This window comes from Cellulosimicrobium composti (assembly GCF_010287905.1).
Taxonomy (GTDB): Bacteria; Actinomycetota; Actinomycetes; order Actinomycetales; family Cellulomonadaceae; genus Cellulosimicrobium; species Cellulosimicrobium composti.
The window spans coordinates 1-41,640 of sequence record NZ_JAAFAN010000040.1 but is presented as its reverse complement, the minus strand read 5'-3'; the positions used below and the strand labels follow the sequence as shown (position 1 = coordinate 41,640).

The 41,640-nt window shown below is 75.5% G+C and carries 38 protein-coding genes; 17 read left to right on the top strand and 21 right to left on the bottom strand.

Annotated elements, in window-relative coordinates:
* Positions 1 to 242: 242 nt before the first annotated feature.
* The 3 genes from ftsL to mraZ all read right to left on the bottom strand — a co-directional run bounded on the left by ftsL (position 243) and on the right by mraZ (position 2,362).
* Positions 243 to 692: a cell division protein FtsL gene (gene ftsL, locus GYH36_RS12515; protein WP_024840622.1), complete on the bottom strand. Its 450-nt coding sequence runs from the start codon at positions 690 to 692 to the stop codon at positions 243 to 245.
* Positions 689 to 1,750, bottom strand: coding sequence for a 16S rRNA (cytosine(1402)-N(4))-methyltransferase RsmH (gene rsmH, locus GYH36_RS12510; protein ID WP_162289998.1), 1,062 nt, complete (start codon positions 1,748 to 1,750; stop codon positions 689 to 691). Before rsmH ends, ftsL begins: the two co-directional genes overlap by 4 nt.
* A 177-nt stretch (positions 1,751 to 1,927) precedes the next feature.
* Entirely contained in the window at positions 1,928 to 2,362 is a 435-nt protein-coding gene (gene mraZ / locus GYH36_RS12505; RefSeq protein WP_031316739.1) for a division/cell wall cluster transcriptional repressor MraZ, read from the bottom strand.
* Positions 2,363 to 2,736: 374 nt separating this feature from the next.
* Between mraZ and GYH36_RS12500 the strand changes: the two genes are divergently transcribed.
* From GYH36_RS12500 to GYH36_RS12490, 3 genes are read left to right on the top strand one after another with little or no spacing between them, the layout of a single operon-like run.
* Positions 2,737 to 3,756, top strand: a complete 1,020-nt coding sequence (locus GYH36_RS12500) for an AAA family ATPase (RefSeq protein ID WP_024840620.1) — start codon at positions 2,737 to 2,739, stop codon at positions 3,754 to 3,756.
* 1 nt (position 3,757) lies between these two features.
* Positions 3,758 to 5,098, top strand: coding sequence for a DUF58 domain-containing protein (locus tag GYH36_RS12495; protein ID WP_115942408.1), 1,341 nt, complete (start codon positions 3,758 to 3,760; stop codon positions 5,096 to 5,098).
* Positions 5,095 to 7,395 (top strand): transglutaminase TgpA family protein, encoded by a 2,301-nt coding sequence (locus GYH36_RS12490; RefSeq protein ID WP_162289997.1) that lies wholly within the window; start codon positions 5,095 to 5,097, stop codon positions 7,393 to 7,395. Before GYH36_RS12495 ends, GYH36_RS12490 begins: the two co-directional genes overlap by 4 nt.
* Here the strand turns inward: GYH36_RS12490 and GYH36_RS12485 are convergent.
* The 3 genes from GYH36_RS12485 to GYH36_RS12475 are packed head-to-tail and all read right to left on the bottom strand — an operon-like array spanning position 7,343 to position 9,512.
* The gene (locus tag GYH36_RS12485; RefSeq protein WP_024840617.1) at positions 7,343 to 7,735 is read right to left on the bottom strand and encodes an SCO2097 family morphological protein; all 393 of its coding nucleotides are present in this window, start codon (positions 7,733 to 7,735) and stop codon (positions 7,343 to 7,345) included. The genes GYH36_RS12490 and GYH36_RS12485 overlap by 53 nt on opposite strands.
* A 37-nt stretch (positions 7,736 to 7,772) precedes the next feature.
* Positions 7,773 to 9,029: a DNA polymerase IV gene (gene dinB, locus GYH36_RS12480; RefSeq protein ID WP_115942406.1), complete on the bottom strand. Its 1,257-nt coding sequence runs from the start codon at positions 9,027 to 9,029 to the stop codon at positions 7,773 to 7,775.
* Between the two features lie 39 nt (positions 9,030 to 9,068).
* Entirely contained in the window at positions 9,069 to 9,512 is a 444-nt protein-coding gene (locus GYH36_RS12475; protein ID WP_155099304.1) for an SAV_6107 family HEPN domain-containing protein, read from the bottom strand.
* 83 nt (positions 9,513 to 9,595) lie between these two features.
* On the opposite strand from GYH36_RS12475, the gene GYH36_RS12470 reads away from it, so the two are divergent.
* Positions 9,596 to 10,621, top strand: coding sequence for a spermidine synthase (locus GYH36_RS12470; RefSeq protein WP_203231812.1), 1,026 nt, complete (start codon positions 9,596 to 9,598; stop codon positions 10,619 to 10,621).
* Between the two features lie 112 nt (positions 10,622 to 10,733).
* Here GYH36_RS12470 and GYH36_RS12465 read toward each other — a convergent pair whose 3' ends face one another.
* The 5 genes from GYH36_RS12465 to GYH36_RS12445 all read right to left on the bottom strand — a co-directional run bounded on the left by GYH36_RS12465 (position 10,734) and on the right by GYH36_RS12445 (position 15,696).
* Positions 10,734 to 10,937 (bottom strand): cold-shock protein, encoded by a 204-nt coding sequence (locus tag GYH36_RS12465; protein WP_024840614.1) that lies wholly within the window; start codon positions 10,935 to 10,937, stop codon positions 10,734 to 10,736.
* 294 nt (positions 10,938 to 11,231) lie between these two features.
* A complete protein-coding gene (locus tag GYH36_RS12460) occupies positions 11,232 to 12,158 on the bottom strand; it encodes a proteasome assembly chaperone family protein (RefSeq protein WP_024840613.1) in 927 nt (308 codons plus the stop codon).
* 108 nt (positions 12,159 to 12,266) lie between these two features.
* Positions 12,267 to 12,707: a response regulator gene (locus GYH36_RS12455; RefSeq protein WP_024840612.1), complete on the bottom strand. Its 441-nt coding sequence runs from the start codon at positions 12,705 to 12,707 to the stop codon at positions 12,267 to 12,269.
* Positions 12,704 to 14,368 carry a sensor histidine kinase gene (locus GYH36_RS12450; RefSeq protein ID WP_115943624.1) on the bottom strand — a complete coding sequence of 555 codons (1,665 nt, stop codon included), beginning with the start codon at positions 14,366 to 14,368 and terminating at the stop codon, positions 12,704 to 12,706. The genes GYH36_RS12455 and GYH36_RS12450 overlap by 4 nt, the downstream gene beginning before the upstream one ends.
* Positions 14,365 to 15,696: a PP2C family protein-serine/threonine phosphatase gene (locus tag GYH36_RS12445; RefSeq protein WP_312028623.1), complete on the bottom strand. Its 1,332-nt coding sequence runs from the start codon at positions 15,694 to 15,696 to the stop codon at positions 14,365 to 14,367. The genes GYH36_RS12450 and GYH36_RS12445 overlap by 4 nt, the downstream gene beginning before the upstream one ends.
* A 122-nt stretch (positions 15,697 to 15,818) precedes the next feature.
* Here GYH36_RS12445 and GYH36_RS12440 point away from each other — a divergent pair, with 122 nt between their 5' ends.
* From GYH36_RS12440 to GYH36_RS12430, 3 genes are all read left to right on the top strand, one after another.
* Complete coding sequence (locus GYH36_RS12440) at positions 15,819 to 18,107, top strand: HelD family protein (protein WP_115942403.1); 2,289 nt, start codon at positions 15,819 to 15,821, stop codon at positions 18,105 to 18,107.
* Positions 18,108 to 18,192: 85 nt separating this feature from the next.
* Positions 18,193 to 19,392: a phosphoglycerate dehydrogenase gene (serA, locus tag GYH36_RS12435; protein ID WP_115942402.1), complete on the top strand. Its 1,200-nt coding sequence runs from the start codon at positions 18,193 to 18,195 to the stop codon at positions 19,390 to 19,392.
* A 108-nt stretch (positions 19,393 to 19,500) separates the two neighbouring features.
* Positions 19,501 to 19,920 (top strand): pyridoxamine 5'-phosphate oxidase family protein, encoded by a 420-nt coding sequence (locus tag GYH36_RS12430; RefSeq protein ID WP_024840607.1) that lies wholly within the window; start codon positions 19,501 to 19,503, stop codon positions 19,918 to 19,920.
* A gap of 56 nt (positions 19,921 to 19,976) precedes the next feature.
* On the opposite strand, the gene GYH36_RS12425 is transcribed toward GYH36_RS12430, so the two are convergent.
* Positions 19,977 to 20,171, bottom strand: a complete 195-nt coding sequence (locus GYH36_RS12425) for a DUF5302 domain-containing protein (RefSeq protein WP_024840606.1) — start codon at positions 20,169 to 20,171, stop codon at positions 19,977 to 19,979.
* 176 nt (positions 20,172 to 20,347) lie between these two features.
* Between GYH36_RS12425 and GYH36_RS12420 the strand changes: the two genes are divergently transcribed.
* Positions 20,348 to 21,433, top strand: coding sequence for an aldo/keto reductase (locus tag GYH36_RS12420; protein WP_162289996.1), 1,086 nt, complete (start codon positions 20,348 to 20,350; stop codon positions 21,431 to 21,433).
* 25 nt (positions 21,434 to 21,458) lie between these two features.
* Here GYH36_RS12420 and nrdR read toward each other — a convergent pair whose 3' ends face one another.
* Complete coding sequence (gene nrdR / locus GYH36_RS12415; protein WP_024840604.1) at positions 21,459 to 21,986, bottom strand: transcriptional regulator NrdR; 528 nt, start codon at positions 21,984 to 21,986, stop codon at positions 21,459 to 21,461.
* 104 nt (positions 21,987 to 22,090) lie between these two features.
* Positions 22,091 to 22,459 (bottom strand): LysM peptidoglycan-binding domain-containing protein, encoded by a 369-nt coding sequence (locus GYH36_RS12410; RefSeq protein WP_231492839.1) that lies wholly within the window; start codon positions 22,457 to 22,459, stop codon positions 22,091 to 22,093.
* Positions 22,460 to 22,790: 331 nt separating this feature from the next.
* On the opposite strand from GYH36_RS12410, the gene lexA reads away from it, so the two are divergent.
* Complete coding sequence (gene lexA / locus GYH36_RS12405) at positions 22,791 to 23,525, top strand: transcriptional repressor LexA (protein WP_024840602.1); 735 nt, start codon at positions 22,791 to 22,793, stop codon at positions 23,523 to 23,525.
* Between the two features lie 117 nt (positions 23,526 to 23,642).
* Here the strand turns inward: lexA and GYH36_RS12400 are convergent, their stop codons facing one another.
* The 3 genes from GYH36_RS12400 to hflX form a co-directional block, all read right to left on the bottom strand.
* Positions 23,643 to 24,653, bottom strand: coding sequence for an L-lactate dehydrogenase (locus GYH36_RS12400; RefSeq protein ID WP_162289995.1), 1,011 nt, complete (start codon positions 24,651 to 24,653; stop codon positions 23,643 to 23,645).
* 28 nt (positions 24,654 to 24,681) lie between these two features.
* Entirely contained in the window at positions 24,682 to 26,784 is a 2,103-nt protein-coding gene (locus GYH36_RS12395; RefSeq protein ID WP_376739825.1) for an ATP-dependent DNA helicase, read from the bottom strand.
* A 113-nt stretch (positions 26,785 to 26,897) separates the two neighbouring features.
* Positions 26,898 to 28,457, bottom strand: coding sequence for a GTPase HflX (hflX, locus tag GYH36_RS12390; protein WP_162289994.1), 1,560 nt, complete (start codon positions 28,455 to 28,457; stop codon positions 26,898 to 26,900).
* Positions 28,458 to 28,603: 146 nt separating this feature from the next.
* Between hflX and GYH36_RS12385 the strand changes: the two genes are divergently transcribed.
* Positions 28,604 to 29,293 (top strand): class I SAM-dependent methyltransferase, encoded by a 690-nt coding sequence (locus tag GYH36_RS12385; RefSeq protein WP_115942399.1) that lies wholly within the window; start codon positions 28,604 to 28,606, stop codon positions 29,291 to 29,293.
* A 13-nt stretch (positions 29,294 to 29,306) separates the two neighbouring features.
* On the opposite strand, the gene dapF is transcribed toward GYH36_RS12385, so the two are convergent.
* Together dapF and miaA are read right to left on the bottom strand one after the other, a co-directional pair.
* The gene (dapF, locus tag GYH36_RS12380; protein WP_162289993.1) at positions 29,307 to 30,341 is read right to left on the bottom strand and encodes a diaminopimelate epimerase; all 1,035 of its coding nucleotides are present in this window, start codon (positions 30,339 to 30,341) and stop codon (positions 29,307 to 29,309) included.
* A complete protein-coding gene (gene miaA, locus GYH36_RS12375; RefSeq protein ID WP_024840596.1) occupies positions 30,338 to 31,369 on the bottom strand; it encodes a tRNA (adenosine(37)-N6)-dimethylallyltransferase MiaA in 1,032 nt (343 codons plus the stop codon). The genes dapF and miaA overlap by 4 nt, the downstream gene beginning before the upstream one ends.
* Before the next feature lie 186 nt (positions 31,370 to 31,555).
* Here miaA and GYH36_RS12370 point away from each other — a divergent pair, with 186 nt between their 5' ends.
* The 3 genes from GYH36_RS12370 to GYH36_RS12360 are packed head-to-tail and all read left to right on the top strand — an operon-like array spanning position 31,556 to position 36,056.
* Positions 31,556 to 32,047: a type III secretion system chaperone family protein gene (locus GYH36_RS12370; RefSeq protein WP_024840595.1), complete on the top strand. Its 492-nt coding sequence runs from the start codon at positions 31,556 to 31,558 to the stop codon at positions 32,045 to 32,047.
* Positions 32,044 to 34,011: an HSP90 family protein gene (locus GYH36_RS12365; protein ID WP_162289992.1), complete on the top strand. Its 1,968-nt coding sequence runs from the start codon at positions 32,044 to 32,046 to the stop codon at positions 34,009 to 34,011. Before GYH36_RS12370 ends, GYH36_RS12365 begins: the two co-directional genes overlap by 4 nt.
* Entirely contained in the window at positions 34,008 to 36,056 is a 2,049-nt protein-coding gene (locus tag GYH36_RS12360) for a hypothetical protein (RefSeq protein ID WP_162289991.1), read from the top strand. The genes GYH36_RS12365 and GYH36_RS12360 overlap by 4 nt, the downstream gene beginning before the upstream one ends.
* Here GYH36_RS12360 and GYH36_RS12355 read toward each other — a convergent pair.
* Positions 36,046 to 36,660, bottom strand: a complete 615-nt coding sequence (locus tag GYH36_RS12355) for a hypothetical protein (RefSeq protein WP_162289990.1) — start codon at positions 36,658 to 36,660, stop codon at positions 36,046 to 36,048. The genes GYH36_RS12360 and GYH36_RS12355 overlap by 11 nt on opposite strands.
* Positions 36,661 to 36,741: 81 nt before the next feature.
* Here GYH36_RS12355 and GYH36_RS12350 point away from each other — a divergent pair, with 81 nt between their 5' ends.
* Together GYH36_RS12350 and GYH36_RS12345 are read left to right on the top strand one after the other, a co-directional pair.
* Positions 36,742 to 37,338 (top strand): type III secretion system chaperone family protein, encoded by a 597-nt coding sequence (locus GYH36_RS12350; RefSeq protein ID WP_024840591.1) that lies wholly within the window; start codon positions 36,742 to 36,744, stop codon positions 37,336 to 37,338.
* A complete protein-coding gene (locus GYH36_RS12345; RefSeq protein WP_024840590.1) occupies positions 37,335 to 37,847 on the top strand; it encodes a type III secretion system chaperone family protein in 513 nt (170 codons plus the stop codon). The genes GYH36_RS12350 and GYH36_RS12345 overlap by 4 nt, the downstream gene beginning before the upstream one ends.
* 162 nt (positions 37,848 to 38,009) lie before the next feature.
* Here the strand turns inward: GYH36_RS12345 and miaB are convergent, their stop codons facing one another.
* Positions 38,010 to 39,647: a tRNA (N6-isopentenyl adenosine(37)-C2)-methylthiotransferase MiaB gene (gene miaB, locus GYH36_RS12340; protein ID WP_246209378.1), complete on the bottom strand. Its 1,638-nt coding sequence runs from the start codon at positions 39,645 to 39,647 to the stop codon at positions 38,010 to 38,012.
* 102 nt (positions 39,648 to 39,749) lie between these two features.
* Between miaB and GYH36_RS12335 the strand changes: the two genes are divergently transcribed.
* Positions 39,750 to 40,568 (top strand): amino acid ABC transporter ATP-binding protein, encoded by an 819-nt coding sequence (locus tag GYH36_RS12335; protein WP_024840588.1) that lies wholly within the window; start codon positions 39,750 to 39,752, stop codon positions 40,566 to 40,568.
* A gap of 92 nt (positions 40,569 to 40,660) precedes the next feature.
* On the top strand, positions 40,661 to 41,527 hold the full coding sequence (locus GYH36_RS12330) for a glutamate ABC transporter substrate-binding protein (RefSeq protein ID WP_024840587.1): 867 nt from the start codon (positions 40,661 to 40,663) through the stop codon (positions 41,525 to 41,527).
* The last annotated feature ends 113 nt before the right edge of the window (positions 41,528 to 41,640 follow it).

Genomic DNA, 41,640 nt, shown 5'->3' with positions numbered 1-41,640 from the left:
CCCGGCACGGGCCGAGCCCGTGCGGCCCGAAGCCGCGGCACGACCCGACGTCGTACCGCGACCCGACGACGCGGTGCGACCCGACGACGCGGTGCGACCCGGCTCGGCGCGACCCGCCGCAGCCGACCGGCCCCCGGACGCGGCGCGGCCCCCCGGCGCGGGCCGGGAGGCCGTCGAGGCGGGCCGCGGCGTGCCGGCCGCGGACGGTGCCCGTCCCGCGCGTCCGGCCCCCGTGCCCCGCGTCACTGCCCGGCCTCCTCCTGCGGGAGACCGAGGACCGCGCCGTCGGACAGCCGCACCATCGCCGGGTCCTCCGCCTCGACCATGCCGAGGGAACGCGCGGTCTCGGGCAGCGAGGCCTTCTGCTCGGCCACCTGGGCCTGCAGGCTCTGCGTGTCCTGCGCCACGCGGCTCACCTCCCGGCGCAGCTCCGACATCTCGTAGGAGTTGCGCGCCATCGTCGTGTTCACCAGGAGAGCACACAGGAGCGCCGCGCCCAGGATCGACATGCAGAGCACGAGGAACGGGATCTTCGACCGCGCCTGCAGCGGCGCACGGACGAGCTCGAGGCGCGAGCGCAGCGCGCGCTCGGACGCGCCCCCGGGCAGCGCCGTGAGGGACGGCCGCGGAGCGGGCGCCGGGCGCGCCGGACGTGCGAGCGGGCGGGCGGCGGTCGACCTCTGTGCGCTCATCGTGTCCTCTCCCCCGGGTCGTGCGGTCGGTCGGTCGTGCGGTGCTGCGGGCCGCCGGACGGGCGGCGGGCGGCGGGCCGGCGGTGCGGCGGCGTCGGCCGGGTGCGCTCGGCCGCCCGCAGGCGGACGGACGCCGAGCGCGGGTTCGTCTCGCGCTCGTCCGGGGTCGCCTCCTCGGCGCCGCGCGTGAGGAGCCGCAGGTAGGGCTGGTCCTCGTCGGGCACCACCGGGAGCCCCGGGGGCGCGCTGACCGTCGACCCGGCGGCCAGCTCGCGCTTGACGATGCGGTCCTCGAGCGAGTGGTACGACTCGACGACGACGCGCCCGCCGACGGCCAGGACGTCCACGGCCGCGGGGACCGCGCGCTCGAGCACCTCGAGCTCGCCGTTCACCTCGATCCGCAGCGCCTGGAACGTGCGCTTGGCGGGGTTGCCGCCCGTCTGGCGCGTCGCCGCGGGGATCGAGGCGCGCACGAGGTCGACGAGCTCCGCGCTGCGCTCCCACGGGCGCTGCTCGCGACGCCGCACGACGGCCCGCGCGATGCGCTGCGCGAACCGCTCCTCGCCGTACTCGCGCAGCACCCGCGTGAGCGCGCGCTCGTCGTACGTGTTGAGCACGTCGGCGGCGGTCGGGCCGGTCGTCGGGTCCATCCGCATGTCGAGCGGTGCGTCGTGGGCGTAGGAGAACCCGCGCTCGGCCTCGTCGATCTGCAGCGAGGACACGCCGAGGTCCATGAGCACGCCCTGGACCGGCTCGCCGACGACGTCGGCCACGACGTCGCCGATCTCGTCGTAGACGGCGTGCACGGCCCGGAACCTGTCGCCGAACCGCTCGAGGCGGCGCGACGCGCGGTCGATCGCCTCCGGGTCGCGGTCGATGCCCACGACGCGCGCGGTCGGGACCTGCTCCAGCACGGCCTCCGTGTGCCCGCCCATCCCGAGCGTGCAGTCCACGAGCACCGACCCGGGCTCGGCGAGCGCCGGCGCGAGGAGGTCGACGCAGCGCTGGAGGAGCACGGGGACGTGGCGCTCCGCGGCGTCGTCGGGGGTGCTCGTCATGCGCGTCTCCTCTCCGTGCTGCTCGGTGCCCGGCGACGGGCGTGCTGACCTGCTCGTGCTCCGCGGGCGCCGGGCCCCGTACGGTCAGGTCTCCCTCCGCGTCCTTTCTGGCGCCGGGGAAGTGCGTCAGACCGGGCGGGAGGAGGCCTCACCGTGCGGGCGCGGCGGCGCTCGCCCCTAGAAGCGCAGGTCCGGGAACACCTCCTCGGCGGTGTCGGAGTACGCCGACTCCTGCTCCGCGAGATACGTCTCCCACGCCTGCGCGTCCCAGATCTCGACGCGGGTGCCCGCGCCGATCACCGCGACGTCGCGGTCGAGCCCCGCGTACGCCCGCAAGGGCGCGGGGATCGACACACGACCCTGCTTGTCCGGGATCTCGTCGCTCGCCCCCGAGAGGAAGACGCGCAGGTAGTCCCGGGCCTGCTTGCTCGTCACCGGCGCCTGCCGGATCTGGTCGTACATGCGCCGGAACTCGTCCATCGGCAGCAGGAACAGACAGCGCTCCTGCCCCCGCGTCATGACCAGACCCGGCGCGAGCCGCGACCGGAACTTCGCGGGGAGGATGAGCCTCCCCTTGTCGTCCAGACGCGGCGTGAAGGTGCCCAGGAGCAGGCCGGAGGAACCACCGAGCACGTCGTCCACGAAGCCGGACATGCACCTGGCACCTCCTCTCCTGCTCCCTTCTGCTCCACGGTACTCCACTTCCCTCCACCGCTCTCGGTGAAAGCCCCCGCTTTCACCCGCCTTCGCAGGATCTCCGCAGGTCAGCCCGGTGGAGGGAGGTGGAGGGGAGAGGTACCCACGGCGCGTCGCACCTCGTGGGAGGGCCCTGGCGCAGCGGCCCCCGGGCGACGGCGCGCGCCGGAGCGTCCGCTGCGGGGTCCCGCCCCGGGCCGCGACGCCGCGGGGCCCGCGGGTCCACTAGGCTCGTCCCACCCGCGGTCTGGCCGGTCCGCGGCCCTGCGCCACCGACGACGGAGGTCCCCGTGCTCCCCGACATCGCCCCTGTCGCGTCCTCCGACGACCCGGGACCCGAGCACCTCGCCGGGCTCGACGAGCTCGTCGAGACCACCGGCCGCATCCGTGAGGGCATCGAGTCGGTCGTCACCGGCCGTCCGGACCTCGTGACGATCACCGTCGCGGTCCTCCTCGCGCAGGGCCACCTCCTCGTCGAGGACGTCCCCGGCGTCGGCAAGACGACCCTCGCCAAGGCGCTCGCACGCACGATCGACTGCAAGGTCGGGCGGATCCAGTTCACGCCCGACCTCCTGCCGAGCGACCTCACGGGCGTCAACATCTACCGCGCCGCGAGCCACGAGTTCGAGTTCCGCCCCGGGCCCGTGTTCTCCAACATCGTCATCGGCGACGAGATCAACCGCGCCTCGCCCAAGACGCAGTCCGCGCTGCTGGAGTGCATGGAGGAGGGCCAGACGACGGTCGACGGGACGACCCACCAGCTCCCGAGCCCGTTCCTCGTCGTCGCGACGCAGAACCCGGTCGAGATGGAGGGGACGTACCCCCTGCCCGAGGCGCAGCGCGACCGGTTCATGGCGCGGCTCACGGTCGGGTACCCCGACGCCGAGGCCGAGCTGCGCATGCTCGACACGCAGGAGTCCGACAACCCGCTCGCCCACCTGCGCCCCGTGACGACCGGCGCGGCCGTCCTGCGGTTCGCCGAGGTCGCCCGGGCGGTGTACGCCTCCCCCGCGGTCAAGCGGTACGTCCTCGCGCTCGTCACCGCGACGCGCGAGCACCCCGGCCTGCGGCTCGGCGCCTCGCCCCGCACGACGCTCCAGCTCCTGCGCGCCGCCAAGGCGCTCGCCGCGATGTCCGGGCGCGACCACGTGCTCCCGGACGACGTCCAGTACCTCGCCGTGCCCGTGCTCGCGCACCGCCTCGTCATCACGACCGAGGCCCGCCTCTCGGGCCAGGACGCCGAGGCCGTCGTCTCGTCGATCGTGGCGCAGACGCCGATCCCCGCCCTGGACGCGACCGAGCGACGCTGACGTGCGCGTCCCGTCGTCCCTCGCGCGGCTCCGCACCCGGAGGCGGAGCCTCGCCAGCGCGCGTCTCACGCGCCGCGGCACGGCCGTGCTCGCCGCCGGCGCCGCCCTCGTCGTCGTCGGCGTGACCCTCGGGCTGCCGGACCTCGTCGGTCTCGGCGCCGCCGGGGCGCTGGCCGTCGGCGCCGCGTGGTGCTGGATGGCGGTCCGCCGCATCGACCGCGGGCGCGGCGCGCTGCACGTCACGCGTCGCGTCCAGCCCAACCCGGCGGTGCGCGGCCAGTTCACGACGGCGCGGCTCACCGTCGCGGCGGCGCGCACGACGTCGTCCACGGCGGCGACGCTGTCCCGTCTGCGGATCAGCGAGCAGGCGGCGCACGAGCTGTGCGACCAGGGCTCGCTGCGCGCCCAGGTCGCGACGGTCGGCGACCACATCGCGGTGCGCTACCGGCTGCGGCCGCTGCGGCGCGGCCGGTGGCCGCTCGGCCCCCTGCTCACGACGCGCGTCGACCTGTTCGGGCTCGTGAGCGCGACCCAGGAGCTCGGCGAGCCGACGTCGGTGGCCGTCTGGCCGCGCACCGTGGAGCTCCCCGCGCGCGGCGCGCGCGCGTTCGGCGAGCACGAGCGCTCCGCGTCCGGAGCGCGCCTCGCGTCGAGCGACGACTCCGTGCTGCGCGACTACGTCGCGGGCGACGACCCGCGGCGCGTGCACTGGGCCAGCGCCGCGCGCCACGGCCAGCTCATGGTGCGGGCGGACGAGAGCGCGGGGCTGCCGCCCGTCACGGTGCTCCTGGACCGCGGGCTCCTCCCCCACCCCGAGCTCGCCGCGTCGAGCCAGCGCGCGCTCGCCGACGGCGAGTGGGCCGTCGAGTGCGCCGCGTCGGTCGGCGTCTCGCTGCTCCAGGCCGGGCACCCGGTCCGCCTCGTGCCGTCGTCGCTCGCGCCCGTCGTCTCCGGCACCGGCTTCCGCGTCAACCGCTCCGGCGAGGGCCCGGCGGACCTCCTCGACGCGACCGTCGACCTGCACGGCCACCACGGCGTCGCGGACGGCGACCGCGCGGTCGTCGCGACGGCGGAGGCGCTGCGTCGCGACCGCCGTCCCGGCGAGATCACCGTCGCCGTGCTCGGCCCGCTCGGCTCCGTCGCCCGCCACAGCGTCGCCGCGACCGCCGGCGACGGGCAGCAGCGCGCGCTCGTCGTGAGCGCCCGACCCTGGGCCCCGGAGCACGCCGACGCCCTCGAGACGGTCTCCGCGCTGCGCCGGGCCGGGTGGCACGCCGCGCTCGTCGACCCGTCGATGTCCCTGGAGCACGCCTGGACCCTGCTCGTGGAGGGCACCCGATGACCACCCCCCGCCCGGCCCCCGCCTCCCCGGTCGCGTTCCGGGTGCTCGCCACGAGCGTGCTCGTCGCGGTCGCGGTCGTCGCCTCGACGTACGCGCTCGGCAGCGTCATCGGCCCCGGCGGGTGGACCGGGACCGCCGTGCGCGTCGTGACCGTCCTGGCGCTCGTCACCGGAGCGAGCCGCTACGCGCTGGAGCGCGGCCACGCGACCCGGGGCGAGACGCTCGCGCCGCCGGCCGCCCTGCTCCCGTCGCTCGCGGGCCTCGTCGCCGGGCTCTGGGCCCTCCTCGGGCTGTACGGCGGGCCGACCGACCGGTTCTCGCTGCTCATCGGGCTCTCGAACGTCGACCGGGTCCTGTCCCGGCTCTCCACCGCGCGCGACCTCACGCTCGCCGAGGTCGCGCCGATCGACCCGAGCCTGCCGATCGCCCTCATGGCCGTCGGGGGTGCCGTCGTCGTGTTCCTCGTCGCCGACCTCATGGCCGGAGGTCTGCGGCTCGGCGCGGGCGTCGCGCTGCCGCTCCTCGCGCTGTGGGTCCCCGGTCTCGTCATCATGGGCGAGGTGCCGCCGGTCGCGTTCGTCGTGACCGTGACGGCGCTCGTGCTCCTGCTCGCCGTGGACAACCCGCACCGCACCGTGCGGCGGGGGACGGTCGGCCGACGGGCCGAGGACCGCGCGGCCGGCGGGCTGCGCGCCGCCGGGGCGCTCGCCGTCGCGCTCGCCGTCGCGGTCGCCGCGCTCGGGCTCGGCTCGGCCAGCGCCGCGCTGCCGGAGGTCGCGTCGGCCTCGTGGTCGCGCCTGTTCTCCTCGACGGGCCAGACCGTGCGGCTGTCGGACGACCTCGACATGCGGCGCGACCTCGCCGAGCGCTCGGGCGAGGTCGTCCTGCGCTACCGCACGGACGGCGACGAGGTCGGCCCGCTGCGGGTGTTCACCCTCACCGGGTTCGACGGCACCAACTGGCGCCGCGGCGCCGACCGCGACGGCGACCCGGTCGAGGACGCTCAGCAGCTCCTGTGGCCCGGCGACCCGGCCGCCGTCGAGGAGCCGACGACGGTCCGCGTCACGCTCGAGACGCTGCGCGACACCAAGCTCCCCGTCCCGATCGAGCCGCGCGCCCTCGACATCGACGGGGACTGGTCGTACGACGACGTCCGCGACGAGGTGCTCGGGGACCGGCCGACGGGCGCGGGGACGTCCTACGGGCTCGTCGTCCACCCGCGCCCGCTCGACGCCGACACCCTGCGCGGCGCGACCGGCAGCGACCCGGACGACCCGAACTACCTCGACGTGCCCGCGACGGAGCACGAGCAGGACATCCGCGACCTCGCGACGGAGGTCGTCGCGGGGGCGACGACGCGCTACGACCAGGCCCTCGCCCTGCAGACCTACTTCCGCGACGTGTCGCGGTTCACGTACTCGACCGACGTCCCGGCGGGCGACTCGGGCGACGCCGTCTGGGACTTCCTCCAGGACCGGACCGGCTACTGCGTCCAGTTCGCGACGTCGATGACGATGATGGCCCGCACCCTCGGCATCCCGGCGCGGCTCGGCGTCGGCTTCCTGCCGGGCGAGCGCGTCGACGACACGGGCTTCCAGGTGACGGGCCGCGACTCGCACGCGTGGCCCGAGCTGTACTTCCCCGGGCAGGGCTGGGTGCGGTTCGAACCGACCCCGGCCCAGCAGACCGGGCCGACGCCGCAGTACGCCACGCCGGTCGCCGTCACGCCGGGCGGCCCCGGCGACCCGGGCAACGTCCCGACGCCGGGGGCCACGACCGCGGCGCCGTCGCCGTCGGCGAGCGAGGCGCCCACGGCTCCGGGGACGACCGGGCGGCCCGCGGGCGCGCAGGAGGAGGCGACGCCGTGGACGGTCGTCGCGGGGGTCGCACTCCTGGTCGTGGTCGTGCTGGGGGCGGCCGCGTGGCTCGTGCTGCGGCGGCGCTCGGAGTCGTCGAGCCTGCGCGACGCGGAGGACGCGTGGGCGGAGCTGCGGAGCCGGCTCGACGCGCTCGACGTGCGGTGGCCCTCGTCGACGACGCCGCGCAACGTGCCGGCCATCGTGGTGGCGGCGCTCCGCGAGCGCCGTGGCGTGCACCCGCTCGACGACGACGTGGCGGAGGCCGTCGCCGACCTGGCGTCAGCGCTCGAGGTCGAGCGTTACGCGCCGCACCCGCGGGCGATCGTCCGTGCCGAGCGTCTCGAGGAGCGTGTCGACACGGCGGTGGGTCTGGTGGAGGAGTCGCTCAGCGACCGTCCTGCTCCCGCCGACGGTCCCAGCGCTCTTCCAGTCGGCTGAGGAAGGGCTTGCGGGCGGGCTTGCTCGCCGCGGCGGGGCGGACGGTGCCGTCGGCCTCGACGGTGCCGACCGGGCCCTTGCGCGAGCGCGGTGACTGGAAGACGAGCACCACGCCGGCGAACATCAGGACGAAGCCGATCACGCCGAGCCAGGTCTGCGAGAGCGCGGCTCCCAGCACCAGCAGGAGAAGCCCCCCCACCACCCCGACCCCGGCCAGGACGTAGCGCAGCGCAGAGCGACGTCGAGGGGCCTGGAGCGTGTTCGCCAACCGCGGGTCGTCCGAGGTGAGCGCGCGCTCCATCTGCTCCAAGACCCGCTGCTCGTACTCAGACAGAGGCATGAGCACCCCGTTTCTCCACGGTGGTCGTGTGTCCCCCTCAGGATAGATCGACATCCGCGGGGGTGGTAGTCGAGCGGACCCTCGCCGGGCCCATCGCGATGGAACTCACTCCGAAACGCCCCCGGACCGCGTCGACCGCCTCCTCGACGCGCCGCCGGGCCGCGCCCGCCTCGTCCACCGCCTCGTCCAGGGTGGGCTGCACGACCGCGTCCGCCCGCGGCTCGAGGCCCTCCGCCCGGACGCCGACGAGCCGCACCGCGAGGCCCCGCAGGTCGACCCCCGCGACGAGCTCGCGCGCGACGAGGTAGATCTCGCGCGCGACGTCCGTCGGGGCGCCCAGGGTCCGCGACCGCGTGACGGTGCGGAAGTCGCTCGTGCGGACCTTGACGCTCACGGTGCGCGCGACGAGATGCTGGCGGCGCAGGCGCCCGGCGCAGCGGTCGGCGAGCTCGAGCACGCGCGCCTGGACGTCCGCGAGGTCGCGGCGGTCGTGGGCGAAGGTCGTCTCGGCTCCGATGCTGCGCTCGGCCCGTCCGGGCTCGACGGGTCGGGGGTCGCGGCCCCACGCGAGGTCGTGCAGGTGCGCGCCGGAGACCTTCCCGACCGCGGCCTGCAGCACCGCGACGTCGGTGTCCGCGAGCTCGGCGACCGTGCGGATCCCCCAGCGCGCCAGGACGCCCTCCGTCCGCTCCCCCACACCCCACAGGGCGCCGACGGGCAGCGTGCGCAGGAACGGGACGGTGGCGGCGGCCGGCACGAGGAGGACGCCGTCGGGCTTGGCGTGGGTCGAGGCGAGCTTGGCGACGAACTTGGTCGTGGCGATCCCGACCGAGCACGTGATGCCGTGCTCGGCCCGCACCCGCTCGCGGAGCCCGGCGGCGATCCGCGTCGGCGGCCCCAGGCGCCGTCGCGCGCCGCTCACGTCGAGGAACGCCTCGTCGACGCTCACCTGCTCCACGAGGGCCGTGATCTCGCCGATCGCCGCCATGACCGAACGGGACACCTCGTGGTAGCGCGTGTGGTCGGGCGGCACCACGACCGCCTGGGGGCACAGCCGGCGCGCGGTGACCATCGGCATCGCGGAGTGCACGCCGAACGCCCGCGCCTCGTAGGTGGCGGCGAGCACGACGCCGCGCTCGGCGCCCCCGACGATCACCGGGCGGCCCACGAGCTGGGGGCGCCGGGCGAGCTCGACCGACGCGAAGAACGCGTCCATGTCCACGTGGAGGATCGAGCAGCCGTCCTCGTCCGTGCCCCAGTCGCGGCGGACCTGCGCGCGGGGCCCGCGGCTCATGGCCGGCTCACCGCGCGCGCCACGCGGGGCGGGGCGACCTCACGACGCCGCCGTCCGCAGGCCCGGGAGGCGCACGAAGCCGGCGTCGGGGTCGATGAGCATCGCGACCTCGTCGCGGAAGTCCTCGGCGCACGCCATGAGCTCGTCGGCGCGCCGCGGGTCCACGGCGTCGAACCGTCCGGCGTCGACCGCCGCGCGCACGCGCGCTCCGCTCGCGAAGTAGCCGGACCACGAGGCGAGGCCCGGCTCCGCGTCCGCGAGCTGGTCCCACACCGAGCGTGCGCGGCCCCGGCGCGCGGGGCGGCCGCGCAGCGCGACGACCGCCGCCGCCGCGCGCAGCGCGCCGAGGTGGGCGTGCACGAACCGCTCGCCCGCGTCCTGCGCGAGCGCCGCGGCGACGAGCTCCGCGTCCGCGCGGCCCAGCAGCCGGCGGACCTCCGCGGGGACGGCGACCCGGCTCCTCGCGCCTGCATCGTTCGACATCGCGCACCTCCTGCTCCCACTATCGAACACCTGTTCGAACCTGTCAACGCCGGGGGTGCGCGCGCAGCCCGTACCGTGGGCCCATGGCTCGCCGCACCTCCCGCCGCTCCTCAGGGTCCTCCGCACCACCCACACCGACCCGGCGCCGGGGCGGGCAGACGGGCCCGGCACGGCCCGCGCTCCCGGCGGAGCCGGTGCCGACGTCGACCGGCGTCGCCCGCGTCGAGCGCGACCCGGACCGCCCGTCCGCGGTGACGCTGCACGTCAACGGCGTGCCGAGCTCGTACGTCGACCTCGACGACCCCGGTCTGCTCGCGTTCGAGTACATGCAGCAGATGGCCGCGGTGGTGGACGAGCTCGCCCCGGGCCCGCTGCGCGTGCTCCACCTGGGCGCCGCGGGCTGCAGCATGCCGCGGTGGGTCGAGCACACCCGCCCCGGCTCCACGCAGCTCGGCGTCGACCTCGACGCCCGCCTGCTCGAGCTCGCCCGGGCGTGGTTCGACCTCCCCCGCGCCCCGCGCCTGCGCCTGCGCCCCGACGACGCGCGGCACGCCGTCGAGGGGCTGGCCGACGCGTCGTGGGACGTCGTGGTGCGCGACGTGTTCGCCGGCGACCGCACGCCCGACCACCTCGTGACGCTCGGCATGGCCGCCGCGGTGCACCGCGTGCTGCGTCCCGGCGGCGTCTACCTCGTCAACTGCGCCGACCGGCCGCCGCTGACGCTCGTGCGCCGCGAGCTCGCGACGCTCGCCGCGGTGGTGGGCGAGGAGGCGTGGGCCGAGGGGCGGCTCGCGGCGGTCGCGGAGCCCGCGCAGCTCAAGGGGCGGCGCTACGGCAACGTCGTGCTCGTGGCCGTGCGCGCGGGCGACGGCGCACCCGACCTCGCGGGCCCGGGCCTGGGCCGGGCGCTGCGCTCGCTCGCGGTCCCGGCGCGCGTGCTCACCGGCGACGAGCTCCGGTCGTTCGTCGGGTCCGCCGCGGTGCTGCGCGACCCGGAGCCGGTCGCGACGCCGGACACGGGGCCGGGCGCGGGGCCCGACGTGCGGGACGAGGACGGCGACCCGGCGGCACCGCGGCCGGGCGCAGGCGGCGGTGCCGCCCGCCCGTGACCGCCCCCGTACCCACGACCGAGCCCCGACACGACAGGAGCCGCGCCCCGAGGGACGCGGCTCCTGCGCTGCTGCTACGACCGGTCGGCCCGGTCGCTGGACGTCGTGGACGTCAGAGCGGGCGGACCTTCTCCGCCTGCGGGCCCTTGGGGCCCTGGGTGATCTCGAACTCGACCCGCTGCGCCTCGTCGAGCGTGCGGTACCCGTTCGTCTCGATCGCCGAGTAGTGCACGAAGACGTCGGCACCGCCGCCGTCCTGCGCGATGAAGCCGTAGCCCTTCTCGGCGTTGAACCACTTCACAGAACCCTGCGCCATGCTCTTCCTCTGACCTTCTGTCCATCCGGGGACATCAGCGGCGGACCCTTCGTCCACCCCGTGCGCCGCAATGCCATGTCCCACGTCCTCCGCCGGCGCCCCCGGCCGTGTGCGGCCGGCGGACCGACGCCGGACCACCCTGCCGGGCGGACCCACGTACCGGCCCTGCCCCGGGTCGTGCGCAAGTACGTCACTGCAACGGGTGACAGTGTGGCACGGACCACGTCCGGTCCGCCACGAAACTCGCCACCTCGTGATGATTTTTCGGCACATTCTCCCCGGACCGGGGTGGGCTCACTCCCCGGACTGCTGGGCGAGGAAGCGCTCGAACTCCGCGCCGAGCTCGTCCGCCGTCGGGATGGGCGCCGACTCGGCGAGCAGGCTCGTGCGGCCGACGGAGCGCGCGAACGCGTCGTACTGCTCCTCGAGGGCGCGCACGACCGCGGCGACCTCCTCGGAGTCGCGGACCTGCCGCTCCACCTCGATGGTCGCGTCCTGCACCGCCTCCGCGAGCCCGCTCGTCGCGAGGTCCAGACCCGTGACGCGCTGGACCTGCTCCAGCGCGACGACCGCCGCGGGCGGGTACGACGACTGCGCGAGGTAGTGCGGCACGTGCACGGTGAACCCGAGCGCGTCGTGCCCCGCGCGTCCCAGGCGCAGCTCGAGCAGCGCCGCGAGGCTCGCCGGCACCTTCACGGTGCCGAACCACGACGTGTGCTCGCCGAGCAGCTCGGGGCGCGTCGCGTGCGCCGTCACGGACAGCGGCCGCGTGTGCGGGATCCCCATGGGGATCCCGTGGAAGCCCACGGTGAGCGAGACGCCGAGGCGCTCGACGACGTCGCGCACCGCCGCGACGACGCGCTCCCACTGCACGTCCGGCTCGGCGCCGTGCAGGAGCAGGAACCCCGTCCCCTCGGCGTCGCGCACGTGGTCGATCACCAGGTACGGCTCGTCGTAGTCGGACCAGCGGTCGGTGCTGAACGTCATCGTCGCCCGCTTCGAGCGGTAGTCGAGGAGCTGGTCGACGTCGAAGGTCACCACCCGGGTGACCTCGCCGATCTCCAGCAGGTGGTCGACGGCGAGCTCGCCCGCGCTGCCCGCGTCGACGAACCCCGCCACGGCGTGCAGCAGCACGGGCCCGGCGCCTGGCTCGGGCGGGGTGGGCCACAGGCGCGCGACGGCCTGCTCGTCGAGCTCGTAGATCCCGCGAGGGTCCAGCATGCATCCTCCTCGTCACGTCCTTCGCCCGTCGCCGCGCACGGCGTGCGGCGGGCCTGACGTGGACAACGCGTCCGCGGCCCCGGTTCTTCCCGGGCCGGCGCCGGGCGCTCAGCGCCCGGGGAGCCGCACCACGGAGACGAAGAAGTCGTCGATCTGGCGCACGACGTCGATGAACCGGTCGAAGTCGACGGGCTTGGTGACGTACGCGTTGGCGTGCAGCGAGTAGCTGCGCACGACGTCCTCCTCGGCCTCCGACGTGGTGAGCACGACGACCGGGATCTTGCGCAGCGCCTCGTCCGCCTTGAGCTCGGCGAGGACCTCGCGCCCGTCCATCCGCGGCAGGTTGAGGTCGAGGAGGATGAGGTCGGGCGTCGGGGCGTCCGCGTGCTCGCCCTCCTTGCGCAGGAACTCCAGCGCGCTCACGCCGTCGGAGACGACCGACAGGCGGTTGGTGACCTTGTGGTCCTCGAACGCCTCGCGCGTCATGAGCACGTCGCCGGGGTCGTCCTCCACCAGCAGGACGTCGATCGGCTTGCTGCCGTTGCTCATGCGGAGGTCTCCTCGTCGTCGTGGCGCACGCGTGCCGGAGCGTCGGGCTCCGCGGCGTCGTGGTCGGAGCGAGCGTAGCCGACCTGCGCGTGCACGTACGCGTGCGCGAGCGTGAAGCGGATCGTCGTCCCGCCCTCGCGCGGCTCGATCCAGATCCGGCCCCCGTGGTACTCGACGATGCGCTTGCACAGCGCGAGCCCGATGCCGGTCCCCTCGTAGACGTCCTTGGCGTGCAGCCGCTGGAAGATGACGAACACGCGCTCGGCGTACTGCGGGTCGATGCCGATCCCGTTGTCCTCGACGGACAGCTCCCAGTGCGTGTCGCGCGCGAGGACGCCCACGTGCACGACGGGCGCGCGCTCGGGGTCGCGGAACTTCAGCGCGTTCCCGAGCAGGTTCGCGAGGAGCTGGTGCAGGAGCGCGCGCTCGCCCACGACGACGGGCAGCGGGTCGTGCGTCACGGTCGCCCCGGTCTCGACGATCTTCTCCGACAGGTCCTCGAGGACGCCGACGAGCTCGCGCTCGAGGTCGACGTCCACGCGCTCGGTGCCGGTCCGCCCGACGCGCGAGAAGCCGAGCAGGTCCTGGATCAGCCGCTGCATGCGCTTCGCGCCGTCGACGGCGAAGTCGATGTACTGGTCGGCGCGGTCGTCGAGCTGTCCGCCGTAGCGCTTCTTGAGGAGCTGGGTGAAGCTCGCGACCTTGCGCAGCGGCTCCTGGAGGTCGTGCGACGCGACGTACGCGAACTGCTCGAGGTCGCGGTTGGACCGCTCGAGCTCGCGCGTCCGCTCGGCGAGGAGCTCGTGCGAGCGCGCCGCGTCCTCGTGCGAGGCCTTGATCTGCGCGACCTGGTTCACGAGCTCGACGCGCATGTGCTCCACGTCCTGGGCGAGGTCCGCGATCTCGGCGGGGCCCGAGGTCGTGACGGGCTCGTCGAGGCTGCCCGAGCTCACGAGCCGGACGCGGTGCGCGAGCGCGGTCATGGGCTCGGTGACCCATCGCTTGAGGCACACCCAGAGGATGATGCCGACCGCGAGCGCCGAGCCGACGAGCACGAGGACGCTCCCGAACAGCGCACGGCTCCAGCGGTCGAGGGCCGCGAGCCGCTCCTCGCGCTCCGCGCGCAGCAGGTCGACGTACTGGGCCGTGTCGGCGCGCGCCGCCGCGAAGAGCAGGGCGCCGTCCGCTTGGTCCGCGGCGCGGACCCGGCCCGGCCCGTCGTCCTCGGTGGTCGCGATCGCGGGCTCGGCGTAGTCCACGACCCAGGCGCGCACCGACGCGTCGGCGCGCGCGAGCGCCGCGGCGAGCTCGTCGTCGAGGTCGAGGCGGTCCACGAGGGCCGGGTCCGGCACGACGCCGGCCGCGTCGACCTCGACCGCGCGCACGTACGCCTCGAGCGCGGTGTCGTCGCCGGTCGCGACGTACGCGCGCACCGCGACCTCGGCGTCGAGCAGCCCGACGTAGGCCGCGTCGGCCTCGGTCACGGCGTCGAAGAACGGGCCGGTGACGTCGTGCTGGAGCGTGAGCACGCGTGACAGGGCGACGGCCGACGTCGCGAGGACGCCCAGCAGGATCACTCCGGCGACGACGAGCGCCCAGCCGAGGCGTCGCCGCAGGGTCGGCGCGCGTCCGACGCGCGCCCCCTCCGCCGGCCCGCTCACCGCGCCCACTCCTCGGAGTCCGCGAGCGTCGCGGTGCGCTCGCCCGGCGACGCCTCGTCGCCGCCCCAGCCGAGGACGAGGAGCGCCGCGTCGTCCGCGAGGGGGCCGCCGTGCAGGTCGCGCACCGAGCGGAAGACGCGTTCGACGACCCCCTCGACGCCCTGCTCGAGCGCGCGGTCCACCGCGCGGCGCAGCCCCTCGACCCCGACGCGCTGCGGGCGCTCGCGCGATCCGCCCCGGCCTCCCGGCCCCGCGACGGTTGCCTCGACGAGCCCGTCCGTGTAGAGCATGAGCGCCCACCGCTCCCCCAGCTCGACCGTCTGGGAGGTCCACCCGCCCGAGACGGGGATGCCGAGGGCGCGGCCCCGCGCGGTGGGCGTGATCTCCGACGCGACGTCCCGCAGCAGCAGCGGCGCGAGGTGGCCCGCGAGGTAGACCTCCGCGGTGCGCCGGTCCGCGGAGATCACGACCTGGCACAGCGTGACGAAGACCTCGGGTCGCGAGCGCTCGGGCACGAGCACGCGCTCGAGCAGCGGCAGGATCCCCTCGGGCTGGGTGTCGCTGAGCACGATCGTGCGCCACGCGGTGCGCAGCGTGGCCCCGAGCGCCGCCTCGTCGGGGCCGTGCCCGGCGACGTCGCCGATGACGCACAGCACCGTCCCGTCGGGGCGCTCGACGGCGTCGAAGAAGTCGCCGCCGAGCAGGCCGTTCCCGCCGGGGACGTAGCCGACCATGACGTCGAGGCGGTCGTCCTGCACGAGCGGGGTCGGCAGGAGCGCGCGCTCGAGCCGCGCCGTCTCGGCCGCGCGCACCTCGCTGCGGTACAGCGCGCGCTGCTGCTCGACGGACATGCGGCGCTGGACGGCGTAGCGCACCGACCGGCCGAGCAGGTCGCCGTCGACCTCGCCCTTGACGAGGTAGTCGTCGGCACCCGCGGCGACGGCCTGGACGCCGAGGTCGATGCCCGAGTGCCCGGTGAGGACGACGAGCGCCGGGGGGTGCGCGCCCGCGCGCAGGCGCTCGACGGCCGACAGCCCGACCGAGTCGGGCAGCCCGAGGTCGAGCAGGACGCAGTGGACCTGGCGCGAGACGAGCGTCTCGAGCGCGGCGTCGAGCGTGGTCGCGCGGTGCAGGTCGACCGTGAGGTCGCCGTCCGAGAGGAGCTCCTCGACGAGGAGCGCGTCCCCGTCGTCGTCCTCGACGAGGAGGATGCGCAGCTCGTCCGTGGGGTCGAGCACGGCACGCTCGGAGTACGGCTGGCCGGCCGCCCGGGCTTCGTCGCCCCGCCCCGAGGGTCGCGCGGGGACCTGGCCTCCGGTCCCGGTCACGACGCCCGCTCCCCTCTGGTCGTCATGGGCCACGATCCTAGCGGCAGGCGCGCGTCGGTCCCGGTCAGGGCGGCGAGACGCGCCGGTGGCCGCGTCCCGCGCCGGGGCCCGCGTACGCCATAATGGACGGCCGTGCCGGCGGCGCGACGCGGGGTCGAGGAAGGGACAGCGTGGGACGCAAGGACGAGCTCCGGCTCGAGCAGGAGGTCGTGGACACCCTCTACGCACGCCTCGACGAGCTCCGGGCGGCCGCCCGGACGCGGCTCGACGAGGTCCGTCGCTCCGGGCCGTCGGGCTCGCCGCAGAACCGCAGCGAGCGGGACGCGTTCGCGACGCTGTACGAGGACCGCGTGGCCCAGCTCGACGCCGTCGAGGACCGCCTCGCGTTCGGCCGACTCGACCTGGACGACGGCGCGCGCCGCTACGTCGGCCGCATCGGCCTGACGGACGCCGAGCACTCGAGCCTCCTCACCGACTGGCGCGCGCCCGCCGCCCAGGCGTTCTACCGCGCGACGGCGGCCCACCCGGACGGGGTCGTGCGACGCCGGCACCTCGTCACGCGCGGGCGCGAGGTCACGGGGCTCGAGGACGAGCTGCTCGACCTCGACGCGCCGGAGGCCGTGACGGGAACGACGCTGTCGGGCGAGGGCGCGCTCCTCGCCGCGATGGCCGCCGGGCGCACGGGTCGCATGGGCGACATCGTCGCGACGATCCAGGCCGAGCAGGACGCGATCATCCGGTCGAGCCTCACCGGGGCGCTCGTCGTCCAGGGCGGCCCCGGCACGGGCAAGACGGCGGTCGCGCTGCACCGCGCCGCCTACCTCCTCTACGCGCACCGACGGGTCCTCGAGCGCTCGGGCGTCCTGCTCGTCGGCCCGAGCCACTCGTTCCTGCGCTACATCGACCAGGTCCTGCCGTCGCTCGGCGAGACCGGGGTCGTCAGCACGACGATCGCCGACCTCCTCCCGGGCGTCGTCGCCGACGGCGAGGAGGACCCGCGCGCGGCGCAGGTCAAGGGCCGGGCGGTCATGGCGCGCGTGGTCCGGCGTGCCGTGCGGGCGCGCGAGCGCGTCCCGGCCGCCGACGTGCCCGTGCGACTCGACGGTCACGACCTGCTGATCCGGCGCCGCGACGTCCGCGACGCGATCGCGAAGGCCCGGCGCACCCACAAGCCGCACAACCTCGCGCGCGTGACCTTCGTGCGCGAGATGCTGTCGCGGCTCGCCGAGCAGTACGGCCGCCAGCTCGGCGAGCCCCTCGTGGGCGAGGACCGCGCGCTCGTGCTCGAGGACCTGCGCTCGCACCGGGACGTGCGCGTCGCGCTCAACCTCGCGTGGCTGCCGCTCACCCCGGAGCGCCTCGTCGAGGACCTGTGGACCAAGCCGCACCGCCTCGCCGAGGCCGCGCCGGAGCTGTCCCCGCAGGACCGGCGCCTGCTCGAGCGCCCCAAGGGCTCGCCGTGGACGCCGGCCGACGTGCCGCTGCTCGACGAGGCCGCCGAGCTGCTCGGCGAGGACGACCAGGCCGAGCGCGCCGAGGCCGCCGCGCGCGCCGCGCAGCGCGCGCAGGACCTGGAGTACGCGCGCCAGGTGCTGGAGTCGTCGGGCGCGGGCGGCGGGATCGTCGGCGCCGACGTGCTCGCCGAGCGGTTCGCGGCGAGCGGCCCCCGGCTCACCACCGCCGAGCGCGCGGCGCAGGACCGCACCTGGACCTACGGCCACGTCGTCGTGGACGAGGCGCAGGAGCTCTCGGCGATGGCGTGGCGCATGCTCGTGCGCCGGTGCCCCACGCGCTCGTTCACCGTCGTCGGCGACGTCGCCCAGACGTCGTCGCTCGCCGGCGCACGGTCGTGGCAGGGCATGCTCGACCCCGTCTTCCACGACGCGTGGCGCCTCGCCGAGCTCACCGTGAACTACCGGACGCCGGCGTCCGTCGCGGACGCCGCGCGCCGCGCCGCGCTCGCCGCCGGGCTCCCCGTCTCGCCCCTGACGTCGGCGCGCGACGTGCCCGACGCCCTGCGCGTCGTCGAGGTGGCGCCCGGCGACCTCCACGCGGGGGTCCGGGCCGAGGTCGACGCCGCGCGCGCCGAGTTCGTCGCCGCGGAGTCGGGTCGCGTCGCCGTCGTGGCGGCCGCCGCCGCGACCGCGGACCTGCGCACGGCGCTCGACCTCGCGGACGCGGGCCCCGACGCGCCCGTCGTGGTGCTCGACCCGGTGCAGGTCAAGGGCCTCGAGTTCGACGCCGTCGTGCTCGTCGAGCCCGCGCAGGTCGCGACGGGCCGCTCCGGCGCGTCCGACCTGTACGTGGCCATGACGCGCCCGACGCAGCGCCTCGTCGTCGTGCACGCCGCCCCGCTCCCCGCGGGCGTCGCGCCGGCGCGCGCGGAGAGCGGCGCGCCCGCGAGCGCCTGACGCCACGGTCCGCGGGGCCGTTCACCTCGTCCCGAGGGTCAAGACCCGTTTGGTCCAGGCCGTGGAACGGGCGCACCATGGGTGCGTGCTACGCGCCCTTCTCCTGGAAAACCTGCACCCCCTCGCCGCCTCGAACCTCGAGGCCGCGGGCATCGACGTCACCGTCCGCACCGGGGCCCTCGACGAGTCCGAGCTGATCGAGGCGCTCGACGGCGTCCACCTGCTCGGCATCCGGTCCAAGACGAACGTCACCGCGAAGGTGCTCGAGAACGCCCCCGACCTGGTGGCGCTCGGAGCCTTCTGCATCGGCACCAACCAGATCGACCTGCGGTCCGCCGCGGCCCAGGGCGTCGCGGTGTTCAACGCGCCGTTCCAGAACACGCGCTCCGTGGTCGAGCTCGCGCTCGCCGAGATCATCGCGCTCACGCGCCGCCTCACCGAGCGCGACCGCGCGCTGCACGAGGGCCGCTGGGACAAGTCCGCGGAGGGTGCGCACGAGGTCCGCGGCCGCACGCTGGGCATCGTCGGGTACGGCAACATCGGCACGCAGCTCTCGGTCGTCGCGGAGAACCTCGGCATGTCCGTCGTCTTCTACGACACGGCCGAGAAGCTCGCGCTCGGCAACGCGCGCCGCATGGACACGCTCGACGAGCTCCTGGAGCAGGCGGACGTCGTCACGCTGCACGTCGACGGGCGCCAGGGCAACGCGGGCCTGTTCGGCGCGAAGCAGTTCGCGCGCATGCGGCCCGGCGCGATCTTCCTCAACCTCTCGCGCGGGTTCGTCGTCGACTACGGCGCGCTGCGCGAGGCGATCGTCGAGGGCCGCGTCGCGGGCGCCGCCGTCGACGTGTTCCCGCACGAGCCCAAGCGCAAGGGCGACGCGTTCGACTCCGAGCTGCGCGGGCTGCCGAACGTCATCCTCACCCCGCACATCGGCGGCTCGACCGAGGAGGCGCAGGAGGCGATCGGGCAGTTCGTGTCCGCCAAGCTGCGCGACTACCTGACGACCGGCTCGACGACGCTCAGCGTGAACCTGCCGAACCTCGCGCTCGAGCAGACGACGGGCATCACGCGCATCACGCACCTGCACCGCAACACCCCCGGTGTGCTCGCCGCGGTCAACGCGACGCTCGCCGAGCACGGCACGAACATCGAGGGCCAGCTGCTCGCGACGCGTGGCGAGATCGGCTACGTCGTCACCGACGTCGGCTCGCGCGTCGAGCCCGCCGTCATCGAGGCGCTCGCCGCGATGGAGCAGACCATCGCCCTGCGCATCCTCGACTGATCGCCGCGAGCGCCTTCGCCGCGTGCCACCCGGTGCGCGCGGCGAAGGTCCTCGCGCGGCGTGACCTTCGCCGCTGCGCGGCCCCGCGGCGCGGTGCCACGATGGAGCATGACCGGATACACGCACGACGGGCCGCAGATCCTTGATGCCGACGCGTCGTGGGACCTCGTGGAGGGGACCCACGTCGCACGCCTCGCGGTGAGCGTGGGGGGCGAGCCGGACATCTACCCCGTGACCGTGCGCGCGCACGCGCGCACCCTCGCGTTCCGGACCGTGCCGGGCACCAAGCTCGCCACGATCGCGACCAACCAGCGCGTCGCGCTCGAGTGGGACGCCGTGGACGACGACGGCGCCTGGAGCGTCGTGGCGCGCGGCACGGCGCACCGCCTGCGCACCGAGCACGAGCTGGACGCGCTGGGCGTCGACACCGAGCCCCTGGCGCCGCTCGTGGACGTCCCGACCGAGGACTGGGTCGTCGTCGAGGCCACCGAGCTCACCGGGCGACGCTTCACCCTCGCGGAGTCGTAGCGGACGCGCGTCGTCCGGCCGCCCCCGCGGGGACGACCGGACGACGGGAGCCGGTCTCAGCCGGACTTGCGGCGGAACGTGCGCTGGACGGGACCCACGGTCTCCGAGCCGTGGACGGACCCCGTGTTGGTGTCGCCGTCGGCCGTGCGGTGGCGCGCGGCGTTCTTCCGGTCGAGCGCCTCGCGGAACTTCGCCTTGGCCTCGTCGGTCGGTGCGGTGTCTGCCGCGGATCGCTGCTGGTCGGACGCCATGGCGGTCTCCTCGTCGATGGGGAAAGCTCGGTCGTGCCCCCTGCGGTCGCCCCACGAGCGGCACCCCGCCAGCCTCCCCCACCCGGGCACGCCGCGCCACCTCTTTGCCGTGGCCGCCCCTCCCGGACGAGCCGTTCGCGGTGGGCCGACCTCGGGGGCTCGGGTAGCGTCGACCTGTGCCGCTCGACCCTCCTGACGCCCCCGCCCCCTCGCCCGCCGATCCCTCCGCGCGACGCCGCGCGCTGCCGCACCGCCGTCTCGGCCGCAGCGGGCTGCGACTGCCGACGATCTCGCTCGGGCTCTGGCAGAACTTCGGCGAGGCGGACCCGCAGGCCACCCAGCGCGAGATCGTGCTGCACGCGGTCGAGCGGGGCGTGACGCACCTCGACCTCGCGAATAACTACGGCCCGCCCGGCGGCGCCGCCGAGGAGTCGATGGGCCGCCTCGTCGCGCGCGAGCTGCGCCCGGTCCGCGACGAGCTCGTCATCACCACCAAGGCCGGCTACCGCATGGGTCCGGGCCCCTACGGCGAGGGCGGCTCGCGCAAGTACCTGCTCTCGTCGCTCGACGCGTCGCTGCGCCGGCTCGGCCTCGACCACGTCGACATCTTCTACTCCCACCGCTTCGACCCGACGACGCCGCTCACCGAGACCGTCGGCGCGCTCGCCACGGCGGTGCGCTCGGGACGCGCGCGGTACGCGGGCATCTCCTCGTACTCCGCTCGGCGTACGCGGGAGGCGCTCGAGGTCGCCGCCCGGCTCGGCGTCGACCTCGTCGTCACCCAGGTGTCGTACTCGATGCTCAACCGGTGGGTCGAGGAGCCCGACCCGCACGACCCCGCGGGGGCGTCCGTCCTCGACGTCGCGGGCTCCGAGGGGCTCGGGGTCGTCGCGTTCTCCCCGCTCGCCCAGGGCATGCTCACCGACCGGTACCTCGACGGCGTGCCCGCGGGGTCGCGCGCTGCGCGGGGCGGACCCTTGCGGCAGTCGTTCCTCTCGGAGGAGAACCTGGGGCACGTGCGGCGCCTTCACGCGCTCGCGCGCGAGCACGGCCGGAGCCTCGCCACGACGGCGATCCTCTGGGCGATGCGCGACGAGCGGGTCACCTCGGTGCTGCTCGGCGCGAGCTCGACGCAGCAGCTCGACGACAACCTCGCGGCGCTCGACGCGCCCGCGCTCTCACCGGAGGAGGTCGCCGCCGTGGAGGCGCTCCCCGCCGACGCGGGCATCAACATCTGGGCGTCGAGGTCGAGCGACCTGTGAGCCGGCCCGCGGTCCCGGCGCGGCGTCAGCCGAGCGGTGCGGCGTCGCGGTCCGCCGCCACCTCCGGGTCGGCGGACGTGCCGCGGCTCGCCGCCGACTCGCGCTCCTCCCGCTCGACGCGCAGCGACGTGATCGCGCTCTCGAAGTCCTCGAGCGAGTCGAACGCCTGGTAGACGCTCGCGAAGCGCAGGTAGGCGACCTCGTCGAGCTCACGCAGCGGACCGAGGATCGCGAGGCCGATCTCGTACGCGTCGAGCTCGGCGCTGCCGCTCGCCCGGATCGTCTCCTCGACGCGCTGCGCCAGCACCGCGAGGTCGTCCTCGTTGACCGGTCGGCCCTGGCACGCCTTGCGCACGCCGTTGACGATCTTCTCGCGCGAGAACGGCTCGGTCACGCCCGAGCGCTTGACGACGGACAGGCTCGCGGTCTCGATGGTGGTGAAGCGCCGGTTGCACTCGGGGCACTGACGGCGCCGTCGGATCGAGGACCCGTCGTCGGACGTGCGCGAGTCGACGACGCGGGAGTCCGCGTGACGGCAGAACGGGCAGTGCATGGCGGGCTCCTCCGCGGGTCGCGCCGACAGGTCGGCGCGACGAACGTATGCCGTCGCGGCCGGGCCGTGCAACACGCTCGCGTGCGACGTGCGTCTCGCCCGCGCTACCCCTCCTCGACGGGGAGGAGGAGCTTCTGGCCCGCCTGGACGCCGGACGACGACAGCCCGTTGAGCTCCACGAGACCGCTGACGACGTCGCGAAGGTCCTCTCCCGGGGCCGCGACGCCCTGCGCCAGCTCCCAGAGCGTCTCGCCCGAGCTCACGACGTGCACCCGGACCTCGACGGGCTCGCCGGGCCCGCTCGCGACGGCGACGCCCACGCGCGCGGCGAGCACGAGGACCAGGGCTGCGAGCAGCACGAGGACGACACGGCCGCGCCGCGTGAGCCGCAGCGGCGCCTCGTCGTGCCGCGCGCGCTCCGTGCGGCCGCTCGCGAGGGCGACCGGCCCCGCCATGATTCCCACCGCCTGCATGTCTCCTCCGTCCCGACCGCGAGCCCGATCGCCTTCCCCGGTCGATCGGACCCGCCGCCCGTCGCGTGCGGCGCCCGACCCATGGTCGAACACCTGTACGTAGAACATCTGTACGAAGGTCTATCACGAACGACCGACAGAGTCGAGACATGCTCGAACAGGTGTTTGATTCGTGTCGCAACCTCCCCTAGCCTGGGGTCAGGTCGGTTCGCCGGACATGTCCGCTCGGACCTGGGGAGACGACCGAGGGCCCGGGGCGCACGCCCCGGGGTGGGGTGGCCGCGGGCACGCGTTGCGCCGGCGGCCCGCGACGGACGAGGGCGGAGCGACCATGGCGGGACGAGGCACGGACAGCGCACGAGGGCTCGCCGAGGTGCGCGAGCTCCCGGACGGCTCGGCGGGCGGCGACGGGCTCACGCCGCGCCAGCGGCTCGTGCTCGAGACCATCCGCGCGTGCGTCGAGCAGCGCGGCTACCCGCCGAGCATGCGCGAGATCGGCGAGGCCGTCGGCCTCACGAGCCCGTCCTCCGTGAAGCACCAGCTCACGACGCTCGAGCGCAAGGGCTTCCTGCGCCGCGACCCCAACCGGCCGCGCGCGATCGAGGTCGTCCAGCCGGACGACTCCCGGCGGGCGACGCCCCTCTCGGTCGCCGGCACCGCGCCCGAGCCCGCGTACGACGAGTCCCGCCCCGCGCCGTCGTACGTCCCGGTCGTGGGCCGCATCGCGGCCGGTGGCCCGATCCTCGCCGAGCAGGTCGTCGAGGACGTGTTCCCCCTCCCCCGCCAGCTCGTCGGCGACGGCGAGCTCTTCCTCCTGCGGGTCCAGGGCGACTCGATGGTCGACGCGGCGATCTGCGACGGCGACTGGGTCGTCGTGCGGCGCCAGCCGGTCGCCGAGAACGGCGAGATCGTCGCGGCGATGATCGACGGCGAGGCCACGGTCAAGAGCCTGCGCCGCGCCGACGGCCACGTGTGGCTCATGCCGCACAACGCCGCGTACGACCCGATCCCGGGCGACGACGCCCAGGTGCTCGGGCGCGTCGTCTCGGTCCTGCGCAGCCTGTGAACCGGCACGGCCTCTGAGGGCGCGAGAGCCGGGTGGTCGGCGGACCACCCGGCTCTCGTGTCCTCGGGCCCCGTGCCGCCCTCGCTCGGGCCGGGCCGCCGTCGCGCCCGCGCGGGGTCAGAGCCCGAAGCGTCGTGCGACGGCGCGCAGCGACTCCGCGGACGCGCGCAGGCCCGCGAGCTCGTCGTCCGCGAGCGGCACCCCCACGCGCTCGACGGCCCCGCGCCGATCCACGAGGGTCGGCAGGGAGAGGCACACGTCCTCGAGGCCGTAGGCGCCGTCGAGGAGCGTCGAGACGGGCAGGACGCGGTGCTCGTCGTCGAGCACGGCCTCGATGATGCGCGTCCCCGCGAGCCCGACCGCGTAGTTGGTCGCACCCTTGCCCTCGATGATCCGGTACGCCGACTGCACGACCTCGCGCGCGATGTCGTCGCGGACGTCGGCCGTGAGCGGTCCACGGCCTGCGATGCCCTGCCACTCGAGCAGCGGCACGCCGCCGATGGTCGCGGAGCTCCACAGGGGGATCTCGGTGTCGCCGTGCTCCCCCGCGATGTACGCGTGGACGTTCTGCACCGCCACGCCGCAGTGCTGGGCGACGAGGAAGCGCAGTCGCGAGGAGTCGAGGACGGTCCCGCTGCCGAAGAGCTGCGACGGCGGCAGGCCGGAGAACTTGAGCGCCGCGTACGTGACGATGTCCACGGGGTTGGTGACCATGACGTAGACCGCGTCGGGCGCGACCTCGACGAGCCCGGGCAGGATCGTGCGCATGAGGCCGATCGTGCCCTCGGCGAGGTCGAGCCGCGTCTGCCCGGGCTTCTGCTTGGCGCCCGCGGTCACGACCACGACGTCGGCACCCGCGCACACCGCGACGTCGTCGGAACCCTCCACGCGCGCCATCGGCATGAACTGGATCCCGTGCTGAAGGTCGAGCACCTCGGCCTCGACCTTCGCACGGTTGACGTCGAGCAGCGCGACCGTGCGCGCCGCCCCGCGCATGAGGGCCGCGTACGCGAGCGTCGACCCGACCGCGCCCGCGCCGACGATGGCGAGCTTCGTGGTGCGGGCCCCGCCTCCCGGACCGCCCGTGGTCGCGCCGCCGGTGCCCTGCGGGGACGTGCTCGTCGTCATCTCGCCTCCGTGAAGTCGCTGGAAGGCCTCAGCCTAGGGCGGCGAGGCGACGGAGCGCACCAGCGGCGACGTCGCGGTCGGTCGTCTGCCAGAACGGGGGCATCGACCGGGTGAGGAACGTGCCGTACCGGGCGGTGACGAGGCGCGGGTCGAGGACCGCGACCACGCCGCGGTCCTCCGTGGAGCGCACGAGGCGACCGGCGCCCTGCGCGAGCAGGAGCGCGGCGTGCGTCGCGGACACCTGCATGAACCCGTTGCCGCCGGCCGCCTCGACCGCGCGCGCCCGCGCCGACTTCACGGGGTCGTCCGGGCGCGGGAACGGGATGCGGTCGATGAGGACGAGCGAGCACGAGGGGCCGGGCACGTCGACCCCCTGCCAGAGCGAGAGCGTGCCGAACAGGCACGTGGCGGGGTCGGCGGCGAACTCCCGCACGAGCGTCGGGAGCTGGTCGTCGCCCTGGCACAGGACCGGCACGTCGAGCCGCTCGCGCATCGCCTCGGCCGCCGCGACGGCGGCGCGGCGCGACGAGAACAGCCCGAGGGTGCGCCCGCCGGCGGCCTCGACGAGCGTCGCGATCTCGTCGAGCTGGTGCTCCGTCGCGGCCTCGCGCCCGGGGGTCGGCAGCCGCTTGGCGACGTAGAGGATCCCCTGGCGCGCGTAGTCGAACGGGCTGCCGACGTCGATCCCGCGCCAGCGCGGCGCCTCGTCGTCACCGGTTCCTGTCGCGCCGAGGCCGAACGTGCGCGCGACCGCGTCGAAGCTCCCGCCGAGCGCGAGCGTCGCGGACGTGAAGACGCCCGTGCGCTCGGCGAGGAGGTGCGTGCGGATGAGGCCCGCGACGCCGAGCGGTGCGGCGTGCAGGCGGCTCGCGCCCTCGCCGAACCGGTCGGCCGTCCAGCCGCCCTCGCCGGGCCGCGAGCACCAGAGCACGTCGTGGCCCGTCGGGTCCGCGGCCATGCGCTCGGCGACCTCGAAGAGCTGGAGCATGGTCGACTGCGCCATCTTCAGCCCGCTGTCGGGCTGCGCGGGCTTCGTCACGCCCGTCTCGGGCTTGAGGGACGACAGGACCTCGCGCGCCGCGTCGCGCACCGCCGCGACCGCCGCGCGCGCCCCGTCCGGGAGCCCCTCGGGGAACCGCTCCGCCGGCAGCGCGCCGACGACCGTCCCGAACGCCGCGGAGGCCGCGTCGAGCGCGTCCGTCGTCACCCCGCCGTGGCGGCGCGCGAGACGTGCCGCGCTCTCGATCGCCGGGACGGACAGGTCGACGGTCGCGGCCGCGGTCACGCGGTCGGCGAGCTCGTGCGCCTCGTCGACGACGAGCACGTCGTGCTCGGGCAGCACCCCGGGCGACCCCATCGCGGCGATGCCGAGCATCGCGTGGTTCGTCACGACGACGTCCGCCTCGCGCGCGGCGGCGCGCGCCTTCTCGGGGAAGCACTCCGCGAGGAGCGGGCAGCGCTGGCCGAGGCACTCGAGCGCCGTGACCGAGACCTGCCGCCACGCCTTGTCGCTGACGCCGGGCACGAGGTCGTCGCGGTCGCCCGTCGACGTCTCGTCCGCCCACTCGCGCAGACGCACGACCTGCTCGCCGAGGGCCGCGGCGCTCGTCCCGCCGCGCGCCGCCGGGTGGTCGGCCGCGCCCGCGGACTCGCCCGGCAGGTCGAAGAGGGTCGGCTCGTCCGTCGGGTAGCCGCCCGCGATCTTGTGCACGCACAGGTAGTTGTGCCAGCCCTTGAGGAGCGCGATGGACGCCGGCCGCGGGAGACGGTCCGCGACGGCGTCGGCGACGAGCGGCAGGTCCCGGGTGATCACCTGGCGTTGGAGGGCGAGCGTCGCCGTCGAGACCACGACGCGCTCGTCGGTCGCGACGGCGTGCCGCACGGCGGGGACGAGGTAGCCGAGCGACTTCCCGGTGCCGGTGCCCGCCTGGACGACGAGGTGCTCGCCGCCCTCGATCGCCTCGACGACGGCGCGGGCCATCGCGTGCTGGCCCTCGCGCCGCGCCCCGCCGAGACGCGAGACGGCGACGTCGAGGAGCGCGTCGACGTCGGGCACCGTGCCCGGCGCGGCGCCCGGTGCGTCGTCGTCGAGGGTGTCGGGCGCGGGAGCCGGGCGGGTGGAGGGGGGCACCCGTCGAGTCTACGGTCGGGCGCCCACCCGCCGGCGGACCTGTGGACGGCCCGGCCCCGGTGCGGCACGACCCCGCGCGGGGCGTGCCGCGCGGGGTCGTGGGACGGCGGGCGTCAGCCCTGCGCCGCGGCGCCGACGAGCTCGGTCGCGAGCGCCTGGGCGACGCGGCCGCGCAGGAGCGTGCCCTCGGGCGTGTGCTCCTCGTGGTCGATCTCGCCCTCGGTGTGGACGCGGTGCACGAGGTCGCCGCGGCTGTAGGGCACCACGAGGTCGATCTCGACGTCCGGGCGGGGGAGCTCGTGCGCGATGAGCTCGCGCAGGTGCTCGATGCCCTCGCCCGTGTGCGCCGAGACGACGACGGTGCGCCGCTCGCGCAGCCGGATCCGCGCGATCGTCTCCGGGTCCGCGACGTCCGCCTTGTTGAGGACGATCACCTCGGGCACGTCCTCGACGCCGGGGATCCCGGCGAGGACGTGGCGCACGGCCGCGATCTGCCCCTCGGGGTCGGGGTGCGACGCGTCGACCACGTGGAGCAGCAGGTCGGCGTCGCCGACCTCCTCGAGCGTCGAGCGGAACGCCTCGACGAGCTGGTGCGGCAGCGCGCGGACGAACCCGACCGTGTCGGCGAGCGTGTAGACGCGCCCGTCCTCGGTGCGCGTGCGGCGCACCGTCGGGTCGAGGGTCGCGAACAGCGCGTTCTCGACGAGCACTCCCGCGCCGGTGACGGCGTTGAGCAGGCTGGACTTGCCCGCGTTCGTGTAGCCGGCGATCGCGACGGACGGGACGGCGTGCCGCTTGCGCGACGCGCGCTTGGTCTCGCGCCCGGGTGCCATCGCCTGGATCTCGCGGCGCAGCTTCGCCATGCGGTTGCGGATGCGCCGACGGTCCAGCTCGATCTTCGTCTCACCGGGACCGCGCGAGCCCATGCCCGCGCCGGCGCCGCCGACCTGGCCACCGGCCTGCCGGGACATCGACTCGCCCCACCCGCGCAGGCGCGGGAGGAGGTACTCGAGCTGGGCGAGCTCGACCTGGGCCTTGCCTTCCCGGGACTTCGCGTGCTGGGCGAAGATGTCGAGGATGAGCGCGGTCCGGTCGATGACCTTGACCTTGACGATGTCCTCGAGCGCACGGCGCTGGGACGGTGCGAGCTCGCCGTCGACCACGACGGTGTCCGCGCCGCTGGCGGCGACGACGTCGGCGAGCTCGGCGGCCTTGCCCGAGCCGAGGTAGGTGCCCGGGTCCGGCTTCGCGCGGCGCTGGATGACGCCGTCGAGCACCTGGGACCCGGCCGTCTCGGCGAGCGCCGCGAGCTCGCGCAGCGAGATCTCGGCCTCCTCGGCCGTCGAGGGCGCGCCGTCCTCGCGCGGGTCGGAGCCGGGGCTCCAGATCCCGACGAGCACGACCTTCTCGAGGCGCAGCTGCCGGTACTCGACCTCGGTGACGTCCTCGAGCTCGGTCGACAGCCCGGCGACGCGGCGCAGCGCGCTGCGCTCCGCGAGGTCGAGCTGCTCGCCGTCGTGCTCCGCGTGGACCGTGCCGCCCTCGGCACGCGCCGTGCCGGCCCGCGCGAGCACCCGTGCCACGACGTCGCTCGCGATGTCCCGCGTCGCGCCGGTCGGCTCGTCCTGAGCCGAGGTGGGGTTCGTGGGGGTGTCCGCAGGGGTTGGGCTCATGTGCCGCCTTCCGTCGGGTCCGGGCGCGCGTGCGCCCTCCAGGACAACAAGCGTGGCACGCGAGATCGTCCCGGTGCCAGCCGATAAGGCGTGCGGGCCCGCGCCGGGACCCGGTCGCCGGGCGCGCCCGCGTAGGATCGGCCGACGTGACCGAGGACCAGGACCGGGCCGTCGAGCCCCCGCACGACGACGCGCAGGACCACTACTTCACCGCGCGGCCGGCGTCCGCGGCCGAGCGCCGCACGATCTCGGTGCGGCTCGCGGGGCGCGACGTCGAGGTCGAGGTCGCGTCCGGCGTCTTCTCCCCCGGGCGGCTCGACCTCGGCACGCAGGTCCTGCTGCGCACCGCGCCAGCGCTCGACGACGTGCTCGCCACCCGGGCGGGCGGCGGGCCCGCGCACGTGCTCGACCTGGGGTGCGGGTGGGGCCCGATCGCCCTGACGATGGCGCTCGAGGCGCCGGGGGCGACGGTGTGGGCCGTGGACGTCAACGAGCGCGCGCTCGACCTCGTGCGGCGCAACGCGCAGCGCCTCGGCCTGGCCAACGTGCGGGCGGTCGTCCCCGACGAGGTGCCGGACGACGTCCGGTTCGCGGCGCTGTGGTCGAACCCGCCGATCCGGGTCGGCAAGGACGTGCTGCACGCGATGCTGCTGCACTGGCTCCCGCGCCTCGCGCCGGGCGCGAGCGCGCACCTCGTCGTGCAGCGCAACCTCGGCTCCGACTCGCTCCAGCGCTGGCTCGCCGAGGCGCTGCCCCCGCTGCTGCCGGGCGCGACGGTCGGACGCGCCGCGAGCGCGAAGGGCTTCCGCGTGCTCGAGGTCGTCGCGCCGTCCTGACGCGCTCGGCGCCTCAGGCGTGCGCCCGGTCGCCGTCCGCGGCGCCGGTCGCGACCACCTCGCCGCTCTCGTCCTCCTCGCCCTGCGGGGCGGGGTCGACGGCGCCCTCGGGCTCCGCCGTCCCGGGAGCTCCCGGGACGAGCGCCGCGAGGTCCACCTCGCCGGAGTACACGAGCTCGGCAGGACCCGCGAGCTCGACGCGGTCGCCCTCGAGCGCGCGGACGCGCACGGTGCCGCCGGGGACGTCGACGAGCCACGTGTCGGGTGCGTCGGGTCCGCCCCACACGCGGACCGCGAGCGCCGCCGCGCACGCACCGGTCCCGCACGACGGCGTCTCCCCCACCCCGCGCTCGTGGACGCGCATGCGCACGCGGCCGACGACGGTCCCGTCCTCCGCGGTCGTCTCGCCGAGCGGCACGACGAGCTCGACGTTCGTGCCGTGCGGGGGCTGGGGCTCGACGGCGGGCGCCTGCGTGAGGTCGGCGTGCGCGAGCAGGTCCTCGCGCGCCACGGCGAGCACGGTGTGCGGGTTGCCGAGGTCGACGCTCAGCGCGGGGCGCGGGACCTCCCAGCCGCGCACGACGACCGTCGCGTCGTAGCCGTCGTGCAGCGCGGGCCGGCCGCCGGGCAGGAACCACGGGCCCATGTCGACCGCGTACCAGCCGTCGTCCTCCTTGCGCACGCGCTTGACGCCGGCGCGCGTGCCGACCGGGACGTCGTTCCCGCCGGCGAAGCTCACGAGCCCGAGCCGCTCGGCGAAGGCCGCGAAGACGCGCACGCCGTTGCCGCACATCTCGGCGACCGAGCCGTCGGCGTTGCGGTAGTCCATGAACCAGATGGCGTGCGGGTCCTCGGCGAGCACCTCGCGCGACTCGGGGACGAGCGCCGTCGGGACGAGGCGGATGACGCCGTCGCCCCCGACGCCCCCGCGGCGGTCGGCGAGCGCGCGCACGAGCTCGGGCGTGAGGTCGAGCTCGCCCTTCGTGTCGGCGATGAGCACGAAGTCGTTGCGGGTCCCGTGGCCCTTGGTGAAGCGGGTGCGCGTCATGAGCCCAGACTACGGCGCACGGGCGCACCGGTGTCCGCTTCGTCCGGCTCGGCCTCCGCGACCGGTCCGGCCGCGGCCGCGCGCGCGTCGGCCGCGGCGACGGCCGCGAGCGCGTCCTCGACGCGCGTCGGCGACTGCGCGTCGAGCCAGCGCACGCGCGGGTCGCGCCCGAACCACCCCATCTGCTTGCGCGCGAGGCGGCGCGTGTTGGCGGTGACGGCCTCGCGGGCGGCGTCCTCGGTCGTCTCGCCGTGCAGCGCGGCCAGCACCTCGGCGTACCCGACGGCGCGACGCGCGGTGCGTCCCATGCCGAGGGCCTCGACGCGCCGCACCTCGTCGACGAGCCCCTGCGCCCACATCCGCTCGACGCGGCCGGCGACCCGGGCGTCGAGCACGGCGCGGTCGCAGTCGAGACCGATCTGGACGGTCGGGCGCACGTAGACCTGGCGCGGGAGGTTGGCGGTGAAGGGCGCGCCCGTGAGCTCCATGACCTCCAGGGCGCGCACGATCCGCCGCGTGTTCGCCGGGCCGATGCTCGCGGCGGCCTCGGGGTCGCGCCGCGCGAGCTCGTCGTGGAGCGCACGCGTGCCCTCCGCCTCGGCGCGCGCCTCGAGCGCCGCGCGCACGTGGGGGTCGGTGCCCGGGAAGCGCATGTCGTCGAGCAGCGCGCGCACGTAGAGGCCCGACCCGCCCACGACGACGGCCCGCGCCCCGCGCGCGTCGATCTCGTCGAGGACGCGCCGCGCCTGCGTCTGGTAGCGCGCGACGGAGGCGTCCTCGACGGGGTCGAGGACGTCGAGGAGGTGGTGGCGCACGCCGCGGCGCTCGGCGACGGGGACCTTCGCCGTGCCGACGTCCATGCCGCGGTAGAGCTGGTAGGCGTCGGCGTTGACGATCTCCGCCGGGGCGCCGGGGACGGACAGCCGCTCGGCGAGGTCGAGGGCGAGGTCGGACTTGCCGGTCGCGGTCGGTCCGACGACGGCCACGACGACACGGCGCGCGCGCGACGGGTCGTGCTCGGTCTTCACCCGCGCAACGGTACCGTCCGCGCTGGTCGCGACGGATGCCGCCGGTCCGGGAGGTCTGTCCCGTGTGGGTGGGGATGCGTAGGGTGTCCGTCGACCGCCCGCTCCTCGCGGGCCCTGCGTCGCGCACCCCACGGCTCCCGCGGTGGCGGGAGCGCCGGCGCCCCGACGACGACAAGGACTCGAGCCATGGGCTTCTTCACCAAGCCGGACGCCGCACCGACCAGCCAGAACGCGCCGCTGACGCGCGAGCGGGTCGAGGCGTTCCTCACGAGCCGCGACTGGCGGTACTTCGTCGACTCCGACGGGGACCTCGGCGGCAACTGGGACGGCAAGGTGTTCTTCTTCTTCCTCATGGGCGAGAAGCAGGAGATCCTCCAGGTCCGCGGGCGCTGGAACCGCACCCTGCCCGCCGAGGCGGAGGCGCAGGTGGCCCTCGTCGCGAACGAGTTCAACCGCGACAAGATCTGGCCCAAGGTCTACGCGCGCGTCGAGGACGACCGCCTCGCGGTGTACACCGAGGTGGCCACGGACCTCGAGTTCGGCGTCGCGGACGACCAGCTCGGCCAGCTCGTCGAGTGCGGGCTCTTCACGGGCCTGCAGTTCTTCGACGCGCTCGACGAGCGCTTCCCCGACACCGCGGCGCAGGCCGTGGCCGACGGCGCCGCCGGCGCGCGGTGAGCGGGACGGACGAGCGCACGGCGCGCGCCCCGGGCCCGTCCGGGAACCCGGCCCGCGAGGACGCGCCGGGCGCGGCCTTCCAGGTCGACCTGCGCGGCGTCGTCGACCTCCTCGCCCGGCACCTGTACTCGAGCCCGCGCGTGTACCTGCGCGAGCTCCTGCAGAACGGCGTGGACGCGATCACGGCGCGCGGCGCCCTCGGGGACACCGACGGGCCCGCCCGGATCGTGCTGCGGCCCCTCGCGGGCGGGGGCCTCGAGGTGCACGACACGGGCGTCGGCCTGACGCGCGACGAGGCCCACGAGCTCCTCGCGACGATCGGACGCAGCTCCAAGCGGGACGTCGAGCTCGGCACGGGGCGCACCGAGTTCCTCGGCCAGTTCGGCATCGGGCTGCTCTCGGCGTTCATGGTCGCCGACGAGATCGAGCTCGTGTCGCGCTCGGCCCGCCCGTCCGCGGCGGGCGGCCCGGCCGCGCCGGTCCGCTGGCGCGGGCGCTCGGACGGGCGGTACGAGCTCGTGGAGCTCGCCCCGGACGACCCCGACGCGCCCGCGGAGCCCGGCAGCGTGGTGCGGCTGCGCCCGCGCCGGGACACCGAGCACTGGCTGGCGCCCGAGACCGTCGTCGCGCTGGCGCAGGACTTCGGCTCGCTCCTGCCGGTCGAGCTGCTCGTCGAGACGCGCCTCGACGACCCGGCCGCGGACGGTCCCGACGCTCCCGTCGCCCTGCGGCGGCTCAGCGGCGAGGACCTGCCCTGGCGCGCGGCGCACCCGACGCCGGCGGCGCGCGACGCCGCGCTCGCCGCCTACGCCGAGCGCACGCTGGGCTTCACGCCGCTCGCCCGCATCGACCTCGACCTGCCGCTCGCCGGCCTGTCCGGGGTCGCGTACGTCCTGCCCGCGGCCGTCGCGCCGACGACGACCGCGCGCCACCGCGTGTACCTCAAGCGGATGCTCCTCGGCAGCGCCGTCGACGACCTGCTCCCCCCGTGGGCCTTCTTCGTCCGGTGCGTGCTCGACGCGTCCGTGCTGCGCCCCACGGCGTCGCGCGAGGGCCTGTACGAGGACGAGGTGCTCCTCGCGACCCGGGACGCGCTCGGTGCGCAGGTGCGGCGGTGGCTCCTGGAGACGCTCGCGACGGACTCGGCCCTCGCGCGGCGCTTCCTCGAGACCCACCACCTCGCGGTCCGGGCGCTCGCGCTCACCGACGACGAGATGCTCGACGTCGCGGCCCGCGTGCTGCCGTTCGAGACCACCGCCGGCACGGGCACCCTCGCGGACCTCGCGGAGGCGCACCCCCGCGGCCGGCTGCTCTACACCACGACCGTCGAGGAGTTCCGGCGCATCGCGCCCGTGGCCGCCGCGCAGGGCCTGCCGGTCGTCAACGGCGGCTACGTCTACGACGCCGCGCTGCTCGAGCGCGTCGCGGCCCGCTTCCCGGCGTGGCGACTCGCACCCGTCGCGGCCGCCGACGTCTCGCACGTCCTCGCCGGGGTCGAGCCGCTGCGCGAGCTCGAGGTCGCCGACGCCCTCGCGGCGCTGGACGCCGCGCTGGACGAGCAGGGCTGCGACGTCGTCCTGCGCCGGTTCGAGCCGGACGCCCTGCCCGCGATGCTCCTGCACGACCGCGACGGCGACCACGCCCGCGAGGCGGCACGCGCCGCGGAGACCGACGACCTGTGGGGCGAGATCCTCGCCGGGATCAGCGGACCCTCGCGCCCGCGCCGGCTCGTCCTCAACGACGCCAACGACACGGTGCGCGACCTGCTCGCGAGCCCCGACGCCGACGTCCGCGCGGCCGGGGCCCGGTCCCTGTACGTCACGGCCGTGCTGGCCTCCGGCAAGGCCCTCCAGCCCGCCGGGGCCGCCCTCATGAACGACTCGCTGTCGCTCCTGCTCGCCCGTGCCCTCGCGGCCGGGCCGGGCGCGAGCGCCGACCGCTCCCCCGACGAGGAGAACCGATGACGCGGTCCGTGGACCAGGTGAACGCCGCCCTGCACGACGTCCGGCGCATGCCGTACGGCCTCGCGCGCTCGACGGCCGCCGCGGCCGAGCTCGAGCGCGTCGACGCCGAGGGCCCCGACGCCGCGCGCGCGTACGCGCTCTTCGTGCTCGTCGAGGCGTACGTGTGGGGCGGCGAGGTGACGAAGGCGTACCTGCCCTTCACCCGGCTGCTGCGCTGGTGGGACGAGCACCCGGAGCACTTCGACGCACAGGACGCGCACTCGCTCTTCTGGTCGTTCAAGTGGATGGTCGGGCACCTCATGGAGTTCCCCGACGTCCCGGCCGGGCAGATCGAGCGGACCCTCGACGACATGGCGCGGCGGTACGCCCTCGCGGGCAACGGCACGAACGCGGTCGCGCTCGAGCGCTTCGAGTGGGCGCGCGAGCGCGGGAGCGCGGACGTGGAGGACGCCTACCGCGCCTGGGTCGCGACGCCGCGCGACGAGTACTCCCAGTGCGAGGCGTGCGAGCCCGGCGACCGCGCGGCCTATCTCTTCGAGACGGGCCGGTACGACGAGGGCGTCCGGCTCCTCGAGCAGGTGCTGCAGGGGTCGCCGTCGTGCGCGACCGAGCCCGGGGACATGCTGTCGCACCTCCAGCTCGCCTACCTCGAGGTCGGCGACGCGGAGGCCGCCGCGCGCACGCACCGGCGTGGCCTGCGCCACCTCGACACCGGCGTGTCGATGACCGGTCCCACGGGCCGGCACGTCGAGTTCCTCGCGCGCACCGGCAACGCGGCACGGGCGCTGCGCCTCCTCGTCGAGCACCAGGCGTTCCTCACGGAGGCGGACTCCCCCGGGGACCGGCTCGGCTTCCTCACGAGCGCGAGCGTCGCGACGGGCGTGCTGCGCGACACGCACGCGGACGCCCCGCTCGCGCTGCGGGACGTCCCCGCGTCGACCGTGGCCGAGCTCGACGACTGGGCGCGCCGCGAGGCGGCCGACCTCGCGCGCGCGTTCGACGCGCGCAACGGCACGACCGCCGCGTCCGAGCGGCTGCACGCCGCGTGGGCGCGCGGCGCGCGCACGCTCCCGGTGGACCTCGCGGTGCTCCGCACGGACGCCGGCGGCACGGGATCGACCCCCGTCCCCGCGGGGTCCGTCACCACCGGGTCCGTCACCACCGCGGCCGTCGCCGCAGAGGTCGGCACCGCAGGGGTCGGCACCGCGGATGCCGTCGCCGCCGCTCCCGCGCCCCGGCCCTCCGAGGGCGCGCCGGACGACCCGTCCGCCGCGGGCGCGCCCGGTGCCGAGCCCGCCGACGCGGACGGGCTGCTCGCCCTCGCCGAGGACGTCGCGCGCGAGGACCCCGTGCGCGCCGCGCAGCTCCTGCGCCGCGCGTCGACCCTGCTCGAGACCGTCGGGCACCTCGACCGCGCGGGCTTCGCGCTCGCCGAGGCCGCGCAGCTCGCCGCCGTCGACGGCGACGACGAGGGCGCCGCGCCCGCGTTCGCCCACGCGCTCGCGCTGCTGCGCGCCGGCGGCGTCGCGCCGCGCTTCGTCGGCCCCGTCGTCCGTGCCTCCGCGCGCGTCGCGGCCCGGCGCGGCGACGTACCCGCGGCCCTCGCCCAGGTCGACCGGACGCTCGCCGACCTCGCCGCCGCGGACGACACCGCCGCGGAGCCCCGCGCCGCCGACCTCGTGGAGCGCGACGCTTCGGCCGCCGAGCACGAACGCCGCGAGCTGCGCGACTCCCGGGCCCGGCTCCTCGCGACCGCCGGCGAGCTCGACGCAGCGGCGACGCTCGCCGAGCGCGTCGCCGAGGAGTTCGCGCGCGCCGGCGACGTCGGCGACGCGGCGCACGCGTTCTGGCTCGCCGGGCGGTCGCGGAGCGCGGCGGGCGCCGACGCGGACGCCGTGGACCTGCTCGAGTCGGCGATGGAGGGGTTCGCGATCGTCCACGACCGCGACGCGCGCGCGACCGTCGCGAACGAGCTCGTCGCGGTCCTGCGCCGTCTCGGGCGCGAGCAGGACGCCGCCGCGGTAGGCGCCGGCCTCAACGGCTGACGCCGCTCCCCGCGGACGGTGCCGGGCCGTCGTCGTACCATCGCACCGCGGAGGTCGCGCCGGCGCGGACGGGCGACGCTGCGCGAGCCTCCGCGTCGTCGCCCGGCAGCCCGAGGCCGTCGAGCACGGCGGCAGGAGCGGCGAGGCGCGGGTCGTCCATCACCACGACGCGCGCGCCGCGACGCGCGAGCGCCGCGCCCGCCATGCGTGCGGCCGCCGCGTCCTGGCCGCCGACCTCCAGGACCTCGACCGGGCCCGCCCACCCCGCGCCGGCGAGTGCGAGCAGCCCGACGGATGCCGCAACCCCTGCGACGGGACGGTCGTCGTGACGAGTGGCCGCCGCCCACGTCGGGTCGACCCACGCGTCGGCGACGCCCGCGGCGGCGAGCGACGCGCGCGCCGGTCCCCGCACCGGTCCCGCCGGGAGCGGCGTCCCGGGGGCCACCACGACGACGGGCACGGAGCCGTCGCCGGGCACGCCGTCGACGAGGCGCCCGAGCGCGGCGAGCGCCGCCTCGCGCTCCTCCTCGAGAACCGTTGCCGCGCCCGCGGCGCCCGGCACGAGGAGGGGGGTACCGGGCAGGACGACGGCGCGGACGGTCACGGCCCCACCGTAGCCCGCCGCGGGCGGGCACCGGGGGGGCGCGATGCGACGTCCGGGCGTGCGCGCGAGTACGGTAAGAGGGTGAGGTTCTTCGGGGCGCAGGACGACGACGACCGGCGGGACGGCGATCCCCGCGGGTCCTCCGACGGCGGCGGGACGGCACCCCGCACGGGCGACGAGCTGCAGTCGCAGGTCGAGGACCTTCTCGCGCGGGAGCTCGGACAGGTCGCGACGGACGTGCTGCGTCCGCCGACCCCGCTGACGCTCTCGCGCGTCGTCGAGTGGATCACCGACAGCGGGTACAGCTACTTCGTCGACTCGGACGGCGACGTCGGCGGGCTGTGGCACGGCCGCCTGTTCTACTTCCTCCTCTTCGGCAACGGCGACGAGATCCTCCAGGTGCGCGGCCAGTGGAACCGCGACCTGGCGCTCGAACGGCTCGAGGAGATCCTCGAGTTCTGCAACGAGTGGAACGCGGACCGGATCTGGCCCAAGACGTACACGCGCGTGCGCGACAACGGCATGGTCCAGGTGTTCACCGAGGTCACGGTCGACCTCGAGCACGGCGTGACGGACGACCAGCTCGACCAGCTCCTCCAGTGCGGGCTGAGCACGGGGTCGATGTTCTTCGACGCGCTCGACGAGTTCTACCCGGACCCGGCGAGGCAGGCGCCATGACGCAGGCCCGCACCAACTGGTTCACGCGCCTGTTCGGCAACCGCCGGCCCAAGGCCCCCGACTCGCTGCCCCGCGAGGCGGAGCTGCCGCGCGCGCTGTCGATGTCGCGCGTGGGCGACCACCTCACGCGCCGCGGCTACCACTTCCGCGTCGACGACGACGGCGACATCACGGGCACGTGGGACGGGCACCGGTTCTGGTTCCTCCTGCTCGGCGACCGCTCCGAGATCCTCCAGGTGCGGGGCCGCTGGTCGACCTCGCTGCCGCTGGAGTCGCGGCTCGTCACGCTCCAGGCCGTCAACGACTGGAACCGCGAGCGCATCTGGCCCAAGGTGTACCTCCGCGAGGAGGCGGGACGGCTCGCGCTCTACGCCGAGGTCTCCGTCGACCTGGAGCACGGCGCGACGGACGCGCAGCTCGCGCAGACCGTCTCGTGCGGGCTGGGCACCGCGGTGCAGCTCTTCCACGCGATCGGCGCTCAGCTCCCCCCGGGCACCCTGGACGGCTGACCCTCCGGTCACCCGGTCACCGGGTCCGCGCGCCGGGACGGCGTCGGTGCTCGGGGCTGCCGCGCCGGCGCCCGGCTCGGACGGTCGTCCGTCGTCGAGCGGGTCCCACCCTCTCGCGTCCGACCTCGTCCCGCGCCGCCCTCGGCGCCCTGCCCGGGCTGCTCAGGCGCGGACGGTCGGCAGGCCCAGGACGACCGGTCCGGCAGGGGCTCCCCCGCCGTGGCCGTGACCGTGCTCGTCCTCCCCGCCGAGGCGAGCGCGCTCGCGCCGCGCCCACGCGTCGCCCGAGCGCGTGCGGCGCACCGCGAACGTGCCGCCCGCGAGGGCCGAGTCGGCGATGAGGTGGTGCGGCGCCGCGCGCGTGACCTCGACGGTCACGACGTCGCCGGGGCGCGGCAGGCGCGCGTCGAGGTCGTCCGCGAGGCGCGGGTCGCCCGCCTCGGGCGCCCCGGCGTCGTCGGGCACCGCGAGCACGACGTCGGTCGGCAGCGCGAGGTGCACGAGGCGGTTGTCGGGGGCGCGGCCCGTCACGCGGTGCGTCGCGCCGTCCTTGCGCCCGGAGCCCTCGCCCACGAGCACGTCGAGCGTGCGCCCGACCTGGCGGGCGGCTTCCTCGCCGGCGATCCGCTCCTGGAGCGCCTGGAGCCGCTCGAAGCGCTCCTGGACGACCTCCTTCGGCAGCTGGCCGTCCATCGTCGCGGCCGGCGTCCCCGGGCGGGGCGAGTACTGGAACATGAACGCCGAGGAGAAGCGCGACGCCTCGACGACGCGCAGCGTCTCCGCGAAGTCCTCCTCGGTCTCGCCGGGGAAGCCCACGATGACGTCCGTCGTGATCGCGGCGTCCGGCATCACGGCGCGCACGCGGTCGAGGATGCCGAGGAACCGCTCCGAGCGGTACGAGCGGCGCATCGCACGCAGGATCCGGTCGGAGCCGGACTGCAGCGGCATGTGGAGCTGGGGCATGACGTTCGGCGTCTCGGCCATGGCGGCGATGACGTCGTCGGTGAACGCCGCGGGGTGCGGCGACGTGAAGCGCACGCGCTCGAGCCCGTCGATCGTGCCGCACGCCCGCAGCAGCTTGGCGAACGCGCCGCGGTCGCCGAACTCGACGCCGTAGCTGTTGACGTTCTGGCCGAGCAGCGTGACCTCGATCGCGCCGGCCTCGACGAGCGCCCCGACCTCCGCGAGGACCTCGCCCGGGCGACGGTCGCGCTCCTTGCCGCGCAGGTGCGGCACGATGCAGAACGTGCACGTGTTGTTGCAGCCGACGCTGATGGACACCCAGCCCGCGTAGACGGACTCGCGCTTGGTCGGCAGCGTCGAGGGGAAGACCTGCAGCGACTCGGCGATCTCCACCTGGGCGGCCTCGTTGTGGCGCGCGCGCTCGAGCAGCACCGGCAGGGCGTCGAGGTTGTGCGTGCCGAACACGACGTCGACCCACGGCGCCTTCTCGACGATGGTCCCGCGGTCCTTCTGGGCGAGGCAGCCGCCGACGGCGATCTGCATGCCGGGGCGCGCGGCCTTCACGGACGCGAGCTGGCCGAGGTTCCCGTACAGGCGGGTCGCGGCGTTCTCGCGCACCGCGCACGTGTTGATGACGACGACGTCGGCGCGGCTCGCGGCCTCGTCCTCGGCGCTCGCGCGCGTGTACCCGGCCTGCTCGAGCATCCCCGCCATGTGCTCGGAGTCGTGGACGTTCATCTGGCAGCCGAGCGTGCGGACGACGTAGGTGCGCGGGCGCGCGTCGTCGGTCGGCGCGGCGGGCGCGGCCAGGACGGGGGTGGGGGCGATCGTGGACATCACCGTCCAGGGTACGGCGCCGGGTGCCGTGTTACTGAACTGTTGCCCGACTGTTGCCGGATCAGGTGGCACTGCGCAACAGAAGGGACATAGTGTCCAGGAATGGCCGACGAGACCTCATCGCCGTCCGACGCGCAGAGCAGCGCGCAGGACGCTCCGCCCAGCACCGCAGCGCAGCCCCTCGGGGAACCGCTCGTCGAGCTGCGCGACGTCAACAAGCACTTCGGGGACCTGCACGTGCTGCGGGACATCAACCTGACCGTCCGTCGCGGCGAGGTGCTCGTCGTCATCGGGCCGTCGGGCTCGGGCAAGTCCACGCTGTGCCGCGCGATCAACCGTCTCGAGACGATCGACTCCGGGGAGATCCTCGTCGACGGCGAGCCGCTGCCGCAGGAGGGCAAGGCGCTCGCGCGCCTGCGCTCCGACGTGGGGATGGTCTTCCAGTCGTTCAACCTCTTCGCGCACAAGACGATCCTCGACAACGTGACACTCGGGCCGGTCAAGGTGCGCCGCGAGAAGACGAAGGACGCCAAGGAGCGCGCCCTCGCGCTGCTCGACCGCGTGGGCGTGGGCAACCAGGCGCACAAGATGCCCGCCCAGCTCTCCGGCGGCCAGCAGCAGCGCGTCGCGATCGCCCGGGCGCTCGCCATGCACCCCAAGGTCATGCTGTTCGACGAGCCGACCTCGGCGCTCGACCCGGAGATGATCAACGAGGTCCTCGACGTCATGGCCGCGCTCGCCAAGGAGGGCATGACGATGATCGTGGTCACGCACGAGATGGGGTTCGCGCGCAGGGCCGCGAACCGCGTCGTGTTCATGGCCGACGGCCAGATCGTCGAGGAGGCCCACCCGGAGGAGTTCTTCACGGCGCCGAAGAGCGAGCGCGCGAAGGACTTCCTCTCCAAGATCCTCACCCACTGACGCCCTCGGACCGAGGGCGACACCCCCACACCCCGGCCGGCCGACGGGGCACACGCCCGGCGGGCGGCCACCACTCACGAAGGGTAGGAACGATGCGCACACGACACGCAGGTGCGGCCGTCCTCGCCGCGCTCACCGCGCTCACGCTCGCGGCGTGCGGCGGCGGCGAGGTCGGCGACGACAGCACCACCACGGACCCCGAGCAGACCGCGGGAGGCGGCGGCGGCGAGTCGATCAAGATCGGCATCAAGTTCGACCAGCCGGGCCTCGGCTACCAGGACGGCTCCACGTACACGGGCTTCGACGTCGACGTCGCCACGTACGTCGCGGGCGAGCTGGGCTACTCCGAGGACCAGATCGAGTGGGTCGAGGCGCCGTCCGCGCAGCGCGAGACGATGCTGCAGACCGGCCAGGTCGACATGATCTTCGCGACGTACTCCATCACGGACACGCGCAAGGAGACGGTCGCGTTCGCCGGCCCGTACTTCGTCGCCGGGCAGGACCTGCTCGTCGCCGAGTCGAACACCGACATCACCGGCCCGGAGTCGCTCGAGGGCAAGAACCTGTGCTCCGTCACGGGCTCGACGTCCGCGCAGCGCATCAAGGACGAGTACGCCGCCGGCGTGCAGCTGCTCGAGCGCCCGGGCTACGCGGAGTGCGTCACCGCGCTCACCGCCGGCCAGGTCGACGCCGTCACGACCGACGACATCATCCTCGCCGGTCTCGCGGCCCAGCCTGCCAACCAGGGCAAGGTCAAGGTCGTCGGCGCCCCGTTCTCGACCGAGCGCTACGGCGTCGGCCTCCCGCAGGACAACGACATCTGCGAGGACGTCAACGCGGCGATCGAGAAGATGATCGAGGACGGCTCCTGGGAGGAGTTCGTCACGAAGAACACCGAGGGCACCGGGTACACGCCGAACGCGAGCGAGAACCCGCCGACGGTCGACCCCTGCGCCTGACCGTCCACGATCGGGGGAGCGGCGCACCGGTGGGCCGCTCCCCCGGCCCTCCCGTCGGGGCCCCGCCCGGGCGCCCGACCCCGCCCGGGGGGAGCCCCACCCTGGGGGGCGGC

What these genes read in the sequence shown, in the direction of transcription:
- ftsL (WP_024840622.1), bottom strand. Translation starts at nt 692, where the DNA reads ATGAGCGCACAGAGGTCGACCGCCGCCCGCCCGCTCGCACGTCCGGCG.
- rsmH (WP_162289998.1), bottom strand. Translation starts at nt 1,750, where the DNA reads ATGACGAGCACCCCCGACGACGCCGCGGAGCGCCACGTCCCCGTGCTC.
- GYH36_RS12490 (WP_162289997.1), top strand. Translation starts at nt 5,095, where the DNA reads ATGACCACCCCCCGCCCGGCCCCCGCCTCCCCGGTCGCGTTCCGGGTG.
- GYH36_RS12485 (WP_024840617.1), bottom strand. Translation starts at nt 7,735, where the DNA reads ATGCCTCTGTCTGAGTACGAGCAGCGGGTCTTGGAGCAGATGGAGCGC.
- dinB (WP_115942406.1), bottom strand. Translation starts at nt 9,029, where the DNA reads ATGAGCCGCGGGCCCCGCGCGCAGGTCCGCCGCGACTGGGGCACGGAC.
- GYH36_RS12475 (WP_155099304.1), bottom strand. Translation starts at nt 9,512, where the DNA reads ATGTCGAACGATGCAGGCGCGAGGAGCCGGGTCGCCGTCCCCGCGGAG.
- GYH36_RS12470 (WP_203231812.1), top strand. Translation starts at nt 9,596, where the DNA reads ATGGCTCGCCGCACCTCCCGCCGCTCCTCAGGGTCCTCCGCACCACCC.
- GYH36_RS12465 (WP_024840614.1), bottom strand. Translation starts at nt 10,937, where the DNA reads ATGGCGCAGGGTTCTGTGAAGTGGTTCAACGCCGAGAAGGGCTACGGC.
- GYH36_RS12460 (WP_024840613.1), bottom strand. Translation starts at nt 12,158, where the DNA reads ATGCTGGACCCTCGCGGGATCTACGAGCTCGACGAGCAGGCCGTCGCG.
- GYH36_RS12455 (WP_024840612.1), bottom strand. Translation starts at nt 12,707, where the DNA reads ATGAGCAACGGCAGCAAGCCGATCGACGTCCTGCTGGTGGAGGACGAC.
- GYH36_RS12440 (WP_115942403.1), top strand. Translation starts at nt 15,819, where the DNA reads ATGGACGGCCGTGCCGGCGGCGCGACGCGGGGTCGAGGAAGGGACAGC.
- GYH36_RS12430 (WP_024840607.1), top strand. Translation starts at nt 19,501, where the DNA reads ATGACCGGATACACGCACGACGGGCCGCAGATCCTTGATGCCGACGCG.
- GYH36_RS12425 (WP_024840606.1), bottom strand. Translation starts at nt 20,171, where the DNA reads ATGGCGTCCGACCAGCAGCGATCCGCGGCAGACACCGCACCGACCGAC.
- nrdR (WP_024840604.1), bottom strand. Translation starts at nt 21,986, where the DNA reads ATGCACTGCCCGTTCTGCCGTCACGCGGACTCCCGCGTCGTCGACTCG.
- GYH36_RS12410 (WP_231492839.1), bottom strand. Translation starts at nt 22,459, where the DNA reads ATGCAGGCGGTGGGAATCATGGCGGGGCCGGTCGCCCTCGCGAGCGGC.
- lexA (WP_024840602.1), top strand. Translation starts at nt 22,791, where the DNA reads ATGGCGGGACGAGGCACGGACAGCGCACGAGGGCTCGCCGAGGTGCGC.
- GYH36_RS12400 (WP_162289995.1), bottom strand. Translation starts at nt 24,653, where the DNA reads ATGACGACGAGCACGTCCCCGCAGGGCACCGGCGGCGCGACCACGGGC.
- hflX (WP_162289994.1), bottom strand. Translation starts at nt 28,457, where the DNA reads ATGAGCCCAACCCCTGCGGACACCCCCACGAACCCCACCTCGGCTCAG.
- dapF (WP_162289993.1), bottom strand. Translation starts at nt 30,341, where the DNA reads ATGACGCGCACCCGCTTCACCAAGGGCCACGGGACCCGCAACGACTTC.
- GYH36_RS12370 (WP_024840595.1), top strand. Translation starts at nt 31,556, where the DNA reads ATGGGCTTCTTCACCAAGCCGGACGCCGCACCGACCAGCCAGAACGCG.
- GYH36_RS12360 (WP_162289991.1), top strand. Translation starts at nt 34,008, where the DNA reads ATGACGCGGTCCGTGGACCAGGTGAACGCCGCCCTGCACGACGTCCGG.
- GYH36_RS12345 (WP_024840590.1), top strand. Translation starts at nt 37,335, where the DNA reads ATGACGCAGGCCCGCACCAACTGGTTCACGCGCCTGTTCGGCAACCGC.
- miaB (WP_246209378.1), bottom strand. Translation starts at nt 39,647, where the DNA reads ATGTCCACGATCGCCCCCACCCCCGTCCTGGCCGCGCCCGCCGCGCCG.
- GYH36_RS12335 (WP_024840588.1), top strand. Translation starts at nt 39,750, where the DNA reads ATGGCCGACGAGACCTCATCGCCGTCCGACGCGCAGAGCAGCGCGCAG.
- GYH36_RS12330 (WP_024840587.1), top strand. Translation starts at nt 40,661, where the DNA reads ATGCGCACACGACACGCAGGTGCGGCCGTCCTCGCCGCGCTCACCGCG.